31 protein-coding genes and 5 pseudogenes (1 of these 36 cut by a window edge) are annotated in these 57,671 nt (G+C 70.4%); 14 read left to right on the top strand and 22 right to left on the bottom strand.

Translation table 11 applies throughout. From position 1 onward, the window contains the following. Window positions 1-225: 225 nt before the first annotated feature. Window positions 226-675, bottom strand: a pseudogene (locus ACZ7M3_RS26850) (polymorphic toxin-type HINT domain-containing protein); the annotation flags it as partial. Window positions 676-991: 316 nt separating this feature from the next. Here ACZ7M3_RS26850 and ACZ7M3_RS26845 point away from each other — a divergent pair. Further along, window positions 992-1,210 (top strand): annotated as a pseudogene (locus ACZ7M3_RS26845) (IS630 family transposase); the annotation flags it as partial. A gap of 170 nt (window positions 1,211-1,380) precedes the next feature. Here the strand turns inward: ACZ7M3_RS26845 and ACZ7M3_RS26840 are convergent. From ACZ7M3_RS26840 to ACZ7M3_RS26825, 4 genes are all read right to left on the bottom strand, one after another. Beyond that, window positions 1,381-1,788, bottom strand: coding sequence for a hypothetical protein (locus ACZ7M3_RS26840; protein WP_472066231.1), 408 nt, complete (start codon window positions 1,786-1,788; stop codon window positions 1,381-1,383). Continuing rightward, window positions 1,785-8,198 (bottom strand): RHS repeat domain-containing protein, encoded by a 6,414-nt coding sequence (locus ACZ7M3_RS26835; protein WP_472066229.1) that lies wholly within the window; start codon window positions 8,196-8,198, stop codon window positions 1,785-1,787. Before ACZ7M3_RS26835 ends, ACZ7M3_RS26840 begins: the two co-directional genes overlap by 4 nt. Before the next feature lie 129 nt (window positions 8,199-8,327). Next, window positions 8,328-12,656: a LamG-like jellyroll fold domain-containing protein gene (locus ACZ7M3_RS26830; RefSeq protein ID WP_472066227.1), complete on the bottom strand. Its 4,329-nt coding sequence runs from the start codon at window positions 12,654-12,656 to the stop codon at window positions 8,328-8,330. A gap of 295 nt (window positions 12,657-12,951) precedes the next feature. Beyond that, window positions 12,952-13,107, bottom strand: coding sequence for a hypothetical protein (locus tag ACZ7M3_RS26825; RefSeq protein ID WP_472066225.1), 156 nt, complete (start codon window positions 13,105-13,107; stop codon window positions 12,952-12,954). A 152-nt stretch (window positions 13,108-13,259) separates the two neighbouring features. On the opposite strand from ACZ7M3_RS26825, the pseudogene ACZ7M3_RS26820 reads away from it, so the two are divergent. Beyond that, window positions 13,260-13,612, top strand: a pseudogene (locus ACZ7M3_RS26820) (transposase); the annotation flags it as partial. Window positions 13,613-13,630: 18 nt separating this feature from the next. On the opposite strand, the pseudogene ACZ7M3_RS26815 reads toward ACZ7M3_RS26820, so the two are convergent. Continuing rightward, window positions 13,631-14,978, bottom strand: a pseudogene (locus ACZ7M3_RS26815) (IS701 family transposase). Between the two features lie 129 nt (window positions 14,979-15,107). On the opposite strand from ACZ7M3_RS26815, the gene ACZ7M3_RS26810 reads away from it, so the two are divergent. Continuing rightward, window positions 15,108-15,719: a hypothetical protein gene (locus ACZ7M3_RS26810; protein ID WP_472066223.1), complete on the top strand. Its 612-nt coding sequence runs from the start codon at window positions 15,108-15,110 to the stop codon at window positions 15,717-15,719. 584 nt (window positions 15,720-16,303) lie between these two features. Here ACZ7M3_RS26810 and ACZ7M3_RS26805 read toward each other — a convergent pair. Next, window positions 16,304-16,472: pseudogene (locus ACZ7M3_RS26805) on the bottom strand (ribosome small subunit-dependent GTPase A); the annotation flags it as partial. An 82-nt stretch (window positions 16,473-16,554) separates the two neighbouring features. After that, window positions 16,555-19,272, bottom strand: coding sequence for a SpoIIE family protein phosphatase (locus ACZ7M3_RS26800; protein WP_472066221.1), 2,718 nt, complete (start codon window positions 19,270-19,272; stop codon window positions 16,555-16,557). Between the two features lie 158 nt (window positions 19,273-19,430). On the opposite strand from ACZ7M3_RS26800, the gene ACZ7M3_RS26795 reads away from it, so the two are divergent. Then, the gene (locus ACZ7M3_RS26795; protein WP_472066219.1) at window positions 19,431-19,937 is read left to right on the top strand and encodes a hypothetical protein; all 507 of its coding nucleotides are present in this window, start codon (window positions 19,431-19,433) and stop codon (window positions 19,935-19,937) included. Window positions 19,938-19,974: 37 nt separating this feature from the next. Here ACZ7M3_RS26795 and ACZ7M3_RS26790 read toward each other — a convergent pair whose 3' ends face one another. From ACZ7M3_RS26790 to ACZ7M3_RS26725, 14 genes are all read right to left on the bottom strand, one after another. Next, complete coding sequence (locus ACZ7M3_RS26790) at window positions 19,975-22,110, bottom strand: hypothetical protein (protein WP_472066217.1); 2,136 nt, start codon at window positions 22,108-22,110, stop codon at window positions 19,975-19,977. Then, entirely contained in the window at window positions 22,107-24,242 is a 2,136-nt protein-coding gene (locus ACZ7M3_RS26785; protein WP_472066215.1) for a serine/threonine-protein kinase, read from the bottom strand. Before ACZ7M3_RS26785 ends, ACZ7M3_RS26790 begins: the two co-directional genes overlap by 4 nt. Then, a complete protein-coding gene (locus ACZ7M3_RS26780; RefSeq protein ID WP_472066213.1) occupies window positions 24,239-26,845 on the bottom strand; it encodes a hypothetical protein in 2,607 nt (868 codons plus the stop codon). The genes ACZ7M3_RS26785 and ACZ7M3_RS26780 overlap by 4 nt, the downstream gene beginning before the upstream one ends. Next, entirely contained in the window at window positions 26,842-30,354 is a 3,513-nt protein-coding gene (locus tag ACZ7M3_RS26775; protein ID WP_472066211.1) for a tubulin-like doman-containing protein, read from the bottom strand. The genes ACZ7M3_RS26780 and ACZ7M3_RS26775 overlap by 4 nt, the downstream gene beginning before the upstream one ends. A gap of 136 nt (window positions 30,355-30,490) precedes the next feature. Next, window positions 30,491-32,770, bottom strand: a complete 2,280-nt coding sequence (locus tag ACZ7M3_RS26770; protein ID WP_472066209.1) for a VWA domain-containing protein — start codon at window positions 32,768-32,770, stop codon at window positions 30,491-30,493. Window positions 32,771-32,869: 99 nt separating this feature from the next. Then, window positions 32,870-33,418: a Pycsar system effector family protein gene (locus tag ACZ7M3_RS26765; RefSeq protein ID WP_452976037.1), complete on the bottom strand. Its 549-nt coding sequence runs from the start codon at window positions 33,416-33,418 to the stop codon at window positions 32,870-32,872. Further along, the gene (locus ACZ7M3_RS26760; protein ID WP_472066207.1) at window positions 33,415-34,512 is read right to left on the bottom strand and encodes a hypothetical protein; all 1,098 of its coding nucleotides are present in this window, start codon (window positions 34,510-34,512) and stop codon (window positions 33,415-33,417) included. The genes ACZ7M3_RS26765 and ACZ7M3_RS26760 overlap by 4 nt, the downstream gene beginning before the upstream one ends. Next, window positions 34,505-37,027, bottom strand: a complete 2,523-nt coding sequence (locus tag ACZ7M3_RS26755; RefSeq protein WP_472066205.1) for a hypothetical protein — start codon at window positions 37,025-37,027, stop codon at window positions 34,505-34,507. Before ACZ7M3_RS26755 ends, ACZ7M3_RS26760 begins: the two co-directional genes overlap by 8 nt. Window positions 37,028-37,032: 5 nt before the next feature. Continuing rightward, entirely contained in the window at window positions 37,033-37,905 is an 873-nt protein-coding gene (locus ACZ7M3_RS26750; RefSeq protein ID WP_472066203.1) for a hypothetical protein, read from the bottom strand. A 114-nt stretch (window positions 37,906-38,019) separates the two neighbouring features. Next, window positions 38,020-38,733 carry a Crp/Fnr family transcriptional regulator gene (locus ACZ7M3_RS26745; protein ID WP_472066465.1) on the bottom strand — a complete coding sequence of 238 codons (714 nt, stop codon included), beginning with the start codon at window positions 38,731-38,733 and terminating at the stop codon, window positions 38,020-38,022. Window positions 38,734-39,165: 432 nt separating this feature from the next. Next, window positions 39,166-40,683, bottom strand: coding sequence for a cellulose binding domain-containing protein (locus ACZ7M3_RS26740; RefSeq protein WP_472066201.1), 1,518 nt, complete (start codon window positions 40,681-40,683; stop codon window positions 39,166-39,168). A 280-nt stretch (window positions 40,684-40,963) separates the two neighbouring features. Continuing rightward, window positions 40,964-42,310 (bottom strand): radical SAM protein, encoded by a 1,347-nt coding sequence (locus tag ACZ7M3_RS26735; RefSeq protein WP_472066199.1) that lies wholly within the window; start codon window positions 42,308-42,310, stop codon window positions 40,964-40,966. 611 nt (window positions 42,311-42,921) lie between these two features. Further along, the gene (locus tag ACZ7M3_RS26730) at window positions 42,922-43,929 is read right to left on the bottom strand and encodes a hydroxyacid dehydrogenase (RefSeq protein WP_472066463.1); all 1,008 of its coding nucleotides are present in this window, start codon (window positions 43,927-43,929) and stop codon (window positions 42,922-42,924) included. Between the two features lie 14 nt (window positions 43,930-43,943). Next, window positions 43,944-45,248 carry a nuclease/transposase family protein gene (locus ACZ7M3_RS26725; protein WP_472066197.1) on the bottom strand — a complete coding sequence of 435 codons (1,305 nt, stop codon included), beginning with the start codon at window positions 45,246-45,248 and terminating at the stop codon, window positions 43,944-43,946. Between the two features lie 334 nt (window positions 45,249-45,582). On the opposite strand from ACZ7M3_RS26725, the gene ACZ7M3_RS26720 reads away from it, so the two are divergent. The 10 genes from ACZ7M3_RS26720 to ACZ7M3_RS26675 all read left to right on the top strand — a co-directional run. After that, the gene (locus ACZ7M3_RS26720) at window positions 45,583-46,833 is read left to right on the top strand and encodes an FAD-binding protein (RefSeq protein WP_472066195.1); all 1,251 of its coding nucleotides are present in this window, start codon (window positions 45,583-45,585) and stop codon (window positions 46,831-46,833) included. Window positions 46,834-47,077: 244 nt separating this feature from the next. Beyond that, complete coding sequence (locus tag ACZ7M3_RS26715) at window positions 47,078-48,313, top strand: ROK family transcriptional regulator (protein WP_472066461.1); 1,236 nt, start codon at window positions 47,078-47,080, stop codon at window positions 48,311-48,313. A gap of 220 nt (window positions 48,314-48,533) precedes the next feature. Beyond that, window positions 48,534-49,796, top strand: coding sequence for an ABC transporter substrate-binding protein (locus tag ACZ7M3_RS26710; RefSeq protein WP_472066193.1), 1,263 nt, complete (start codon window positions 48,534-48,536; stop codon window positions 49,794-49,796). Between the two features lie 32 nt (window positions 49,797-49,828). Beyond that, window positions 49,829-50,791 (top strand): carbohydrate ABC transporter permease, encoded by a 963-nt coding sequence (locus ACZ7M3_RS26705; RefSeq protein ID WP_472066191.1) that lies wholly within the window; start codon window positions 49,829-49,831, stop codon window positions 50,789-50,791. Further along, window positions 50,788-51,669, top strand: coding sequence for a carbohydrate ABC transporter permease (locus tag ACZ7M3_RS26700; protein WP_472066189.1), 882 nt, complete (start codon window positions 50,788-50,790; stop codon window positions 51,667-51,669). Before ACZ7M3_RS26705 ends, ACZ7M3_RS26700 begins: the two co-directional genes overlap by 4 nt. A gap of 42 nt (window positions 51,670-51,711) precedes the next feature. Continuing rightward, the gene (locus ACZ7M3_RS26695; RefSeq protein ID WP_472066187.1) at window positions 51,712-54,579 is read left to right on the top strand and encodes a glycoside hydrolase family 2 TIM barrel-domain containing protein; all 2,868 of its coding nucleotides are present in this window, start codon (window positions 51,712-51,714) and stop codon (window positions 54,577-54,579) included. Window positions 54,580-54,691: 112 nt separating this feature from the next. Further along, entirely contained in the window at window positions 54,692-55,771 is a 1,080-nt protein-coding gene (locus tag ACZ7M3_RS26690) for an MFS transporter (protein WP_472066185.1), read from the top strand. Next, a complete protein-coding gene (locus tag ACZ7M3_RS26685; protein ID WP_472066183.1) occupies window positions 55,768-56,763 on the top strand; it encodes an ABC transporter ATP-binding protein in 996 nt (331 codons plus the stop codon). The genes ACZ7M3_RS26690 and ACZ7M3_RS26685 overlap by 4 nt, the downstream gene beginning before the upstream one ends. A gap of 71 nt (window positions 56,764-56,834) precedes the next feature. Next, entirely contained in the window at window positions 56,835-57,569 is a 735-nt protein-coding gene (locus tag ACZ7M3_RS26680; RefSeq protein WP_472066459.1) for an ABC-2 family transporter protein, read from the top strand. Window positions 57,570-57,571: 2 nt separating this feature from the next. Continuing rightward, window positions 57,572-57,671 carry the start of an ABC transporter permease gene (locus ACZ7M3_RS26675; RefSeq protein WP_472066181.1) on the top strand. It continues 725 nt past the right edge of the window, so only the first 100 of its 825 coding nucleotides appear in the window; its start codon is at window positions 57,572-57,574; the stop codon falls past the right edge of the window.

Genomic DNA, 57,671 nt, shown 5'->3' with positions numbered 1-57,671 from the left:
CTCGTTCTCTAGGATTCTCATTTCGTTCCCCGGACGATTCGACGGCACGACCCACTCCTTCGATCCCGCCCACTGCCTCTGGGTCGGCTTATCGCCGCGAAATATCTTCTGCACGCCATCATCATCGAGTTGAGGAATTCCATTGCCTCGTTTGATGGCCGTGTAGTGATACTTCGCTTCCCTGGGAATCGGGAGTTCCCTCGGCGTGGGAGGAATCGCCTTGGGGCAATTATGCACCAGCACTGGGGTGTGACCCGCCAGCGCATAGTACGTGTGGATGTCGGCGACGGTGAGGTTGTACACCGTGGCCTGTTGGGTCCATCGCTGGACCGCGGTGATCCGGACCACGGCCCGGGTGGACGCCTCGAGCTGTTCGCCGGCGATCAGGTTGGTCGCGTCGACCCACGCCCCTAGATCCGGGACCCAGAACGGGTGTGCGTCCGTCGCGGTGACCGACGCGGTCAGTTTCTTGCCGTCGACTTCGATGGACAGGGTGATCCTGACCAGGTGCTTCAGACCCTTGCCGGTGATCTCGGCGGTGACCGTCTTGACTGTGGTGCGGCCGGTCTTCGGGTCTGTGGCCAGGACCTTGTCCCCGGTCTTTACGTCCTGGATGGGCTTGGTGGTGCCGTCGGCCAGCAGGACATCGGTACCGGGGGCGAAGCTGTTGCAGGGCGTCCCGTCGTCCTCCATTCCCTGCGCCCCGCCGAGATAGGCCAGGAACACCTCATTGGTGATGCCCTCGATGACCTTGCACCGGGCGACCTCCTTGGCCTCGTCCGCGCACTGGCTGGCGTGGTAGACACAGTAGGTCGCCGCGATCTCCTTGGCCTTCGCGACGTCCCTGCCACCGTGCAGCACGTAGAGGTAGGCCTGGCGGCATCCCTCGCGGCCGTAGCAGGCGGAGCCCGCCGTGGACGACTCGTAGGCCGGGTTGTACCAGAAGTCGTCCGTAGCCTCCCCGTTCATCCGGGGGGACCAGAAGTCGTCCTACAGGCCGGACCTGAATCCCGTGGAAGGCATCTGGTCCCCGCTGCGGCACGGATGGATGGCCAACGCCGCCTTCACGGACCCCGACCACCTCACCCGGACCCTCCGCCGAGGACTCGCCCACGTCCAGCGTCATCCCGAACTCATCGACGGCTGCCTCACCGAGACCGGACTGACCCTCATCGCAGAACACCCGAAGGCAATCCGAAAAGGTCAGTAGTCCCGACTCCCGGCTCCTGGCTCCCGGCAGGGCGGCCTGAGTGGAACGCCCATCCATCGAGGCTGCCACCCACTGTTGCCGCCAAGATCCGCACATGCCCCGCCAGTGAATACCTGGCGGAGCATGTGAATTGATTCGGGAATGCTCTTGTCCGTCGCTATGAACGACCGTCAGGCAGACATATCCCGTTCGTTCCGAAAAACGGCGACAGTGCCGGGCTCACCCTCGACCAATCTCTCATAGAAAGATGGATCATTCGCCCACTCCTTGAAGGTGATCAGCGAACTTCCGATGCGATCCTGCGTCATGGCGTTTGCGGTGTAGTTCACGACCCAATGGGCAGGCAGAGATCCGTCCGACACTCGAAACAGCGGACTCGGGTACCAGACAGGATAGGGGAGGTCCCGCTCGTCGAGAAGGTAGTACCAGAAAACTTCCTTCAGCGCAGTGATCGCATGGACGGTGTACTCCTTTCCGACGGAGAGGGGGAACACTTTTTCTCTGGTCAATCCCCATTTAGAGTCGAGCATGGGCAGAGGTAGTTGCCCTCCGGAGTTACTGATTACCTGTACCTTCATCTTACGTTTGGCTCCATCTGTGGAAAGTCACGCTTGAACTTGAACTCGACATTCATCCCGGTGTCGAGATTCCTGAACCAGTGAACGTTTCGGATGGCTTTCCCTTTGGCGTCGTCCAACGTGGACTCCATCTTCACCCACTCGCCCGGACCATAGTTCGCCTCCAGCCTGGGAGCATCGCCGAGGTCTCGGATGATCACCTCTCCCGCACCATGCTTCGCCGCACGCAAGGTGATCTCGTCATAGTAATCATGGGGAACCTGATCGGGGATCGCCCCCTTGCGCACTGCACCGCTGGCGGGCGATTCAGCGGCTTCACCCTCTGCGGATCCGGCGGCACCGCCCAGATATCCCAGCAGGGCTATGCCGATGGCTTCTTCGATGACGTTGCCGCGTGCGACGGCCCGGGCCTTGCTGCTGCATTCGGCGGCGTTGTAGACGCAGTAGGTGGCCGCGATCTCCTTGGCCTTCTTGACGCTCTTGCCGCCGTGCAGCACGTAGAGGTAGGCCTGAGCGCATCCCTCTCGCCCGTAACAGGCGCTGCCGTTGAAATGGGTGTTTTCGTGGGCCGGATTGAACCAGAAATCGCCTTCGGTACCCTCGCCGATACTCCTGGGGGACCAGAAGTTGTCCGCCAGAGTGTTGAGGTCGTTCGTGACGGGGGTGTTCACCGCCACCCAGGTCTTCTTCGCCGCGCGGGAGCGCTTGTAGATGTTGCCGCGGTGGTAGTCGGACGTGCCGGTCTTGGCGTCGTAGCCGACTTCCTGCTGCTGGTGCTTGCTGCAGTACTTGACGTCGTACTGGCAGGAGTTGGGCTTGGAACCGATCTCCGTGCCCGCCGGGTCGGAGTAGGTCAGCGGGTTGTTGTTGGCGTAGGTGTAGCCGTTCATCTGTTGCGGGTCGGTGGCCGTGAAGACCGGGTCGACCGACAGGAAGCGGCCTGTGGCCGGGTCGTACTCGCGTGCGCCGAGATGGGTGAGGGCTGTTGCGGTGTCGTTGGTGCCGCCGACGAAACCCTTGTCACCGGTCCAGGTGTTCGGCACGGTGCCGCGCAGCCCGCCGAACGGCAGGCTGCGGCGCTGGGTCAGCGCCTGCGTGTCGGCGTTGACGGACAACTGGGCGGTGCCGTGGTGGTCGGCCAGAGTGAAGGAGATGGTGCCGTCGTTGGCCTGGACGGCTTGGTGGCCGCCGCCGAGGTCGAAGTAGCGGGTGCCCTTGGCGGTCGTGGCGCCCTTCGCCAGGGTGACCTCGGTGGTCCCGAGGTAGAGCGTGGTCTCGGTCGGGGTGCGGCCGATCAGACGGTTGCCGTCGGCGTCGTACAGGTACTCGGTGACCTTGTCGCTGCCGCCCTCCACCGGCTGGGTGACCTTGGCGAGATGGCCCTCGGCGTCCCAGTCCAGGGTCTGGGAGGTGCCGTTGCCCAGCAGACGGGTGTGGGTGTTGCCCGCGACGTCATAGGTGAAGCTGTCGGTGGACTTCACTGTGCCGGTGGTGGTGTCCACCGAGCCCAACGTGTGCGGCCGGACCGCGCCCGGATCGGGGTAGTGGTAGCTCCGCTGGGTGTCCGAGGCGCCGCTCGTGGTGGCGTGCTGGTTTTCGGTGAGCCGGTTGCCGACCTTGTCGTAGGCGTAGGAGGTCCAGTACGGGGCCGGGCCGCCCAGCGCGGCGGTGGTGGGGGTGGTGGCACAGCTGGTGGTCGACTGGGCCCAGGCCTCGGTCATCCGGCCGAGGTAGTCGTAGTTGAAGCACTGGTTGTCGGTGCCGGAGCGGGAGGTGTCGGAGACGGACAGGACGTTGCCCGCCTCGTCGTAGGAGTAGGTGTTGTACTGGTCGACGCCGGAGACGTCCTGGCGGTCCACCCGTGAGGTGGCCAGCCGCTGGGTGCCTGGCTGGTAGGTGTTGGTCTCCAGCGTGGTCTTTCCGCCATTCGCGGCCATGGAGTACTGAAGCGGCTTACCGGTGTAGCTGTAGGCCGTCGAGGCGGTCAGGTTCAGCGGGCCGCTGACCTTGATGGGCCGCAGTGTGCCGTCCTCGTAGGTGTAGGCCGCGGTGTTGGCGGCCAGGTCACCGGCCTTGGGGTAGCCGACGCCCTGCACCGTGCCGGACGCGTTGTAGGTGGTCGTCGACAGATAGGTGCCCTGCAGCGCGCCCTCGGTCGACGGGATCGTCACCGAGGTGCGCAGCGGCCGGTACAGCCGGTCGTAGGCGACGACGCTCGTCTTGTACTCCTGGGTGCCGCTGTAGCGCGAGCTGGACGCGAGCCGACCCTTGGCGCCGCTGATCGTGTCGTAGACCCACTTGGCGCGCAGCGTGCCGGTCGAGGAGGTGTCGCGCAACTCGGTCTTGCGGCCCAGACCGTCGTAGACGGAGGCGAGGACCGTGCCGCGGGCGTCCTTGGTGCTGGTCAGCTGGGAGCGGTCGTCGTACTCGTTGTGGCCGGCGCCCTTGTCGGGGTCGGTGGTGTCGGTGAGCCGGCCCATCAGGTCGTACGTCCACGTCCAGGCGTTGCCCGCCGGGTCGGTGACCTTGGTCAGTTCACCGCGTGGGCTGTAGTCGTAGGCGGTGGTGTCGTAGGCGGCGTCGGCGGCACGGGCGTGCAGCAGGCGCAGTTCGGTGGTGTTGCCGCGTGCGTCGGCGAGGGTGGTCTGTGCGGTGCCGCCCACCGGCGGGATGACCGTGGTGCGGTCGCCGCCGTAAATCGTCTTCGTGACGCCGAGGACCGCTCCGCCGTCACCGTTGCCGGCGATCTGCCGCAGCTCGGTGGCCCGGCCCAGGCCGTCGTAGGTGTAGCGGTTCTGGGTCTCGACGCTCAGCGCGTTCTCGGGCTTGAAGAGGGTCGTGGACGGAGCGGTGGTGTCGGTGTAGTAGGAGGCGAACTCCTTGGTGGTCAGGCCGCGTTCGTCGTAGAAGGTGTCCGCGAGCAGCGTCCCGCCCTTCGGGCCGGGGGCCTGCGTCTGGCGGGGTCGCAAGAAGCCGTCGTAGAAGGCGTACGAGGTGTCCTGTACCCCCGAGTTGCCGATGGTCTTGGTGCCCACCGCCACCGGTTTGTTGTCGATGATGGTGTAGCTGAACTCGTAGGTCGGGGTCTGGCCGGTGAGCCGGTCCGCCAGCCACACCTTGGTGTTGCGGCCCAGTGCGTCGTAGGCGTGGGTGATGACCTTGCCGTTGGTGTCGGTCTCCGTCAGCGGCTGCCCGCGCAGCCCTTCGTAGGCGGTGGTCGACGTCTGGGCGGTGGTGCTGTCGCCGGCCGTGGCAGGCGGGGTGGTCACCGTGCTGCTCGTCGGGAAGCCCGTGGTCGGGATGTACGCGGTGGTCGTGGTCCGTCCGTCGGTGCGGGCGGCCCGGGTGAGCGCGCCCGCGGAGGTGACCGTGACGTCGGCGGTCAGATCGGTGGTGGTCAGCGCCCGTCCGTAGCCGTCATAGGTGGAGGTGGACTCCAGATAGGCCGCGCTGGATCCGCTGTATGCCTTGAGTTTCGCGGTCCTGGTGGCGTCGCCCTTCGTCGCCGCGGCGCCGTACGCCCCGCCGTCGTAGGCGGTGCGGACGTCGGACATCACGTCGGCCGGGCGGCTGGTGCTGACGTCGCACGCCTTGGCGACCGTCTCGACCCGTACGGGGGCGTCGACGGGGACGCTGCCGGAGACGTAGGTGGTGCGGGTGCACTGGTCGTCCTTCGCGGTCGCCGTGTCACCCAGATCCTCGCTCTGAGTGACCAGGCCGGTGGTCGTGTCGTGGGTGTCGGACCCCGACGTAGTCCGCCACTTGGCGCCCGCGCCGTCGTCCAGCGAGGTCCACGACTTGCTGGAGGCGTTGCCGGTGAGATTGGCGGTGACGGTGCCCCAGGTGCGGACCTTCTTCGCGGTCTGCTGGTACCAGGGCCGGTTCACCGACTTGGCGAGCACCTTGCCGCCGGGAGCGGAGTAGGTGACGGTCTTGTACGCGAAACCGGCCTGCGACTCGTGGTCGGTGATCGGGTCGCCCTCACCCGTGTCGAGGGTGACCGGCACGCTCTTGGTTCCGCCGGAGGACGTCTTGCGGTCGCCGTCCATGCCGCGCAGGAAGTAGGTGTCTGTCTGCGACTTCATGGCCGACGCGCCGCCCTGGCCGCCGGTGCGCACTCGTACGTGGCCGTAACCACGCCACTGTGACCAGGTCTTGGACTTCTCCTTGGTCATCCCGTCGTCATCGTCGTAGTGCCAGGCGGCGCCGTCCAGGTAGTCGTACATGGTGACCTGGTCGGGTGAGCCGCCGGTACGGTCGGTCGAGGTGACCGTTTTCACCACGTACTTGTTGAACCACTGCCGGTCCGGGTCGTCGGTCGTACTGCCACCGATGTACTGCGGGAAACACCGGGTGGTGTTGGTCTCCGGGGTGGGCAGCGCGGCAGCGTCACAGACCGGTTCCGAGTAACCGACCTCGATCTGGCCGCCGGACTCGTCGGCGACGGTGGACAGCCGGGACTTGATGTACGGGGCGTAGCCGTCGCCGGTCTTGTCGAGCCGGTTGGCGAGCTGGGTGTAGGCGAGGGTGACCTTCGGCAGAGTGATCGAGGTCGTGGCGTCGTAGCCGGTGCGTTCGATGGAGTCGAGCAGGAGCTGGTAGTCGGTGTCGGCCATGCCCCACCGGTGGGTGAGTTTCCAGCCGTCGACGTTGCTGTAGGAACCGGACACCAGCACCTGGGTGGTGACGCTGGTGAGCCGCTTGCGGGTGAAGAACGCCGGGGAGGACCGGCCCTTGTCACAGTCGGTGCCCGCGTCGCAGTTCAGGTCCCACGGGGTGTCGTACCAGTACTGGGAGCCTGTGGAGATGGACGAGCAGGTGGTCGAGCTGTCGGGGATGCACCGCTCACTGCTGGTGAAGTTGACCTTGGCCAGCGCCTTCGCCGAGTACATGGCCGTGGACTTCAGCCCGTACTCGATCCGGTCCACCGTCCCGCCGCGTACGTACGGCGTGTCGTCGGCGGCGGTCAGGTTGCGGCCGTAGGAGTTGGTCTCCTTGTCGTAGTAGTACGCGAGCGCGTTGCCGTGCGGGTCCACGACGTAGTCGAGGTTCCAGCGCCAGCCCTGCTGGCACCAGGACGCCGCGAACGTCGAGGCGTTGCATGGCTCATCGGCGTTGTTGCCGAAAACCGGCACCGTCCATGTCGAGTCGGTGGTCTCGTTGCCGCTCGCCCAGCCCGGCAGCCGGTTGTAGCCGAAGTAGTACTGGGTTCCGTCGGGGGTCGTCACCCGCCAGTACTCGTCCTTGCGGGCGCCGTTGGAGCGCACGTCGGTCGACGAGCCGTAGATCCGGTCGATCTTCGTGCCGTCGTCGTTCTGCAGCTTGAAGGAGTCGGTGCCGTTGGGCACCAGCTCCCCGCCCGAACCGTTCAGCGACAGCGTGGCGTTGTCGTACGCCCAGCACAGGTCGCCCGGCTTGTTCCCATCGGCGTTGGTCGCCCCGTCGTCGGAGCAGCTCTTGTAACTGCGCTCGATGAAGCCGGGCGACAGGTCGAAGCCGTCACCGACCCACGAGGCCTGGTTGTTGGTGTTGCCGGTACGGCCGTCGACGCCGCCGGAGGAGTACGAGAGCCCGACCTTCGGGGTCAGCCCGCCGGGCACCTGCGGCACCGCCATGTCGTACGACCACGCGAACGAGCCGCTGCTCTGATCCGTGCTCCAGGTCGACGAGGCGGACAGGGACGTGGCTTTGTAGTCGCCCGTGGCGCTGCTCGCCGAAGCGGTCGCCGCGAGGACGGTCGCCGTGCTCGCGCTGAGGGCGACAGAGTCCGCGGTCAGCGTCTGCTTCTCGGTGTCGTTGACGCTCTCCACCGGCTGGGTCGTACGGCACTGCTTCTTCTGCGGCGTCGTCAACGCACACGCGGGCAGCCGGACCAGGGTCAGCCGAGACGCGTAACCGCCGCCGTACAGGCCGGCGAACGAGGAGTAGTCCAGCCCGGCGCGCACCTTGCCGGCGCGCTGTGTGGCACCGCCCTGACGAGGAGTCAGTGTGAAGACCGGTCCGTCGACCCCCGTCTTCCGCGCCGCTTCGCGGGACAGCGTGTTCACGGTATAGGCGCCGATGGCCGCGTCCGCCGACCGCTCGCCCTTGGTGTCCAGGGTGAGCGGTAGCCCCTTGACCCGGGTCGTCTCCGGCCGCAGCGTGACCGCCGCCGCGCTCGCCTTCGGCCAGCTCGTGGCCGGCGCCTCGGCGGGCGTACGGGGCCCCTTCATCACCTTACGGGGCACCGCCTTGCCCGCAGGGCCACCGGCGACCGGCGACTCGGCCTGCGGCAGCTTGGGCTTGCGCCAGCCCTGGGCGACGGCGGGTACGCCCGACGCCTGTAACAGTGTCGCGGTCAGCACGGCGGCCGTGGCCATGGCCACCCGGCGCCATGGCCGGCCTGTTCTTATGCGTGGTCTGGTCTTCATGCGGGTCTGTCTTCCTCCCGTTGAGTACTCCGCGGGCAGCGGGGAGCCGCGCACGGCGAAGTGAGGTAGTTGGCCTGGGAACGGGCCGACCGTGTGCGGCGGCCGGCCCGTTCCCGGTGGCTGAGCCGGTCAGTCGCCGCTGGGAACGACGGTCTCCACGCCCGGCGCACCGGCGGCGAGGTGATCGATCTGGGTCTCGGTCAGTGCGCCCTGGAAGACCCAGACGTCGGAGAGCGAACCGGGGAAGTACTGGCCGGACGTGGTCCCGGTCGTGTCACGGCCGAGCTGCAAAGTCTTCGCGGCCTTGTAGGTCAGTACGTCGTCGGCCCATGACACGGTGTCGGTGCAGCTCGGGTCGTCCTGCACCCCGTCGTCGTTGCTGTCGTCGCACGCGGTCTCCTGCAGCTCGCCGTTGACATAGAGGCGGACCTCTTTGGAGAAACCGTCGTAGACAAGAGCCACGTGGTTCCAGTCGGTGGGGCCGTAGAACATGCCGTTGCCGATGTCGGAGACAGCGGCAGAGTCGCTGTCGGAGTCAGCCGTGACGATCCGCCAGCGGCCCGGATCGGTGGCCGGGGTGGCGCTGGGTTCATAGCGCACCGCGAACGCACTCTTCTTGGATCCGGGAGCGCTCATGACGGTGACCGGACTCGTCGGAGTAGCGGCCGCCTGGACGAAGGCGCTGACGGTGAAGCTGGCGCTGGTGTCGACCGGCACCACGGGAGCCGCCGCGTAGTCGTCCGTGCCGTCGAGGGTGATGGTACCGTCGACGCCGCCCAAGCCGGCTTCGACCCCACCCTTCCCGGCCTGGGCGCCGTTGTAGAGGGTCATGGCGTTACCGGAGGACGAGGCATCGGGCGAGGTCAGCGGGGAGCCGGTGGCCGTCTCGAACTTCCAGCGGCCCTTGACCACCGCGCGCTGCTTGAACAACTGCTGCACCTCACCGGCCGACACCGGCCGGTCGAACAACCGCACGTCGTCGATCTGGCCGGGGAAGAACACGGTGGGCGTACGCTCGAACGCGCCGGCTCCGATCTGCACCGCGCCCCCGGCGTACCAGGTCGGAAGCAGGGCCACGGTTCCGGCCAGGGTGCCGTTGACGTACAGCGAGAGCGTGTCGGCCACGGTGTCCTGCACGCCGACCAGATGCGCCCACTCACCGCCGTAGGCGGTGGTGCCCTCGGGCTGCATGGCCCTCACCACCGTGGAGTCGGCGGTGTCGGCGCTGCGCTGGGCGAATACCCAGCGGTCGTAGGAGTTGGAGTAGTACAGCGCCGGTCCCGTCACCGTACTGCCGATCTGCGCGAAGACGGTCGCGGTGTGCGTCGGTTTGGTCTTGGACAACTTCACCCAGGCCGAGACGGCGAAGCTGTACGAGGTGTTGATCTGCGGGGCGCCGGTGGTGGCGTAGTCGTCGGTCCCGTCCAGGGTGAGCGCGTTGCCGTCCACACCGGCCGCGCCCGTCGTGGCGCCGCCCTTGAGGACCGCGGGGTTCACATCGGCCCGGCCGCTCAGAGCGGTCGCGTCGGCAGCGTCGTCCATGTGGAAGACCGCGCGTGCCGGACGGCCGCCGATCGAGTTCGAGCTGTACAGGCTCGCCACGTCGGCCGCCGACAGCGGCTTCTCGAAGGTCTTCACCTCGTCGATGGCGCCGGGGAAGGGCGCCGTCGGTGTGCCGCTGAGGAAGCTGCCGCCGATCACCATGCCGCGCCGCGCGTTCCAGGCCGTGGAGTAGGCCGTGGACCCGGCCAGCGCACCGTTGACGTACAGCTTCAGCAGCTGCTCGCCGGCGGAGTAGATGCCGACCAGATGCGTCCACTCCCCGGCCTTGACTCCGCCCGCGGCGGCCTGCATGGCCCGGACTGGGGTGGCACTGGTGCTGTCGGAGCTGTACTGGTTGAACACCCAGCGGTCATACCCCTTGGAGTAGTACAGCTCGAACCCCGGTGCGTTGTTGCCGCGTTGGGAGGCCACGACCGCCGCTCCGGACGGCATGGCGGACAGCTTGACCCAGGCCGACACCGAGAAGCTGACGTCGGTGTTGATGGTGGCGGTGTCGGTGTCGGCGTAGTCGTCGACGCCGTCGAACTGCACCGCTTTGCCGAACTTGCCCTCCACGTTCGGTGTCGGGCCGTTGTGCAGGGTCGCGGTCTGCTCGGGTGCGCTGCCCGCTGCCTGGGTGGCGCCGGCCGCCTCGTCCATGGACCAGTCGGCACGCTCACGCTGCCCCGCCTTGACCCGGAACTGGTAGGTGCGGATCTCGGAGCCGTTGCCCGCGGAGTCGAAAGACCGCGCCGTGAAGGTGTTGAGGCCCGGCTTGACCGGCAGTACCGGCACGATCTTTGCCGCTCCGCTCGAGGTGGTGACCGTGTTGGCCGAGATCGGGTCGCCGTTGAGGCCGAACCAGTACTTCGTCACGTCGGAGACGGCGCCGGTGATCACGAAGTCGCCGTACTGACCCACTCCGTCGTACCAGGGGTCGTCGGGGTCGTCGGGATTGGAGGCCGGGTAGATGGCCGAAGAGATGGCCGGCGCCTTCGGCACGCTCGTGTCGTACACGAAGTAGCAGGCGGTCGGGTCACCCGTGTACGACCACGGTGAGTACTGGGCCCCGTCGTAGGAGTGGACGTACCAGTTCACCGTCTTGTTGGCGGGGATGGAGGACGGCAGGGTGATCGCGAAGTCCGAGCCGGACTTCTTCGCCGTCGTCAGACCGGACTTCCAGCGGGTGACCACACCCTTGCCGTCACCGGTGTCCCAGCTCGCCCGGAACTCCACGGAGACGGAGTCGCCGTCGGGGTCCGTGATGTCGTTCGCGTAGATCTTGCCCAGCGTGCGCACCCGCGCGGCGGCGGCGGGCTTCTTGCACGAGCCGCCGTACTCCATGGTCAGCTGCGACATCTTGACCTGCGGCGGCGGGCGGTTGTACTGCACGCGCAGATAGGCGTCGTCCGAGAACCGCTTCCAGGCGTTTCCGTCGGTCTCGCTCGCGGCCTTCATGCCGAAGGTCATCGTCGACCACTTCTTGTCCGCCGCCTGCTGCACCGCGGACTTCACGTCGAACTCGGCGTCCTTCGCGGCGCAGCCGGTGAATCCGTAGGCGAACGACTCCGTCTTCAGGTGATCGATCCAGAAGGCGTCGTTGTCCTGCGAGTTCCAGGTCGTCGAGGAGGAGATGTCCTTGGTACGCCACAGCTCCACGCCCCGGGCCGAGCAGGACGCCGACCAGGTGTTGCGGACCACGAACTCCGCCTGCAGCACGGTCCGGCCGGCGAACTTGGAGGTCGGGATGCGGTAGAAGAGCCGCTTGGTGTCATACGGCGCGCAGTACGACCAGTTGCAGTACCCCAGGCCCGCGTCCGAGTCGAAATTGAACTTCCACTGCGGCGACGACGCCCAGTACTTGGAGGCCATCGTCCACGCCGCGGCCTTCGGGGAGTACCACTGGGGGTCGATGAACACGGGGTACACCGTGTCCTTGCCCCTGAGCACGCCGGTGTCCGGTGTCAGCACCAGAGTGTCCTGCGCGGCGGGAACCTCCACGCCGACCGGCGCCACATTTCCGGACTCCGCAGCGACGGCCTCGGAGGCGTCCGACCCGCCCTCGGACGCGGTGGGGCCGGCGGCGGCGGTAGGGCTGGCGGCGGCTTCGGTGCCGGCGGCCCCGGCCACCGAGCTCCGTGAGGTGCTCGGCGACGCCGTTCGGGCGAGCCCGGTGGCGGACTGGGACTGCCTCGCAGTGCCGGGCGCCTTGGTGCTGGAATCCCACATCACGGGGCGGGGAGCCTCGAAGACCGCGCTTCCGGCTCCCTGGTCGATCGCCGCCAGGCCGCCGTCACCGGTCTCCTTGATCTGCATGCCCTCGGTGTCCAGCTTCAGGCGCAATTCGCTCAGTTCCGTACTCGCCGCGGCCTCAGCCGATTTGACGACCAAGAGCTGGGAGAAGCTGTCCTGCTGCGCCGTCATCCGCAGATCGACACCGGGCAGCACGTCCGGGTAGGTGGCGGTGTTCCCGTTCAGCTCCGGGGAGGGCAGGTCCTTGGGCCAGGACAGCGCCAGTTCACGGCCGTTCTTCGTCATCCGCACCAGCGGGGACGAACCCCCGCCGGAGAACGTCAGACCGACGGTCGTGGCCTTGGGTACCACCGCTCCGTTCGCGCCTCGGGTCAAAGTGGTGTCGATGTCCCGCCACACGCCATCCACCCGGGTCCGCACCGGACGCAAATGCTCCCGGGCTTCCAAGTGCCCCTCCGGGGTGGCGTACACCTCGCTGCTTTCACCGCGCAACGAGAAGATCTCTACCGACTTACCCGTACGTGCGGCCTCGTCCAGCGCTTTGGAGTCCTCGCCACCTCCGTCGTCTCCAGCGGCCTTGGCCGCCCCACCCGTTTCAGCGGTCCCGACGGCCTTGGCGGCATCGACGGCCGAGGCATCGGCGTTCTCGCCGGCCACTGCCATGGCGCTGTTGGATGCGCTCGCCGCCAGCACTAAGGCCGCGGAGAGCACCACGCCGGCTGCGCGTAGCCGACGTCTCCCCCCGTGCGTATTCATATGAACTGCTCCCCCACAACGCCGCGTTGGGCTATGACTGGATGTTTTCAATCAAACAGACCGCAAGGTACGGGCACTTCCAGTCCGTTAACCAGAGACTCACAAGTGGACAAAGGCCACGAGATCCACTAATCAAGTGAAGCCGGGGTGTGAAGTACTTCACGTTCGCTCCACAAAATCGCCACGTTTCGGCACTAGTGGCTCAATTTGTCATGTACGCCTGCGTCAGCACGCCCCCGAACATCCGAAGCGCGGATGACCCGGCACCGAGACAGCAGATGGCGACCATCATGGCGATCGAGGCGCCCGCGATCAGCGTGCCCGTGCCGACCGAGCCGGAGAGGGCAGAGACCGGCAAACGCCCCCCTCCGCCGGGCCGGGCTCGGAAACGAGACATGTCGGTTCTTCGAAGTTGAGCGGTGAATCCGTCCCGGAATCGGCGAATCCGGGCCACTCGAAGCACCAGCAGGACCTGGTCACGACCACTCGAGCTGGCCCAAATCCACCAGCCTGACCGGCCTGGCCCGCGTGAAGGAAGGACGCAAGCCCGAACCAACCGCTTCCGTGATCGACACCCAGAGCGTGAAGACCACCAACGTGCCCCTGACCAGCCAGGGAACCGACGCCGCCAAGAAGATCGTCGGCAGGAAACGAGGCATCCTCACCGACACGCTCGGACTCATCCTTGCCGGGACCGTCACCGCCGCGAGCCTCTCCGAGAACGCCGTCGGAATACGCCTCCTCGACCAGGCCAAGAAGACCTACCCGACCATCTCCAAGGGCTGGGTCGACACCGGCTTCAAGACGCCGTCATCGAGCACGGCGCCAGCCTCGGAATCGACGTCGAAGTCGTCAACAGACACGGCAGCTGTAGTTCTTGATCATGGTTGGTCGTGACGGTGGTGTCTTTGCTGGTGGCAGGCGGTCGCGACTGCTTGGTGATGGCGTCGCCAGGCGGTCCAGTGCAGGACGTGCTCGCGGTCGCGGACGGGTGGCGGCAGCACGAGGGCTCGCAGGAGCCGGATGAGCTCGGGGCAGCTCAGCGGGACGAGCGCGGGCTCGTCCTCGGCGGCGTCGTGGACGGCGGTGGCCGTGAGGGCAAGGACGGCGGCGGCGATCAGGGAGAACCGTGACCAGCGCATCCAGGAGTTCCAGCAGGTCACCTGGCCCTGGTCGAGTCCGGTGAAGCCCTTGGCGAGTTGGAAGGTTTCCTCGATCCGCCACCTGCGACAGATCACTTCCACCAGCGTGCCGAGCGAGACGTCGCCGGGTGCCCAGCAGCGGAAGTAGGACACCTCGCCGGTGTAGCGGTGCCGCCGCGCGACCAGCACACTCGTCCCGGACTCCTTCTCGTTCCGGTTCTCGTCGGGAGCGTCGTCGGGGCGGACATCGAGCCAGGCCCAGTCGTACTCGCGGGCACCCTTGGTGCCGTGTCCGGTCTGCCGGCGCATCCACTGCCCGGGCCGTACCTTGTTGATCATTTTGCGGGCCTCCGGCGTCCGGTCCCGTCGATGACCTGGTACGTGGCGGCGATACCAACGGTGTAGCCGAGCCCCAGCGCCCGTATGCCCCGGCGTACTTCGCGCCCGCAGTACACCTCGTCGCCCGCGAACCAGCGGGCCTTCAGGCCGGCGGCGAACGCGTCGGTGACCATGGCCAGCGCCTGCTGCGGCTTCGTCGCGAAGGTGATCTCCAGCGGCACTCCGGCGACCTCGCGGCGTTCCTCGTCCGCAGCCCAGTCCGCCGGGAGATACAGGGCCCGATCGATGATCACCTTCGTCGTCGCGGTGACCGCCGCCAGGTGCACCGCCACCTGGCACAGTCCGACACCGCCGATTGCACCGGAGTATTGCCGGCCGGCGCCCACGCAGTCCGTGGACGACTTCGCATCCCCTGTCTCGTCCGCCACCAACACCACGCTCTGGCCGGCGAGTTCATCGATCACGAGGCAGGCGATCTCCTGCCGGGCCCGCTCATGGTCGAACCGGGCGCGCGAGAGCAGGTGCTGCAGCCGGTGCGGGCCCGGATGTCCCAGAACTGCGCGAGCGTCCAGCATTTCCGCGTGTCCACCTCCGGCAACAGCCCCGCGACCAACTCCGCCGCCGTCGCCCGGGCTTCACGTCGCGCAAAGCAGCCCGCGACCTCCCGCATCGCCCTCCCGAACGCCTCGCCCCACGCCCGCTCGGCTATCGTTGCCTCCACGGCCACCGCGTCTTGATACGTCGTCACAAACGTTCATGATCACTGTGGCCGTACTCATGCCCGCAACCCGCCCCGGCAACACGCTGACCAGCCCGGACGCTGGAACTACAGCTGCCGTGACTGTCCCTGAAGCCTGGCGAAAAAGCCCTGGCGAGGGTGAAGGTCACCATTCCCCGGTCAGCTTCGACGGGAGAGCGCTACGCGGTGATCTGGGCGCAAAACAAGGACACGACGGATTCCACCCACAACGTCGGCGTCATCAGCCGCGTCGGGATCCGCATGTACCTGGATGTGGGCGAGGGCGGAGAGCCACCCTCCGCATTCCGCATCCAAGCGCTCCTGGCGCACAGGACCAAGGCCGGAATTCCCATCGTCACCGCGCGTGTCCGCAACACCGGAGGGCGCGCGCTGGACCTGAAAGGGAAGCTGGATCTGGCCGACGGACCCGGCGGTCTGCGCGCCGGACCATTCTACGTTGAACCCGGAACTACGCTGCTGCCAGGGAAAGTCGGCACCGTTTCCACCAACCTGGATCCAAAGCTGCCCGACGGCCCGTGGAAAGCCACCCTGAAACTCGAGAGCGGCATGGTCAGACAACAGGTCTCGGCCACCCTGGAATTTCCGCCCAACGGCTCCACCTGGACCGCGGACCTGGGGGATATCACCAAGCCGGCCACCTGGTACGCGGGCGGCGCCGCCCTCCTGGCGGCCGCCGGCGCAGGCGCCTTCGCCATGAAACACCGGAAAGCAGCGCGATCGAGGGAGTGAGGCAGAACCCAGCCTCGCGCGTTCACGAGCAGACTCGCCCAAGGGCAGGTGAACCCTGCCGAGCCGCCCGAGACCGTAGCGCGCCTGTTCCCTGGCCCTCGAGAAGTCCGATCCTGGCAGCGACGCGCGTGCCGTTGGCAGCAGGCTCCTGGCGCGAAGCACCGGAGCGACGACCTGCGTCTCCGTTCTGCCGATGGAGTGACCGACTACCCCTGAAGAAATTCTCGATCGACGTCCGCCTAAAAGTACAAGGCACACAGCTCCATTGGTCGGAATGCGTCACGCACGCTCGAACCGCAGCGGCAGCAAAAGAGACAATTCCCGGGCGAGGAAGAGTAGCGGGGCATATCCGCGTGTGCGGTCCCGCAGGCAGGGTCGGTGCTGCTAGCCCGGCGTGTTCGGACTGGTGGCGCCCGACCCCACGGTCTCCCGCCTCATCGACCCCCTCGCCGCAGCCGAGCCCAAGGCCCTCACTGCGATCCGGTCGGCGCGGGCCGAAGTGCGGTGACGGGTTTGGGAGTTGGCCGGGGCTCGTCGCGTTCCCGGCACCCCAGCTTCCCGTGGGCACCAGGGAGCGGCAGGAGGCCGAGGCCGAGTTCCAGGGCGAGGGACACGGTGACGACGGCGTAGTCGACGTTGGCCGCCAGGATCTGCCTCGGAGCGCTTGGAGGAGGTGGAGCGTACGAAGGCGGTACGGCGCGGCAGATACGTGCGCACGTGGCGCGGGTTGCCCGCGGGTTCGACGGCGACCCGGCACGAGTCACCCGCGGCGACCATCGGTCACCGCTCGAACAGTCACGACCATGGCGGCACACGGACCCGCGGCGCCATCGAACTACCGCGCGCCCGACCGCGTTCCCGGGCCGGGCTGCCCGGTGGTCCGCGGCAGTGCCTGTTCGGCCCAGATCACCTTGCCCTGGGGGGTGTACCGGGTGCCCCAGCGCTCGGCCATCTGCGACACCAGGAACAGGCCCCGGCCTCCCTCGTCCATGGTCGCCGCGTACCGCAGATGCGGCGAGGTGCTGCTGCTGTCGGCCACCTCGCAGATGAGCGTACGGTCGTGGATCAGCCGTACGTGGATCGGCTCGGAGCCGTAGCGGATGGCGTTGGTGATGAGCTCGCTCAGGATGAGTTCCATGCTGAAGCCGAGCTCGGACAGGCCCCACTCGTCGAGCTTCCGGGACACCGTCTCGCGCATCCCGGCGACGGCCGCCGGGTCGAGCGGCACGTCCCAGTCGGCGATCCGGTCGGGCGGCAGCCCCTGGGTGCGGGCGATGAGCAGGGCGACGTCGTCCTTGGGACGCCCCGGCAGCAGTTCGTCCAGCACGGCCTGGCAGCTCTCCTCGGGCGACCGGTCGGGGTGCCCCGCCAGCGCGTCACGGAGCAGTTCCATGCCCACGTCCAGGTCGCGTCTGCGGTCCTCGATGAGGCCGTCGGTGTACAGGACGAGCTGGGCGCCCTCCGGGATGTCCAGTTCGGCGGTCTGGAACGGCAGGCCGCCCAGGCCGAGGGGAGGTCCGGTCGGCACGTCCACGAAGGTGACGGCTCCGTCGGGGTGGACGAGCGCGGGCGCCAGGTGCCCCGCACGTGCCATGACGCAGCGGCGTGTCACGGGGTCGTAGATCGCGTACAGACAGGTGGCGCCCACGACGCCCGCGGCGGCATCCGTGTCCCGCTCGTCCTGGTCGATCCGGCCGACCAGGTCGTCCAGATGGCTCAGCAGTTCGTCGGGGGGCAGATCGAGGGTGGAGAAGTTGTGCACCGCGGTCCGCAGCCGCCCCATCGTGGCGGCGGCGTGCAGGCCGTGGCCGACCACGTCGCCGACGGCCAGCGCCACCCGGCTCCCCGGCAGGGGAATCACGTCGAACCAGTCCCCGCTCACGCCCGACTGGGCGGGCAGGTAGCGGTAACCGACGTCGAGGGCGCTCTGCTCGGGCAGGGCCCGCGGCAGCAGGCTGCGCTGGAGGGTGACCGCCAGCGCGTGCTCGCGGGTGTAGCGGCGGGCGTTGTCGATGCTGACCGCGGCACGGGCCACCAGCTCCTCCGCCAGCGACAGCTCCTCCTCGTCGAAGGGCTCGTGCTGCTTGGCGCGCCAGAAGTTGGCCACGCCCAGCACGACACCGCCGGCCTGGATCGGGGCGGCGATGAGGGAGTGGATGCCGTAGTCGATGATCGCCCTGGTGCGCTCCGGGTCCTGCGCGTGCCAGCCCACGGCGGTCGACAGATCGGTCACCAGTTCGGAGCGACCGCTGCCGTAGCCGCGCGCCTGGGGCGTGGAGGGCACGAAGTCGATCAGTCGGCCCCTTTCGTAGAGCGGATGGTCGTTCCGGAGGCCGCACACGGCGATGCGTCGCAGGTCCGTCGCCGTGGTGGCCGGCTCCTCGCCGTGCAGCACGGCGTCGGCCAGGTCGACGGTGACGAAGTCGGCGAAGCGGGGGACCGCGACCCGCGCCAGCTCGTCGGCGGTGCGCCGCACGTCCAGGGTGGTGCCGACGCCGAGTCCGGCGTCGTACAGCAGCTTGAGCCGCTCCCGTGCGACCTCCGCCCTGCCGGTGACCGCCTGGAGCTCGGTGGAGTCGCGCAGCGTCACCACCGTTCCCTCGACGCCTCCGTCGCGCCCCGTGGGCCGCTGGTTGACCGCGAGCAGCCGCTCCCCGGCGAAGTGCACCTCATCGGTGGCCTCGCGCCCGGAGACGAGCAGCTCCACCATCTCGGGTTCGAGGCTCGACAGCTGCGACACGAGTCGTCCCTCGGCGTCGGGGGGCAGCTCCAGCAGCCGTCTGGCCTCGTCGTTCGCCAGCAGCAGACGCCCGTCGCCGGCGACGATGAGCACTCCTTCGCGTACGGAGTGCAGCACCGTGTCGTGGTGGTCGTACATGCGGGTCATCTCGTCCGGGGCCAGGCTGTGGGTCTGCCGTCGCAGCCGCCTGACCACCAGTGCCGTCACCCCGGTGGACACCACGAGCGCTCCGGCCCCGGCGCCCAGGATGATCGGTAGTTGCCGGTTCACCTCACTGGTCACGTTCTTGACCTTCAGACCGGCCGACACCAGGCCCACCACCTTGTGCCCGGTGTCCTTGATGGGGACGGTGGCCTGCACCTCGTGGCCGAGCGGGCCGTGGACGCTCTCCGTGTAGACCTTCCCCGCCAGCGACGGCCCGATGGTGCCCACGAACCGCTTTCCGATCAAGCCCGGTATGGGGTGGGTGTAGCGGATGCCCTTGGTGTTCATGACCACGATGAAGTCGACCCCGGCGGCCTTGCGGGCCGCCTCGGTGGCCGGCTGGAGGATCTTGCTCGGGTCGGGGGTCCGCAGTGCCGCCACGACCCCGGGAGAGTGCGCGAAGGTCTCCGCCGTGGCTACGGAGCGGCGCTTGGCCTCGGCGGTGGTGTCCCGCTCCGACTGCAGGGCAAGGGCGAACACACCGCAGGCCACGAGCAGCACGATCAGGGCCACCTGAAGAACGAACACCTGCCCGGCTACGCTTCGCGGGCTCCTGCTGACCAGTGGCCTGAGTGAAAGGCGTCGAAAACCGGCGAAACGATTCGCCATGTGACCTTTCTAGCACTGGTGATCCCGAGCGGCCATGGCCCACCCGTGACCCGTGATCGCCCAGGGACGCGCCCACCCGCCGAGAGCGGCGGCACGAGCGCGACTGGCGGCATCCCTCCGCTGTACCGTCTCCGGGGACGATCACCGGGAGGGGCGGGATGACGATTGATCTCCGGTTCGGTTGGGAACTGAGCGGCACCGGTTGGGCGACCTGCCGCATCGCGGACAGCTCTTCGGAGTGGCAGGGCTTCGCCAGCTACCTCACCGATGCCCTGGCCGACCTGCTCCACGGCGTCGCGGGTCTCTACGGCACCTTCGCCGTCCAGCGCTTCTCCTTCGACCTCGAACCGGCCGAAGCGAGGTGGGTCCTCCGCAGCAGGGGCTCGGAGGTCGACATCGCGATCCATCGGTTTCCCGACATGTCCACGAGCTTCGATGCGCCCGACCGGGAAGGCACACCCTCCTGGACCTCCACGCAGACCCGCAGCCTCCTCGGGCACGTCGTCATGGAGGCCGCTCAATCGGTGCTTCGGCTCCACGGTGAGGACGGTTATCTGACGAAGTGGCTCGAGCACCCGTTTCCCGTCGCCGCCCTGCAGGACCTCCGTCGACTGCACCTCCAGCACGACGGGTGTGAACGCGAGCACGATGTGGCGTTTCCGTAGCTTGGCCACACCTGGGCGCACCTGGGCACACCCGGGTTCACAGGGCGATCAGGACGATCGTGATGAGCACGGCGATCACGGCGAAGCCGACTCCCATCACACAGCCCGGGTTGTTCGTCAGGTCGGAGAGCCGGGACGTGAGGGTGGGGGGTCTCGGCGGGGTGGAGGAGGGTTCCGGGACCGTCGTGGGGGCCGGGACGGTGTAGGGCGGCTGGGAGGCGGAGGGCGGCTGCGGGGCGGAGAGCGACTGCGGGGCGGAGGGGGCTCGCTCGCCCCGGCTGAGCACGTCGCGCAGGATCTGCTGCCACAGGACCGGCGGCAGGTCGGGGACCTGGCCGTTCGCCGGGGCGATGATGCTCTGGCGGAGCCAGTTGCCCCCGGTGGGGTGGCTGTCCCGGGTCATGCGGTGGAGCAGCTCACGCAGATCGCGCAGATAGCGTTCCTCCCGGGCCAGCGGGGCGACGGCCCAGGTGAAGAGGTCGGCAGCCCGGGTGACCATGGCCGTCCTGGACACGGGTTCCGGGCCCTGTCCGTACGGCGTGAAGTACAGGCCGTTGTGGAGCACCTCCGCGCACAGGTCGTGCCGCATCTCCGGTCGGCGCTCCTGGAGGCGGTGCTCGTTCCCCAGCTCGTCGAGCAGGAGTTCCACGGACTCCGGTGGCAGATCGCCGGAGCGCAGCTCGCCCAGGAGCAACTCGTCGGGCAGGGTGCGCAGACGCGCCGCCAGAAGGCTGCGTTGCATATGGTTCCCGCGCCGATGGTCACGGAGGTCCTCGTGGAGCCCGTACGCCTCGTGGGCGGGAGTCCGGACCGGCGCCCGGACCGGCGTCCGCAGCGGCCGCGGAGGGGCCATGGAGGGAGAATCCTCGGGTGCCGGGGCCGCGTAGGTGTCCGGATACGGGTCGGCGTACGAGTCCGGATGCGGGTCCGAGTACGCATCCGGGTGTGGGTCCGAGTACGCATCCGGGTGTGGGTCCGAGTACGGATCCGGATGCGGGTCGAGGTGCGGGGCGGGGTACGCGTACGGCTTCGGGGGCCGCGGCGGGGGCGTCGTCTCGGCCTGTTCCCGGTCCCCGTCCCCCTCATCCCCCTCGTCCCCCTCCCCGACCGGGCCCTGCTCCGCGGAGCGGGGCACGGGCGCGTCGGTGCGCGGGCCGGTCCGGCGGTCGGTGCTGAGGATCTCGCGCAGCAGGACGCGCCGCCGCGCCCACTCCAGCCCCGCGCCGCCGGCGAGCTCATCGACCAGCTGGGGCACCCCGGCGGCGGCGTCGGGATGCGCGAGGAGGTGATCCAGGAGGTGGTCCACCAGTCGGGCGGCCGCCTGGTGCTCGAAGTGGGGGGTGACCCGACGGCCCGTGACCCGGGCCAGCGGACCGGCCCCGCCCGCGTCCGGCTCCCAGTGCGGGACGCACGTCAGACGCAGCTGATGGGTGTCCACCGTGTCGTGGGTGGCGAACGTCCACTCCTGCCCCAGCCAGCGCCCGAAGAGCAGGAACAGCCCCAGATACGCCACCGGCACGGTGTCCTGGTCCGGCCAGCCGGGCTGCCCCTTCTCCTCCGCGAGCAGCGACACCCGCTGCGCCGGATCGCGCAGCCACTCCGCGGCGACCAGGATCAGCGCGTGCTTGACCGCCGGCAGCAGCTCCAGCATGGCCGGGAGCCGCTTGCGCGCCACCGCGTCGAGCTGGGCGCACTCGATCACGCGCAGGCGTCCGGAGGCCTTCTCGGCGGACTCCCGGCTGCCCCAGCCGCCGTACGAGAGGCCGAGGCACTGGCGGGTCTTCAGGGTTCCGGGGTCACCGATCAGGACATGGCTGATCGTGCTGGGCCGGCCGCCGCGGTCGGTGGTGGGCCAGCGCTGGACGAGCATGACGTCGCCGTCGCGGGACAGGGTGCGTACGACGCTCTGCCGTGCGGCGGCCGTACCGGACACCCACAGCAGCGGGCCCAGCTCCCGGCCCAGCTCCTCGGCGCGTTCGGCCGGGCAGGAGTGGGCGACGGCCTTCATGCCGGTGCCCTGGCGGCCCTGGTTGCCGTCCCACCGGAAGACGACCTGGTGCACCGAGCCCCCGGCACCACCACCGCCCGGCCCGTGCGCGCCGGCCTGCTCCCCGTGGGCGGCCGGACTCCTACGATCCTGGAAGTCGCTCACTCGATCCTGGAAGTCGCTCACTTCGCCTCACCTCGCGCGGATCCCACGGCTCCCACCGCTCCCCCGGTCCGTCCGGCCCTCGCCGACGGCACCGCCTCGAACGCGGGCGCCTCTCCCACGGCGAACGCCTCGGCGCCGCCCGGCACTTCGACCATCCCGTGCAGCGCCAACAGCGCCAGCAGCGGCTCCAGCACCCGCCGGGGCCCCGCCCCCGCCGGATAGCGGCCCTGGTCCTCCTGGCCGCCGGTGGCCGACGCGACGTGCAGGGTGCACCGGCGGATCGCGTCGAAGGGACGCAGCCAGGCCGCACCGGCGTGCTGCCGCAGCAGCCCGTACACGTCCCGGCTCTCCTCACGCGTCCGTTCGGGATCGAGGGAGGTGGCCGGTGCCCGGCCGAGCCACCGGTCGACGGGCGGCTGGAACCGCAGGAGGTCCGCCTTGCCGAGCACCATCGCGGCGGCCACGTCCAGATACGGTCCGTTCTTCGGCAGCCGGTCGAGGACGGTGCCGAAGGCGAGGTCGCCGTCCCGGTTCACCTCGACACCCCAGCGTTCCCTGGCGTGGTCCAGATGTGGCAGCGGAAGGGCCAGCGCCGGGTCGACGACGAAGATCAGGGCGTCGATCCCGAGCAGGAAGCGCAGCGCGGCGTCGGTCCGTACGAGGTCCTCGCCGCCGAGGTCGAAGAAGGCGACCGGACGTACCTGCCCGTGGGCGTCGGTGATGAGGAGGGACTCCACGAAACGCGCGAAGCCGTCAAGGCCGAGGGCGCCGGTGTGGTCGAGGACCTTGCCGTTGCGCAGCGGCTGCACCCGTTCCCGTACGAACCGCGCGTGCTGCTCCGGGTTGACGGACTGCCACTTCAGGCCGAACGGCTCCAGGCCGCCGTCGGTGATCTCCGCGATCATCTGGGTCAGCAGATGGCTCTTGCCGGTGGACGACTGGCCGACCATCGCGACGGTCAGCGGGCGGCCGTAGGTGAGGTAGGGCACCGGGATGAAGTGCTCAGGGAAGTCCCGGTCCGCGGTGCACTTCTGGACGGCACCGCGCATGACGTCCTGGCGGCGCAGGGCGTTGCCGATCGTCGAGACGTCCAGCGGCTTGTACTGCATCCTGCTGTCGGTGACGAAGAGCTGGGCGAGGTCGAGCTGGATGTGCTCCAGGCAGTACGGGCACAGCACCTGGCCGTCGCTGCTGCGCCCGGCCGGTGTCCCGGGCCCCTGGTGGGTGACGGGTGCCTGCCGCTTGAGGCGCAGCGCCTGCTCGAACGCCTCCCGGTGCGCGCGGGTCTCGTCGGCGGGCACGGTGAGCGTGACGCGCCGGGCGGCCCCCGGCGCCAGCAAGTCGAGCAGGTGGGCGGGGGTCGGCCGGTCGGCCGCCAGCGGGGCGAAGGCGCCCCGCAACGTCTCGGCGAGCACCCGGTGTTCGCCGAGGTCGGTGGGTGCCCGGTCACCGGGACCGGGCCGGCCGGTCACCAGCTGGTAGAGCACCTGAGCGGCGCTCCACACCGCGTCCCGGGAGTCGACGAGCCCCTCGCCCCTGCGCTGTTCGGGCGAACAGTAGGGCGCCCGGCCCCACCGGGTCCTCGGCCCTCCGGTACGGGCCGCCCCCTCCAGTCCCCAGAGCTGGACCGAGGCGCCGTCCCAGAGCACGGTGGCGGGCGAGATGCCCCGCAGTACCAGCTCCTGGCTGTCCAGCAGGCACAGGGCGAGCATCAGGTCGCGGGTGAGGACCCGTTGGTCGGTCGCGGACATCACATGGGTACGCGCGATGGCGGCGCCGCGCGGCGCGGCGTACAGCAGGAACGGCTCGGCCGCGTCCAGTTCGTAGCCGACGATCCTCGGGAAGAGCGCCGTGTACTCCGTGTCGTCGAGCGCCCGGTGCAGGTGCAGGGCGGTGCCCGCCTCCGCGTCGAGCAGGGCGCGCGCGGCCGGGTTCGCCGCGTCGGTGGCGTTCAGGCGGACCTGGACGCACTGCTGCCCCTCGTCGTCGAGCAGTGCGTTGCGGATCAGCTGGGGCAGCAGCGGATCGCGGCGGGACTCGGGGCCGAAGCGGACGGGGGCGACCCGGCGCCGGCCCGAGGGGACGGTGAACGCGAGCGTCTTCCAGCGCGGACCGTCCGGCTCCGTCAGGTGGGGGTGCGAGGTGCTGGTCACCAGTTGTCGCCGTCCTCACTGTCGTACGCGTTCTCGCGGTCGTACGGGTCGAGCCCGTCGGCCGGGGAGTTCTGGCGGGAGCGGACGGTGTCCACCACGCCCATCCGCAGCGGGGTGAGCCGGACCAGGCCGGCGTAGCGTCCCGAGGAGGTCCACAGCGTCTGCTCCGGCGGTACGCAACCGGTGGTCCGCCAGGTCTTCTCGACCTCGTCGCGCACGGCCTCCGGCGCGAACCTGATCCACACCGCGGCCGCCGGGTCCCGGCTGAGCAGCGTTCCCTGCTCGGGTGAGGAGAGTTGGACCACGGCCTGCCGGTCCGCCTCCGCGCCGACCAGGTCGGCCACCCGGCGCGGGTCGGTGCCCAGCAGGTTCGCCGAGCCGGCCCGGGTGCGGTGGTCGGCGGCGAACGGGGGCGGGGCCAGTACGCCGTTGTGCTGGAGGTGGCGGCGGGCCGTCGAGAGCAGGTCGCGGACCCGTTCCTCGGTGCGCCGGACGGCGAGGGCGCCGGCCTGGCCGCGCTCGACGGCACCCCAGTAGGGCTCCATCGCCACCATGGCGGCGTCCGTCAGATCACCGGCCAGGACGGCGACGAGCTCCGGTCCGCCCTCGCCGCTCTCGCGGTCCAGCCAGCGCGGAACTCCCGCGGTGCGCTCCGCCGACGGGTCGGCGGGCCCCGGGGACTTGGCGAACTCACCCCGCGCCTCGGGCTCGCCGGGCTCGCTCCAGGAAGCCCCGTCCTGCCAGGCGTAGGCGCTCGCCCAGTCGCTGTCCCCGTCGTCGGGCACCGCGAACGCGTCCGTCTCCAGGACCGAGGTGCTGGTCAGCCAGTCGTCCGCGTCGAGCGGCTCGGGACCGGGCGCGCCGGTGACCGTGGGCCGCTCGGGCTCGGGCACCGACTCGGCGGCCGCGGCGGCGGCCGCGGCGGCGGCCGTCGCCCGCAGCATGCCGGCGACGGACCGGGCCGCGTCGGCGCAGTGCAGGCGCTCCTCGACGGCCCAGTGTTCACGGACCGCCTCGGCCAGCAGCTCGTCGAGCCCGGCCAGGGCCCCCCGCAGCGCGGTGGTGGCGTGGAAGGCCGCCCAGGAGTCGATCGCGGCGCGCCACAGCCGGCGTGCCGTCTCCACCGCGACACCGAGGCCCGCCAGGAGACCGACGGCGCTCAGCCAGAGCGGGGGCTCGACCGCGTACGCCACCGCCACACCGGCCGCGGCGCCACCGAGTGCCGCGGCCCGGGGACCCCAGCCCCAGCGGCCCGGGCGTCCCGCGCCCCGCAGCCTGGACGCGCCGAGCAGCGCCACCGCGACGAACACCAGCGGGACGGCGATCGCCAGCGCCGCCAGGGGCCCCCGCCACAGGGCCCCGAGCAGCCCCGCCACGGCCGCCTCGGGCAGCGCGCCGAGCCCCGTGGCCACGGGGCCGTTGCCCACGGCGGGCCGCCGGGACACCGCTTCGGTGGAGTGGTCGGCGAGTTTGCGCACCAGTGCCGAACCCGGTACGGGCTCCACCCGCCCGGCCAGCCCGGTGAAGCGCTGGGCCACGGACCGCAGGGCGAGCCCTTGTCCCAGCAGCTTTCCGGCGAACTCCCGCAGGCCCTCGCCGATCCGCTCCCCCATGCCCTCGGCCGAGGGCACCCGCAGACCGAGGGCCCCGAGCCGGGCCGCCGTCTCGGCGGCGGACGGCGCCGTACCCGAGCCGCCGCCGCGCAGGGCCGTGCCGACGAGGTCCCGGTACTCGCCGAGCGCCTGGTGCGCCTGGTCGAGGTCCGCCTCGAACGCCTGCCTGCGGGAGGCCCACAACAGCCCGGGCAGGGACCGCAGTCCGGCCAGCGCGTCCTCGGCGTAGTCGAGGGCCTGTGCGCAGGCGGCGTACGTGCTGTCCGCCACGCCGCCCGGCTCGCGGTGCCGTTGGTCGCGGCCGCCCCGGCCCGCCACCAGACTCCGCAGCGGCTCCGGCAGATCGGCACCGGAGGAGGCGGTCACCAGCAGGTCGGGGGCGAGTTCGGTGTCCTCGCCCGCGAACCTGAGGAGCGCGTCGCGCCAGGCCCGGTCGCGCACCTCGAGCGGCAGGTCCTGCTCCAGCAGCCGCACGCCGGGCGCGGCGACGGCGTCGGGCAGCGCCCCGAGGACGTCGAGGACCTTCAGGTAGACGTCCGGGACCGACAGCACGTCCACCAGGACGGCGAGCGCCTCCGGGGCGTCGGGCTCGGGCTGTTCCAGCGCCGTGCGCGCGGAGCGCAGATCGCCCGCCCACAGCAGGGCGGTGCCCGAGGCCCGCAGCACCGCGGGCCGCACCAGGCGCCGGTCGGGCTGGAAGGCCTCGTCCTCGCCCGCGTACGAACCGGGTGCGCTGCCCACCAGCAGGACCAGGATCCTGACCTCGCCCACGGCCCGGTAGGCGGTGAGCAGTTCGTACTGCCGCTGGTGGTCGGTCAGCCCGGCCGGGGTGTCGACCACCAGGAACAGCGGGTCGTCGGGTTCGGGCAGCCCGGCCCTGCCCAACTGCCGGGCGACACCGGCCCGCAGGGCGTTGGCGGTGTCGAGTTCCGCCGCGCCGCTGCGCAGGTCCAGCTGGATGACGGTGCCGAGGTCTTCGGACGTCTTCACTCCGGGTCACCGTCCCAGGGGTTGCGGCGGAGGCGTTCGCGCTCGCCGTCGTCGTCGCCGTACGGGCCGGGGTCACCGGGCTCGTCCCAGGGCACCGAGGGCCGGTCGGCGGCTCCGGAGCGCCCGTTGACGCGGTCACCCCGCTCGCCGCGGTCACTCCGATCACTCCGATCACTCCGATCACCGCGGTCGGCGTCGTACCCGTCGTCGTGGTCGTCCACGGACGCGCGGCGCGGATGTTCCTCGGTGCCGTTCGGGTACTTGTCGAAGGAGGCGCGCGGTGCCGTGCCCCAGTCGTCGTCATCGGGCACGGCACGCCGGGGTTCGGGGAGCTCCTTGCGGACGTGCGGCGCGGGAGCTGCGCCGCGTACGTGCTCCAGCAGTGTGCGCAGCGTCGGCTGGACGGCGCGCTGGTCCCCGAACTCGGTGTCCAGCGCGGCCGGCAGTGTCTTCGCCCAGAACTCCCACAGCGGGCGCACCCATCCCTCGACCCGCTCGCCGCCGCGCTCCCGGCGCTCGGCCAGCAGCTCCAGCTGACGCGGGGCGGTCTTCTCGACGAGTTCGACGAAGAGCGGATGCGGTTCGCTCGCGCTCCTGGCGAGACCGAGCGGCTGAGCCCCCATCAGTTGACTGCAGTAGTCCTCCACGGTCCGTTCGTCGTCGAGGACGGTCCAGCGTTCGTAACTGCGCAGCAGCTCCGCCCAGCTCGACACCCCGCCGGGGAAGTCCCCCAGCCGCAGCCGGACGCCGGGCACATGCGCGCCCTTCTCGGGGTACAGCCGCAGCCTCAGCCGTTCCGGCGACGCCGGGTCGCCGTCCACCACGTCGACCTGGCCGTTCCACATGCAGCACAGCAGCCGGTGCAGGATGACGCGGCGGTCCTCCTCGCTGCTGACCATCCAGCTGTCCCGGTAGCCGAGCCGCTGCCGCCAGCGCAGTACGTCCTGGGCCTGCTCGGAGTCCTTCGCCCTGGCCCACTGGCGCAGCACCTTGCGGGCCTCGGGGACCTGGGTGAGGCTCATCTCGCTGCGGAAGAGGACCACGGTGACGGAGTCGCTCTCCACTCCCCGGTACTCCACGGAGTTCTTGGCGTCGGACGGCAGCCGCAGCGCCTTGCCGAGGTACTCCTGCACCTCCTCCACGGCCTGCACCCGCGGGTGGGTGACCAGGACCCGCAGCGGTCCGGTGCCCTCCGGGGTGAAGCCCACCGGCAGCAGCCCGGTCAGCTTGCGGCCGAACAGGTCGAGCGCCTCCTTGCTGACCTGGTCGGCGGCGTCCGCGTCGCCCGCCGCGGCGGCCAGCAGGGTGCCCATGGCCGGCAGCAGCGGGCGTTCCTCGAGGTGTTCGCCGCTCTCCGCGAACAGCCGGGTGATGCGGCCCTCCAGCTGTGCCTTGACGACCGCGACCGCGTTGTCCGGATTGCGACGGCTGAGGGTGTGGACCTCGCGCCAGGTGTCCCCGTCGATCATCCTGAGCAGGAGCGCGGCCTCGTCGTCGTTCTCGCGCATGCCCTCCCGGCGGATCAGCCGGGTGACCACGTCCTCGTAGAAGTGGTTGAGGGTGCGCTGCGGCGGCAGCAGATACGAGATCCCGGTGCGGTCCTCGTACAGTTCGAGGCCCTTCTGCTGGGAGATCTTGCGTTCCTGGTCGGAGTGTTTACGGAAGGCGTTGACCAGGCGTCCGAGGTCGGCCCCGGCGGTGGCCGCCGGGGGCTGCCACTGCTGCTGCTGTTCCCGCCAGGCCTCGTGCCACACGGTCCGGCTGCGCCACTGGTACCAGAGGTCCTGCTCCTGGAGCGCCGCCTGCACGTCGTCGTCGCCCCAACGGGCCGGTGACATGCCGGCCAGCCGACCCTTGATCCTGGGGGTCTTGGGCGGCTGATCGGTCACGCCCGGCGGGCGCTGGGGGGCACGGGAGCGGCTGTCGAGCATGCCGAGGAAGCCGAGCCGGGCGATCGGTTCGTCACTGCCGGGAACGCCTCTGACGATGCGTTCGGCGAGGAAGGGGTCCACGCTCTGGAGGAGTTTGTCGATGGCGGGGCGCGGGGCGAACCGGTCGGCCATCGAGGCGGCCTGGCGGTCGGCGAGGGACTGGAGGTCGGACAGCAGCCGCTGCATGTCCCCGATCCGTTCGCCGAGCGCCTGCTCGATGGCCTTGCCGCCGCGCGGCAGCGGATCGGGTTCCGGGACGGCCAACTGGGCGCGTTCCCACAGCTCTTCGAGGTGGGAGTCGGCGAACAGCTGCCGGATCAGCGGCACCGCGTTGTCGCGCAGCGCGGTGCGGGGCCGCTCCACGAGGTCGGTGACCGCCTCCCGCAGCAGCCGGCCCGCCACCAGGTCGGCCAGTTGGTCCATGGGGGCGGTCATGGACGCCACCAGGCTGGTGGAGACGCCCTGCCGGCCGATGCCGGTGGGGGACACGGCGCTGCGGTGCACGCCCCGGTTGATGAAGCTCGCGGCGAAGGTCTGGAAGTCGTCGTCGGTGGCCGTCGCCCGGCCCCGGGGGCGGCTGTCGCCCAGTTCGGTGCCGATCAGCGACATCACCAGGGAGACGATGGAGCGGCGCAGGTCGTCCTGGCGGATGCCGGCGGTCGGGCTGAACAGGAAGGCCGTGGGCAGGATCCCGGTGCGCAGGCGGATCGGTGTCGTGCCCGGATAGCGGATGCCGAGCCCGGAGTCGAGGTCGAGGTCCAGGTCGCCGATCTCCGTGCCCTCGCTCGGCGCGTTCTGCGCGTCGACCAGCCGGAACAGGTCGACCAGCGCACGGGCCGCGTTGAGCTCCGCCTCCCGTCCGCCGCCGCCCGCCGAGGAGAACGAGGACGGCATCACGACCAACGGGTAGATCTTCACCCCGTCGAAACGGCGCAGCTGGAAGGCGTGGTTGATCAGGTGCAGATAGTCCAGGAAAATCCCGGCGCCGGTGCCTCCGGCCACCGAGAAGGCGACGAACACGTCGCACCCGTTGACCTTGCCGCCGCCGAGCTCGGCCAGTTCACCGGCCGACTTGGCGATCGCGTCGATCGCCTGGAGCAGCGGCTCCAGGACCGGGGCGAGGCTGTGCCGGAGCGTGGCGAACAGGGCGGCACGTCCGACGGTGGGCAGTTGGCCGGCGCCGTTGTGCAGCGGAGTGACCTTCGGTTCGTCGATGCGCGGCGGCAGCCAGTCGGCGACCTCGTCGCGCAGGCTCGCCCTGAGCATCTTGGTCAGTTCGGGTGACGCGTCGAAGTTCGGCAGCAGGTTGTGGGTGGCCCGGGAGGTACGGGAGTACGCGGCCCGCAGCGAGGGGTCCACGTTGAACTGGGGCAGCCGCTGGAGGTCGGACTCGCTGTAGTCCGCGTAGACGAACTGGAGGCAGTCGGGCAGCTGGTAGGGGGCGTGTCCGCTGAGGTGGCTGAGCGCGACGCCGTCCGGCCCGCAGAGCTCGGCGCGCAGTTTGCGTTCGAGTTCGGCGCCGACCAGGCCACCGGTGCCGCCCAGGCCGACGAAGAGCATCGGCTGGAAGATCTTCATGGGTTTCCTCCCCGCTTGCGGCCGCCCTGGCGGCCGGTTCGTGCTCGGTACGTCCGTGCAGTGCGCGTGGCACGGCGGCCGGGCCGCGGTGCGGTGCGCGGGGGCGGCCCGGTGACGCGTCGGGCCGCCCGTGGCGTCACAGGTACGACCCGTACGAGCTCCCGCTCTCGCTCTCGCCGGTACCGGTCGCGGAGGTGGTGGAGCCCGCGGTCGTCCGCGCGGAGGTCCGGGGTCGGCGGACCTTCGAGGCGCGGGTGTCCTCGCCGAGGGCCAGGCTCAGCGTGTCGGTCAACTGGACCTGGCCGCGGGCGGGCAGCGGGGTCCGGCCGCCGCCGCGCTTGCGCAGGACCGCTCCGCCCTCGGGGCTGCGCTGGACGGCGTACGGGCCGTGGGCGCGCCGTTCGATGCGCGGGCTGCGGTGGGGTTCGACGACGGCGAACTCGTACCACTGCTTGTGTCCGTGTCCGGCGAGGTGCTCGCCGAGGACGTCGCCCTCCGCGGAGACCAGCCGCAGCACCAGGCCGAACGGGTCCCTGCGGGTGCGGCGCTGGCGCAGCCAGGCGAGGACCGCCACGGTGGCCAGCGCGATCAGTGCGGCGGCGGACACGAACGCCCACCAGTACTTCGCCCAGACACCCGGCTCGGGTGTCACCCGCACCGAGAGCGGGGTGCGCACCAGTGTCCGGTCGTGGTCGGTGGTGTCGACCACGGTGACGGTGCCGCCGAGTTGCAGTCCGCCGTCGCCGAGGCGGTCGCCGAAGACGTCGCGGGGGGCGACCTCGACCGTGACCTTCCGGGTGCCGGACTCGCCGGGCTTCACCTGGATCTCGGCCGGGGTCACCGTGAGCAGCCCGGACTTGAGGTCGGCGACGGACAGCCGCAGGGCGTGCGGGGTGTCGCTGGTGTTGTGGACGGCCAGCGTGCCGGTGACCGTGGAGCCGGGGTGGGTGTTCGCGGCGGGCAGTTCGAGCGCGGTGGTGACGGGCAGTGCGCCGGGGGCGATCTGGCCGCCCTCACTTCGGGTGTCGGCGCTCAGCCCCGAGGCCGTCAGCGTGCCGCTCACCTTCAGTGCCCCGTCGGCGCTCTTGGGGATCTCCGCGGAACCGGTGAAGGAGCCGTCGCTCGCCTTGGAGTCGGGCCCCTGGCCGTCGTCGGTGAGGCTCAGCGCCAGCGGTTCGAAGCCGTCGCCGGTCAGTTCACTGCGGACGCGCAGCCCCTCGTAGTCGCGCGCGTCCTTGATCTCGTAGCCCTCGCGGGTCTGCAGGCGCATGGTCACCGTGACCTTCTCGCCGGCCTGCGGGGACGGCGGGTCCATGGTGATGGCGCCGCGCAACTCGCCCTGCCACAGCACGCTGACGGCGACGGGCACGGAGCGGTGGCCCTCCGGCGCCTCGGCCTTCACGCGCCAGGTGCCGGGCACAGGATCGACGATCTTCAGCGCCTCGACGGTGCCGCTGCCGCCCGCCAGCTCGAAACCCGACTTGCGGTACGTCCCCGTGGTGGGGACCTGGTGGCCGTTGGGGTCGAGGTAGGTGATCTTCACCTGGGGGTCGCCCTTGTCGACGACGATGCTGCCCACGGTCGCCAGCGGGGAGATGCCGATCTCCAGGGTGGCGGGGGGCCGCTTGCTGGGGCCCTGTTCGTGGCGCAGACAGTGGGCGGCGGCGAAGATCTTCTCCAGCATGGGGCCGACGTCCTTGGCCCCGGAGACCTTGCCCGCGCTCGGGCGGGCGGAGGGCAGTTCGACGCAGCCCTTCTGGTATCCGCCGGCGGCGATCCGGTCGAGCTGCGCCTTGTCCGGGTCGGGTCCGAAGCCGAGCGGCCAGATCTGTACGTGCTGGGCGGCGGCGTTCTCGAGCTCCTGCGTCAGCTGCCGTTCGCCCTCGTCCTTGCGGTGCGCGGGGTCGCCGTACTTGGGGCTGTCCTGGACGTCCAGCTTTCCGTCGGTGAGGAGGAACAGCACGCGGGGCTGGGAGGAGTCGGTGCCGGTGGTGAGGTCGTGGACTCCCTGGCGTATCGCGCTCGGGAAGTCGGTGCCGGTGCCCTCGTTCTTCGTGCGGCCGCGCAGCTTGCCGACGCAGGTGCCGATCGTCTCGCGGCCCGCCGCGTCCAGCGTGGTGCGCGGGCAGACCGGGTCCACCGCGCGCTGGGCGTCGGACTCGGCGGCGGCGAAACCGAAGACGGTGGCGTGGGAGGACGAGGAGACGTCGCCGAGCGCGATACGTGCGGCGGCGGCCTTCTCGGCCTTCATGTCCTCGGGCGCGAGGCTGGCGGACTCGTCCACGGCGATGGAGTAGTTGACCGCCGGGAAGGCGGGTTCGGAATCCGCCGCCGGCACCGGATCATGACCGGCGGGTGCCAGCAGGGACACGAGCACCGCCATGCCGCCGAGCGCGCCGACCGCGGCGCGGCGCACCCGGCCCCTTCTTGTCTGCCGTCTTCCCGTGATGCTTTCCACGGCCGTCCCCCTGGTTCCTTGGTTCGTCTCTGTGTCGTGTACGTGCTGTGCCGCGTGTCAGCGGGCGGTCAGGCTCCAGGCCAGCGCCAGCGCCGTGGAAGGAGCGAGCGAGCCCACTCCCCAACGGATGGCCCGGTACTTGGCGGACAGGATCGAGCTGACGTCCACCGCCTGGACGAGCAGCCATCCGGCGGTGTCGCGTCCGGCCTCGGTGACGTCGGCGGACAGTCCCGCGAGGTCGCGGGGGGCCAGCAGGTCGCCGAAGTACGTCACCCCGTCCCGGCCGCGGACCGTGCGGGTGCGCGGCATGAGCGCCCCGACCAGCGCGGTCACCGCGACCACCCAGAGCACGCTCGCGAGGATCAGCGTCACGTCGGCGAGCCCGCCCCAGTCGGGCGGGCCGTGCCGCCCGATCAGGAACGCGGGCAGCGCCAGCGTTCCCGAGAGCAGGACGGCCGCCTTCGCGTCGGCCCGGCCGAGGTCCTCCCTGACCGTGCTCAGCAGCCGTTCGGCGATGCGCTCCCCCCGGTCGGACCCGTGCGGACCCCCGTCCTGCACGGGCCCGACCGGGTCGCAGGAGGTGCGCACCGGGCCGTCGCCGGTCACCGGTCCTCCTCCGCCCAGGACCATCCGTCGTCCCGGGAGCGTGTGCGGCGGCGCGGCGGTTCGGGTTCGGCGTCCTGGGGGTCACCCGGGTAGGGCTCTCTCTCGCGTGGTCCCCGGCCCGCCCGGGAGGGCGGTTCGTCCGCCACCCAGTCCGGGGTGAACGGCTCGTCGGCGGCAGGCGCCAACTGCGGGGTCTCGCGGCGGGCGGGCAGCGAGCCGATGGGCCCCTGGAGGGGGTGGCGGCCCTGGTTGAGGAGGTTGAGGGCCTGTGTCTCCATGTCGTTGGACTGGATCTGGCCGCTGGCGACCATGGCGAAGAGCCGGTCGACCCGTTCCTTCTCGTCCTGCCGCCCCTCCTGGCGGATCTTCTCCAGGAAGTCCTTGGCCGCCTCGGGCTCGGCCGCCAGCATGTAGCTGAGCTGTTCCAGCTCGCCGCCCTGCAGCATCTTGCGGAACGCGGCCTGATGCACCCGGGTCACCTCGGCCGAGGCGTGCGCGTCCCGGATGCCGTCCATGTGCTCGATCGTCCGGTCGTCCACCCGCAGGCGGACGTACAGCCGTACCCGCAGGCCGAGTTCGGTGCCCAGCTCGGCCCAGCGACTGCCGGCGCACTCCAGGGTGATGGCACGGTCGGCCTGTTCGGCCTGGGTCACCCGGTAGGCCGAGGACACCTCGCGCAGCCGCTCCAGCACCGGGGCGGTGAGCCGCTGGGCGACGTCGGTGACGACCTCGGTGGCGGCCAGATGGGGATCGATGACCGTCCAGTGGATGTCCACCTCGGCCTTGAAGAAGGTCGTCCCGCCCGCGGCGGGCAACTCCATCTGAAGCGTCGTCACATAGGTGCCGAGCGCGATCTCGCAGACGGTGTACGGCCGGGCCAGCGCCCGCTTGTCGACGTGCCGGACACCGGAGACGGTGACCACGCTGTAGCCGCCGTTGCGGTAGAACAGCACCGAGGCCTTCTGGGCGCTCACCTGCGGGAACCCGCCCGTCGGCGCGTACTCCCGCAGGAAGGGCCCCGCGGGCCCCGCGGCCGCCTTCCGCGCCCTCAGCCGCTCCCTCGCCTTCGCCCTCGCGTCCTGGTCCTCAGCCATGGCTGTCCTCCTCGCCCGTCCTCTCCCGCGTCGGGACGGCGAGCCACCACAGGGCACGCGCCTGAGCGTCGGGGAGCGGATCCTCCGGATCGTTCATCATTCGGCGCAGCAGCCAGTCCAGCCGCCGCCGGTCGTTCTCCTCGGTCGCCAGCGCGGGCAGCAGCGCCGCCAGCCCCGGCCGGGTCCCCTCGGTGCCGTCCCCGCGCACCGCCGAACGCAGCAGGGACTCCAGCGCGTCCAGGGCCACATCCTTCGAGCGCGCCGTGTTCAGCGCGCTCCACATCAAGTCGGCCATGGGAAGCACGAGTTCGGGGCGGGGGACGGCGAGGGCAAGCGGCAGTGGCCAGTCGGCGCGGTCGGCCAGCGGGGAGTCGGGCTCGTCGGACAGCACCTCGTCCACCGAGGTCACGGCGAGCCGGACGGTGGTCACCAGACCGAGGTCCTGGTACTCCGCGCGCTTGTGGTGGGTCCAGTCGGCCATCCGCCGCAGGACCTTGGCACCGTCCGGGAGCGCCAGCAGCCGTACGGCGTTGAACGAGGCGACCGCCAGCTGCTCCCCGTCGTCGCGGACCCCGATCCGGGCCAGGGCGTCCAGGGCGTCCTCCGTCGTGTCCGCGGCGTTCCCGTAGCCCAGTGCCATCGCCGCGGTCCAGCGCAGCGACTTCGTCCCGTACCTGCTCCAGTCGTCGACCAGCTTGCGCACCGCCTTGCGGTGCGAGGCGTGACCGGCCGCCTGGTCGAGCGTGGTGGCCGCGAAGATCCTCCGCCTGGGTGTGGCCGCCTCGGCGAGCGGCCGGATCAGCTCCGCGTATCCGTGGTCGAAGTCCCGTGCGCACAGCTCCCCGGCGGCCACGGCGGCGCGCATCCACACCTGGGGGCGGGGATCGTCCGCGAGCAGCCGCAGCCAGCGCACGATCGGTGCCCGGACGGGGAAGTGCCGGTCCCAGATCTCGGTCAGCACCGCGGAGGGCAGAGCGGATCCCCGGTACCAGATCAGCCGGGCCGGCACCTCGGTCCCGGCCACCTCGAGCCGACCGTCGGTCAGTTCGGCGCGGGAGAGAGCGAGATCGGCTTCCGGGTCGTCGCAGAACAGCGGGCGGGCCGGGGTGTGGTCCGGATCGCACTGTACCGACAGTTCCCAGGTCAGCAGGTGGGCGGCGGCGGCCACGGCGCTGTGCGAGGCGCCGCCCAGTACGGCGAGCGCTATACGGAACGCCACCGGGTGGAACAGGGCCGCCGTACCCGGCCGGCCCGCGCCGCCCTCCGGCTCGGCGGGAGGCGCCGTCAGCGCCCGGTCCACTCCGGCGAACCACTCCTGGGCCTGGTCGGCAGCGAGGCTCCGGCAACCGGCCAGCAGTTCGTCCCGGGAGACCTCCCCCAGTTGGTGTGCGGCCAGCAGCGAGGCGAGCACCTCGGCCTCGGCGGGGCGCAGGTCCTTCAGTCCGACCGCGTCCGTGACGTCCTGGCGGACCGCCAGTTCCTCCGCCCCGGCGAGCAGGTCCTCCAGCCGGACTTCACCGTCCGGGGCGGCGGCGACACGCTCCTCCAGCCGTTCCCGTAACCGGGTGGTGAGCAGTTCCTGGGTAGGTGCGGGAGGGCAGAGTTTGCCGTACCGCCCGGCCAGCAGCGGGTTGGCCGCCGACCCGACCGTGACGACGACCACCGCGTACGACTCGCACCGGGCCAGGGCCGCGGCGAGCCCGTCGAGGTCCATCTCGTCCGGGGGCAGCGCACCGGGCCCGGTGAGGGAGAGCTCCAGCAGGTACCCGGTGCCGCGCCTCGTCTCCTCGCCCTCGTCGGCCAGGGAGCCCGCCAACTTCCGCACCCCACCGTCCGGATCGACCCGGCGCACCCGGGATCCGGCCCCGGGCTCCGTGCCCGTGGCGTCCGCCGCGGGGCCGGTGACCTCGTCGAGGAGCGAGAGCGCGGTGCTGGTGCGTCCGGTGCCGGGGGCGGCGCCGAGCACCAGCAGCCGACGGGTGTGGAGGGCCTTGCGCAGCTGTACGTATCCCTGCGGTTCCACATGGACGCGGCGGAGACTGCGCAGTTCCTCGTCGGGCACGGGTCCGCTGCGCATCCCCGCACCGGAGTGGCGGGCGTCCATCCGCAGGTGGATGTCGCCGATGTGGGCGCTCCGGAAGTACGAGCGGTCGAAGCTGTTCAGGTCCCGGCCGGTGTCGAACAGCATCCGGGTGGCGCGGCGGGCCCGCGAGGCGGCGGCGAGGTCGGTGGTCCCGTCCTCGCCCTGCTCCTCGGCGAGCGGGTCGCGGGTGTGCTCCTTGAACCGCCCCGCGGCACGCTCGCGTTCCTCCTCCTGCTTCTTCCCCTGGTCCTTCTTGACGTCGCCCTCTTCCGCGGCGTCGTTCCCTGCGGCCTGCTCGTCGCCTTCGGCCTTGCCCTCGTCGGCACGGGGCGGGTCATTCCTGGCCTTCCCGTCGGCCTCGGGCGCACGGGCCTCGGCCCCCTTGCGGGGTGCGGGCTCGGCGCCGCCGGCCGCCTGCTGATCGTCGGTCACTGCGATCAGCCCTTCCGTCGGCCGGCGTCGCCGGTGATCCGCCCGATGTGCACGGGCTGCTGGTAGACGTTGTCGCTGTGCTGCGACATGTCGCCGTGGACGGTGTAGCGGGCGCCAGGACCGTCGGCCGGGTCGTCACACTTGACGTCCTGGACGTCCTGGACGTCCTGGCCTTCCTCGACGTCCTGGCCTTCCTCGACGTCATCGGCGTGACCGGCGGTCGTGTCCGCGGTGGGCGGCGGGTCACCGGCCGGTGCGGCAGGCGGTACCGGTGCGTCGGGGATCTGCGGAGCGGGTCGGCCTGGAAGGTGGAACCAGGCGGTGACCTCGCCCTCCTTGAGCTCCAGGCGGGCGGAGGAGTAGTGCGCGGGCTCGATGAACTTGCCGCCGCTGCTGACCACGTCCTCATAGAGCGACTGGGAGGTCACCAGCACGAGGTCGGCCCGCTCGGTGTCCAGCAGTCGCCGGGCAAGCGGCGAGTCGGCCAGCCGACAGGCGAGGTCGACCGCGCGCCCGCTGATGCCCCGGCCGTCGTGCCGGACAGGCCCGACGTGCATGCCCACCCGAAGCCCGAGGGGGACAAGCAGGCCGCGGTTCTCGTCCCGCAGATTCTCGTGCACCTCGACCATCCACAGGCCGAGCAGCCGGGTCACCGCGATCCGGCCGACCACCGACAGCAGCACACCGTCGCCGCGGTCCTCCATGTGTACGGCGTCCCGCGCCACCTTGGCGTGGGTGAAGGCCGCCTCCAGCACCCGGTAGATCCGCTCGCGCATGCGCTGCTTGTCGACGTCGTCGTATTCCCCGGAACGCCGGGCGTCGACGCTGATCACCAACTCGTAGCGTGCTGCGGTGAGATCCATCGCGTCGTGGTCCACCCCGTGCCCCCTTGTTCTTTCCACTTGCCGTCCCCCTCAGCGTCGGGCCCGGGGACGAAGGCCGTCTGTAGCCGTTTACACACGACGAGGCGTGGGTTACGACAAGGCGTGGGTCTACTCCTGATGACCGTCCGCGAGGAGTGCGAGCAGTTCGGGGTCGAGAATCTCCACCATCCGGTTGCCGGTACGCACGACGTGCTGGGTGCGCAGCAGCTTCAGTGCCTTGGCGACGGCTTCCCGGGTGGCTCCGATGGTGGCGGCCAGTTCGTCCTGGGCCAATTGGACGACGGTGCCCGTGTGCATGGCGCCGCCCGGTACGGCCGGGTGGTAGGGGCCGGAGGGCTCGGCTCTCGACAGTTCGGTGAGCCGGCTGGCCAGCCGTTGCAGCACGGTGAGCGAGGCGAGCGCGGACCGCTCCTGGTCGGCGCTGCGCAGTCGGAAGGTGAGCTGGCGTATCACCAGACCGCTGACGCGGGGGTGCAGGGCGAGGAACCGGCGGAACGCGTCCCCGGATATGACCTGGGTCTCGGTCGGACCCAGCGCGCGCACGGTGGCGCTGCGGGGATGCGGGTCCAGGGCGGCCATCTCGCCGAGCAGTTCACCGGGACCCCGCAGACCGAGTATCAGCCGCGTGGCACCCCGGTCCGTCGCCACGGAAACGGTCACCCAGCCCCGAATGATGATCAGGACGTGACTGGACCGGTCACCCTCCGTCAGAAGATGGGCATCGGCCGCGTAATGCTTCCGGCTGCCGAGAGCCATCACGCTCTCGCGCTCCTGAGGGGTCAGAGCGCGTGCGAAAGCCAGCTCATTGCCGAGCAGCCCCATGGCCACGCCCCCCGCCGCAATCGTGCCGCCTGACTTTTCAGAGGCGTTGATGGTGGCAGAGCGAAGCATTGAGACGAGTGAATTACGCCAGATCGGTCGTACTGGTCGGTAAGTGGCGAAGTGCCAGGTGGGTCGCCCGGGGTGCCGTCCCCTCATGACGCCCCCACCACCGGTGACCGCGATCGAACCGTCCGCCTCCACTCCCGCCCCACCGACGACCTTGAGGTCAGGACCGGCGCGGAACGGCCGACCCCGTCGAGACGGGGAACCGGCCAGGGCGGCGGACTTGGCGGAAAATCAGGTTTCCGCCGCTGGAGGGGTGGTGGGGAGGTGGTGACGGGGTGAGGGGACGGTGTCCGGTTCTTCGCGCGTCACACGGTCTCTTCGCGCGTCATACCGGCTCTTCGCGCGTCGTACCGGTCGGCCGGATGCTCAGCCGGCGGCCTGGCAACTGGCCGTGTTGAGGGTGAAGTTGCGCGCGGCCGAGTTGGAGCCGGTCCAGGAACCGAGGAAGCCGAAGGTGAAGGTGCCGTTCGCGGCGACGGTCTTGTTGTAGTCGGCGGCGGTGGCCGTGACGTGGGAGTCGTTCTGGGTGAAGGTGCCGTCCCACATCTGACCCACGCGCTGGCCGTCCTTGAAGGTCCAGCCGAGGCTCCAAGTGGCGAGGGCCTTTGTGGAGGTGACGGTGACGGTGGCCTGGAAGCCGTCCGGCCACTCGCTCACGATCTCGTACTTCACCCGGCAGTCCGGCGCGGCGCTCTTCGGGGAACCCGTCGCCCCGCCCTGCTTCCCGGCGGGCGACGAGGACTCGCCCTGGGCCTCCTGATCGGAGTTGCCCGCCGGACGCGAGGTCGAGTCCGCCACCGCGGGCGAGCCCGCCGTCCCCGATCCCGACCCCGACTTCGACCCCGACTTCGTCGTCGAGCCCGAGGGGAGGGAGGGGCCCGGGTCCGCCAGGGACTGCCCGTCCGTCGACTCGCCCTGCGCGGCGTTCGCGTCGTCGCCCTTCGAGCCGCCGAAGGGCATCAGCGAGACCGTGAGCGCCAGTGCGGACACGAGGACGGCCGTGACCAGGATCCCGGTCCGGCCGATCCGGGGCCGGACCGGCTTGCCCTCGTTCAGCCCCGTGTCCACCGCCGCGTCCGTGCGTCCGCCGATCATGCCGGCCTCGGCGGCCCGGCGCCGCCGTTCGAGATACGCGAGGCCGCCCCAGCCGATCACACCGCTGGAGAGCGCCGCGGGCAGCCCGCCGCCGTGCAGCCGCAGACAGGCGGCGGCCTCCGCGCACTCGACGCAGCGCGCCAGGTGCCGGGAGAGGTCCTCGGGCGTCTCGGCGCTGGGTGAGCGGGTGACCGCGTCGAGGAGCCGCGCGTAGCTGCGGCAGTAGGCGTTCATCGGCGTGTCGAGGTGGTTGCGGTGGCAGCGGTCCCGGAACAGCGCCCGCACCTGGGCGAGTTCGGAGGACGCGGCCGCCGGATCGAGACCGAGCCGCCGGGCCACCGCGGACATCGGCAGCGACTCGACCTCGGCCAGCCACAGCAGAACGGCGTCCGGCTCCTGCATGTCCCTGAGGCCGCGCAGCGCGAGCGGGCGGTGCAGCGGCGGTCCGATGTAGCGGGCGGCCTTGTCGGAGTGGAGCCACAGGCGCAGGTCGGGGTCGAGCCGATGGCCGAGCCCGTTCGTCTCCCAGGCGGCGGCCACGGTACGGACGGAGGCCAGCAGCAGCGGAATGCGGGGCAGCCTGAGCGCCCGGCGTCCGGTACCGGTACTCTTCGATGCCGCGGTGGCGGCGCGCAGTTCGTCGATGCCGTGCGTGAACGCCTCGGTCGCCAACTGCGTGGCCGAGGCCGAGCCGGACGTGCACAGATCGGCGTACGACAGGACCGCGTCCCAGCACTCCGAGAGCAGCGCGGCCTCGGCGGCGTTCTGGGGGGTCGGCAGGTCAGGCATGGGGGGCTCCTGCATCAACTGCTTCCAGGTGCAACGTCTAGAAACGTCTGAACAACGTGATCGTCAACTCACCCTCTGTACAGGGGAGTTGAGGCCGTCTCTACGACGGGGCCCGAGCCTTTCACGCTTTCCACACAACTGACAAGCGAGGTATTCAATTAGCGTGGCAAGCGGTTGCGGCGCCGTTCGTCCGAGCGCGCGCAGCCTCCCTCCCGCCGTATGGAAGGTGATACGGAAGGGAGGCCGATACGTCTCGATCGTCGTCGACTTTTAAGAGGTTCTACGGAAGCTTCGGCTCGGCCGCTTCCGTCACCGCGGGTTCCCGCGCCGGGAGGCTGTCCATGAAGGAGCTCACCGAGAAGACCGCGTGGCCGGGTCCGGGCGGGCCGTATCCGGGCGGGGAGGACAGTCCGAAGTCCTCCATGGTCGAACGGTAGGCCTCCAGCAGCCGGATGTGGTACTCCAGCGGCGCGCCCTGGGGGTTGGCCTTGCCGAGCGGGGTCGTGGGCTCCGGGCACCAGGTGGTGAAGCGGGGCGTGATGCCGTGCGACATGAAGAAGCGCAGCCCCTCGGTGGTGGAGGCGATGGCCTCGTCGACGGTCGTGAAGCCGAACGGCTCCGCCATCTCCACGCCGGCAACGAAGTTGGGGATCACGTTGCGCGCGCCGAAGACCTCCGCGGAGTCGAGGATGCGCTTGTGCCACTCGTCGCGGCCGACATAACGCTCCTTGCCCGGGCAGTACAGCTCGAACAACCGCCGGTCCCACACCTCGTAGTTGGGGTGGTAGATCTGCACGCCGTAGTCCTTGAACCGCTGCACGTCGTCGCGCGGCAGCGCCTGCGCGACGACCTTGCCGATCCAACGCCCCGGGAAGCGCTCCTCGATGGCCTTGGCGTAGTGGCCGTAGAAGTCGGCCTCGTCGCGCCCCTGCAGCTTCGAGGTGATCGCGCCGCCGGTGAGGGTGTACGCGGTGGAGGCCTTCGTCGTGTCGTACCGGTCGATGATCTCCAGGGCTTCGAGGACCTCCTCGACGTCCTTGACCCCGGTGTACGGGCGCCCCGCCGCCTTGTGCTGGCGCCAGTTGTGGTTGATGTCGCAGTACTGGCACTCCTCCTTGGCGCCGAAGTACTGGCAGACCCGGAAGACGGTGAGGTAGATCAGATAGCCCCACTGGATGGTGGGGGCGACCTCCATCACGGACTTCCCGTTGGAGAGCGTGTGCCGGTAGTACTCGGGCATCGGCGGCACGCCGACGTCGGCGATCCGCTTCCCGTCGAGGTAGAGCCCGAGCACCCCCTCCTCGTCGGCGGCGACGCGGTAGGGCGAGGTGGGATTGACCCGCACGGACACCACGGTCCGCCGGAGGTCGTACGGCCCACCCGTGAGGATGATCTCCTCGGGCGGGCGGCGCAGCGCGGCCTCGCCGAGCTCGGGCAGGGTGCCGTGGTCGAAGGAGAAGATGAAGTACGACTTCGGCTTGACGTCACCGTCCTCGTTGTCGGAGAGCGCCGACTCGTCGAAGGCCACACCCCCTCGGAGCAGGTCCTCCTTGAAGACGGCCTCCCGCGGTACGTGCGGGAACCGCTCCATCAGATCCTCGACCAACGCGGTGCGGCTGCCGACCATCCCGTTCTCCTCGCTCCCGACCCGTTCAAGTCCCCGTACTCGACTCCTCACGGTATGCCCCTGCCTGCACGCCAGCCCTGCCGGGTCCCCTCGCGGCGCGCGACGCACACGGGAGGAGCCACGTCCGGCGCCAGCGCGGAGTCCGGGGCACAGCCCCGGGCCGAGTCCAGGGCGCACCCCTCAGCGCAGGTCCGGGGGCTGGTCCGGGGGCTGGTCCGGGGGGGGGTGGTCGGGCCAGAGCCCCGAGAGCCCGTCCGAGGACGAGCCCGAGAGCGGGCTCGGGGCGGAGCCCCGAGTTGAGGTCGGGGGCGCAGCCCCGAGAACAGGCCCGGAGCGCAGCCCCCGGCGGGGTCCCACGAGCGGAGCCCCGGGCGGGGTTGGGGGTGAAGCCCCGAACGAGGTCCCACGGGCACAGCCCCAACGGGGGGCCGGGGGCGCAGCCCCAACCGGGGGCCGCGGGCGCAGCCCCGAGCGGGGGCCGGGGGCGCAGCCCCCGGGGGATGGGACGGGTAGGGGCGGCGGGGGCGAGGAAAACCCGGCGTCCACGTCACACCCCGTTCCAACACCCCCGCGTCCACGTCACACCCCGTTCCAACACCCCCACACCCACGTCACGCCCCCCGTTCCAACACCCCCACATCCACCCCGAACTCCACCCCCTCCCCCGCAACAACCCGCTCCGCCTCCGAGAGAACCGTCAGACCCAGCCGAGTGAGCTCGTTGCCCTGGGAGCCGGCGAGGTGGGGGGTGATGAAGGCGTTGGGGAGGTCGTAGAGGGGGGAGTCGGCCGGCAGCGGCTCGGGGTCGGTGACGTCGAGGATCGCGCTCACCCGCTCGGCCCGCAACGCGTCGATCAGCGCGTCGTGGTCGACGAGCGAACCCCGCGCGGTGTTGATGAGAACCGACCCGGCCGGCATCAGACCGAGTTCACGGCGACCGATCAGGTGCCGGGTCTCGGGGGTCTGAGGGGCGTGGACGGTGACGATGTCGCTGGTGGCGAGCAGGTCGTCGAGCGGGAGGAGAGGGACCCCCAGCTCGGCCGCCGCGCCCTCGTCGACGTACGGGTCGGTGAGGCTCACCCTCAGATCGAAGGGACGCACCAGTTCGATCACACGGCGGCCGATACGGGACGCTCCCACGACACCCACACGGCGGCCGTAGTTGCCGATGCCGGGAACGAGAGCCCACCCGGGCAGAGAGCGCCGCGCACGCAACCGGTCGCGTTGCGCGAAGAGGTCCTTGCCGGCGAGAAGGATCATGGCGAGGGTGTATTCGGCGACGGGCAGCGCGTTGGCGACGGCGGCCGAGGACACCACGAGGCCGCGGTCCCAGACCGCCGGGGTGGTGAAGCCCTTCACCGAGCCCGCGGAGTGCAGCACGGCACGCAGTTTCGGCGCTGCGTCCAGCGTGACCGCATCCAGCCGCGGGCAGCCCCAGCCGGTGATCAGGATCTCGGTCCCGGCGAGCGCCTCGCGGACACGAGGCCCCGAGAAGTCCTCGGCCACCAGCGCGGGATCGATGTCCACGACCTCACGCAGTCGGGCCATCACCTCGGGCGGAAAGATCTGCGGCACGTTCTCGGCGGACATGGCGAACATCGCCACGGGACGCTCGGGCAAGGAGTCAACCATTCCTAAAGACTGAGCGGGAGTGAGTCCTGTTGCCAAGACCCGTGCTCAGCCGCGTGCCCCGGACGGTGTTGGGCACACTGGTCCCCCGCGTTCGCTCCGCGTCCGGGCGGCACGGATCGGGTCCGTGGTCCGGGAATGCGGGGGCGGGTTCCCTCACGCCCAGAGACCTCCGGTCGGGCCTGGGCGGTCCGATGCCTCGCACGATCGCTCTGGTCGTGCGAGGGCGGTGCCATCCGTCGCCGGATCGGGTGTCCCTGGGCGCGTCTTCCGATCGCCACCGCTGCCGCGTCGTGGCGAGTCGTCTTACGGTTGCTGCTGGTGAGTGGCTTCTGCCAGTGCTGGGCGCCCCAGCGGCTGGTGTAGGCGGGGTCCACGGCGATGATGGCGATGCCGGTCTGGTCGGCCATGGAGGTCAGCCGGGTGCGGAGCCTGCCGGTGGGCATGCCGGAGATGACCTGCCGGAACCGTTTCCTGCGGCCGTGTTTTTCGCGGGTCTTGTCCGCGGCGAAGTCCAGGTCCTCGATGGCGATCGCCTTCACGCCGCAGGTCCTGGTCCAGTGCAGCAGCCGGGTGAGGGCGTGGCGGACCTGGGCATCGCGGTGCTGTGCGTGGCCGGTCAGGTCGTAGAAGAAGCGGCGCGGGGTGCCGGTCGGGTTGCCGTGGACGTCCAAGCGCCAGGCGGCGAGGTGGTCGGCGTTCATGTCCACACCGATCACGCCGTCGGCGAGCGCGGCATGGATGGGGATGGTCGGGATGAGTGGGATCTGCCAGGAGGCGGTCAGGTACCAGCGGTCCCGGCCCACGTCCAGATGGATGCGGTAGGCGACCGCCCGGTTGGCCTCGACGCGGTCGGCCCACTCAATGCCCCGGTGCGGGAACATGACGCGGCAGGCGAGGACGTACCGGCCGTGCCCGGCGTTCGCCAGATGCGCGAGCGGCGCGGGCAGCTTGATACTCACCTCGCCCTCGGGACTGACGCGGATCGTCTCGTTGCCGTACCGCTTCCCGGACTCGCCATCCGCCTGGCAGAACCACCGTTCAGCCTCCCAGAGTTCACGCCACTGCGCCTCGGTGAGGCGGGCGGCATCCAGGTGATGCCGGGTGCGGGCCAGGTACTTGCCGCCGCGTACGACGTGCACGAGCCCCGCCTCACGGTCGGCCCGCTCGGCGGCCAGCCGGTCTTCCAGCACCTGCAGGCGACGTGCCTTGGCATGCCACTCCCGCTTCGACCGGTAACCCCCGGGCGCCTTCTTGGAGGCCTTCTGCCCGCACCCGAAGATCCCGTCACCGCATCCAACGAGCACCACCCGCAAAGGTCACCCATTCGACACAAGAACACCGGTTCCCTCCAGGCACGTGACGCGACACCTCCCACCGGCACTCGCTCCCGCTCACCACAACGTGCTCGAGTGCACTCCAGCGACAGCAGCTACCCTCCGGCTCGGTGACTACGGACGCGGCAACAGCAAGCGCTCTCCACCGTAATCGTCGGGTGTCGCCGCGCGACAGAGGCCGTGGGTGGGACCGCCACGATGAGCGTGGCCAGGGCCGGAACACCGGACCGACGGACTCCCGAGGTAGTTTCCAGCAGTGGCCACCGCACGGCCGCGCACGGCAACCCCCCGGGGAGGAACGACAGGGATGACAGAAACCCTGACCAACTGGGCCGGCAACATCACGTACACCGCCAAGGAACTGCACCGCCCGCACACGCACGACGCCCTCGCGGCGCTCGTCGCGGAGAGCGCACGCGTCCGTGTCCTCGGCAGCGGGCACTCGTTCAACGAGATCGCCGAGCCCGGCGACGACGGCGTACTGGTCTCGCTCACCGCGCTGCCCCCGACCGTGGACGTCGACTCGACCGCCCGTACGGTACGGGTCGCGGGCGGCGTCCGGTACGCCGAACTGGCCCGCCGGGTGCACGAGTACGGGTTCGCCCTGCACAACATGGCCTCCCTCCCGCACATCTCCGTCGCGGGCTCCGTGGCGACCGGCACCCATGGCTCGGGCGTCACCAACGGTTCCCTCGCCTCCGCCGTGCGCGAGGTCGAGATCGTCACGGCGGACGGCTCGACCGTCACGATCGGCCGCGACGACACACGCTTCGACGGTGCCGTGACCTCCCTCGGCGCACTCGGTGTCGTCACCGCCCTCACCCTCGACGTGGAACCGGACTTCGAGGTGAGCCAGCACGTCTTCACCGAACTTCCCCTCGCCGGGCTCGACTTCGAGACGGTGGCGGCGACGGCGTACAGCGTGAGTCTCTTCACCGACTGGGGGCGTCCGGGCTTCCGGCAGGTGTGGCTCAAGCGCCGCACCGACCAGCCGCTGCCCGACTTCCCCTGGGCCGCGCCCGCCACCGAGGCGATGCACCCCGTGCCGGGCATGCCCGCGGAGAACTGCACCCAGCAGTTCGGGGTGCCAGGACCGTGGCACGAGCGGCTGCCGCACTTCCGGGCGGAGTTCACCCCGAGCAGCGGGGCCGAGCTGCAGTCCGAGTACCTGCTGCCGCGCCCGCACGCGCTCGAGGCGCTGCACGTCCTCGACGCGATCCGCGAGCACATCGCACCGCTGCTCCAGATCTGCGAGGTGCGCACCGTGGCGGCCGACCGGCAGTGGCTGAGCCCCGCGTACGGCCGGGACACCGTGGCCCTGCACTTCACCTGGGTCGAGGACACGGCGGCCGTCCTGCCGGTGGTGCGTCGGGTCGAGGAGGCGTTGGAGCCGTTCGACCCCCGACCGCACTGGGGCAAGGTGTTCACCACGCCCGGGGAGGTGCTGCGCGGGCGCTACCCGCGACTGGACGACTTCAGGGCCCTGGCCGAAACCATGGACCCGGCGGGCACGTTCACCAACACCTTCGTGCGGGACTTTGTTCACCCCCTTTCCTAACCCCTTGTCGAACGTCCCCGCCAGGCCATAGCCTTGCGCCGCGCCGGGACCGCCCAGGTCCTGTCCGGCGGATCAGGTCGCAGGAAACGGGCGGTGCCTCATCGACGCCGGCGAGTGGGGCTTGGTGCGTGCAGCTGCAAGGCGGCGGGGGGCGTCGACGCGATGGGGGTCACGTCTGCGGCATGATCCGCCGGACAGGCCCTAGCCCCGCTGTGCGGTACGGAGGACCGAGGTGGCAAAGCAGGTGAAGCGGACATCGCGTGACATCCGCACCGCGAACCGCTACGAGGTGCTGCGTCAGATCATCGCCGCGTCCCCCACCTCACGGCAGGAGTTGGCGGCGGCCACCGGGCTGAGCCTGGCCACGGTCGCCACGCTCGTCGGTGAACTGCTCGACCTCGGAATGCTGACCGAGGTCGGGTTCGAGGACTCCGCGGGGGGCCGCCCCCGGGGACTCGTGGCCGTCAACGCGTCGGGGGGCGCGTTGATCGGCGTCGACATCGCGGAGACGTACGTCCGCGTGGAGCTGTTCGACCTCGCGCTGAACGTGCTCGCCCGCGCCACCGAGGACATGCGCCCCGGCGAGAGCAGCCCGGAGCAGGTCGTCGGGCATGTCGCCGCGGCCGTCGGCTCGGTGGTCGCGCAGGCCGGGGTCGAGGGCGCGCGCGTCCTGGGCGTCGGGGTCAGCGTGCCGGGCCAGGTGGACCGCGACACCGGCATCTCCGAATACGCGCCGAACTGGGACTGGCACGACGTGCCGCTGCTCGACCTGCTGGCCGAGCACATCGCCTACCCCCTCCACCTCGACAACCCGCTGCGCGCCTGCGCGGTCGCCGAGCTGTGGTTCGGCGCGGCCCGCGGTCGCGGGGACGCCGTCGTCGTCAACCTGGGCACGGGGGTCGGTGCCGGGCTCGCGCTCGGCGGCGGGCTGCACCGCGGGGTGAGCAACAGCGCGGGCGAGTGGGGGCATACGACACTGGTCCTCGACGGGCGGCCGTGCCACTGCGGCAACCACGGCTGCGTGGAGACATACGTCGGGGCGCCCGGGATCATGCGGAACCTGCGGGAGTCGAGCCCGCGGAGCCCGCTGCTGCATCCCGACGACCAGACCGCCACCATCGACGCCCTGTCCCGTGGGGTCGCCGCCGGCGACCCGGTGGCGCTCCAGGTCGTCCGGGACACCGCCCGCTATCTCGGCGCGAGCATCGCGGACCTGATCAACCTCCTCAACCCCGAAGTCGTCGTGCTCAGCAGCTGGGTGGCCGCCACGCTCGGCGAGCCGCTGCTGCGCGAGGTGCGCGAGGCCGTCGCCCGGCACGCGCTGCGGCGGCCGTTGGCCGCCACCGAGATCGTGCTCTCCCCCATCCCCACCGACCCGGTCTGCCTGGGCGCCGCGACCTTCGCCCTGGAGGGTGCCCTGAACCCGGTGGGCCAGAAGCCCGCCGGCGGCAGAACCGTCCCGCGCCGCACCGCCCTCTAGAGGACCGTCCCCCGCCACACCGCCCTCGGGAGGACCGTGGGCCGCCGGGCCTGCGGTCCGCCAACTCGCCCCGCCCACGCCCCTGTTCGATCGGCCGAACCGCAGACAACGCTTCGAACAGACTTCGTCCAACCCCTTGCCGAAGCCTTAACCGAAGGTTAGCGTCCCGCACCGCACAGCGATTTCGAGCCGCAGCCGTACAAGAGACAAGGACGTCACCATGTCGGCAATGAGCAGCAACTGGGACCGTCGATCCGTCCTGCGAGCCGCCGCGGGGCTGGCCGCGCTGGGGCCGCTGGCCGCGTGCGGAAGCAACAACGGACGTTCCGGGGGCGGGAGTTCGGGCAAGTCCGTCAAGCAGTACTTCCACGCGTACGGGGAGGCCGGCGTCGAGGACGCCCTCAAGCGGTACGCGAAGGGCTACGACAAGGCCGCGGTGAACACGCAGTGGATCACCAGCGCGGACTACGAGAGCAAGCTCTTCTCCGCGCTGCTCACCGACAACGCCCCCGACGTGTTCGAGTTCCACCCGCAGATCCAGCTCATCAAGAGCGGTCAGGTGGCGGACCTGAGCGACATCATCGATCCGGTCAAGTCCGACTTCAACCCGGCCGACATCGCCTCGCACACGGTGGACGGGAAGATATACGGCGTCCGGATGATCGACGACCCGCAGTTCTTCTTCTACCGCAAGTCCGTGCTGGAGAAGGCGAAGATCCAGCCGCCGACCACCCTCGACGAGCTGATCGAGGCCGCGGCGAAGCTCACCACCGGCAAGGTCAAGGGCCTGTTCATCGGCAACGACCTGCACGCGGTCATCAGCCCGATGATCTGGTCGGCCGGCGCCGACACTCTCGACGCGAAGAACCAGATCGCGTACCACACGGAGGGTGTCAAGGAGGGCATCAAGAAGATGCGCCAGCTGTTCACCAGCGGCCATCTGCTCCTGGACGCCCCGACCGACTACTGGGACCCCTCCGCGATCGTGCAGGGTCTGACCCCCATCCAGTTCTGCGGTATGTGGGCCATGCCGGTCATGCAGAAGGCGCTCGGCGACGACCTCGGGATCTTCCCCTTCCCGAAGGTCACGGACTCCGGCAAGCAGTCGGTCTACAACGGCGGCTGGTCGATGTTCGTCAACGCCAAGGGCAAGAACGCCGACGTGGCCAAGGAGTACGTGAAGTGGCTGTGGATCGAGCAGAAGAAGTACCAGGAGGACTTCGCGCTCTCGTACGGCTTCCACATCCCGCCGCGCACCTCGATCGCCGCGTCCGCCACGAAGCTCAAGACCGGCCTGCCCGCCGAGGGCGTCAAGCTCTTCAACGACTTCGGGCACTTCGACAACATCGGCTGGACCCAGGCCATGATCACCGCACTGGAGGACGTCTTCGCCAACAGCGTCCGCAAGAACGGTGACCCGGAGGCCGAGCTCTCCAAGGCCGACGTCACCGTCAACCGCGAGCTCAAGAAGCTCTTCGGATAGGCCGGGACGGAGACCGACGGACGGGTTTCGACATGTCGACCACCACCACGCGCGGTGTCGCGCACCCCGCCTCGGCCAAGGCCTCACCGGCCAGGCCGCGGCGGGGGCTGCGGGGCAGCAGCACCTTCAACTTCTGGCTCTTCACGAGCCCTTTCCTCATCGGCCTGACGGTCTTCGTCTATGTGCCGATCGGCTGGAGCCTCTGGCTGAGCTTCTTCGAGGCGCGCTTCACGGTGACGCCGAGCAAGTTCGTCGGTTTCGACAACTACTGGCAGATGCTGCAGGACAGCAAATTCACCGGTTCGCTCGTCACCTTCACCGTGTTCGCCGCCTTCATCGTGCCCGCCACCTGGGCGCTGTCGCTGGGTCTCGCCCTGCTGGTGAACCGGCTGCGTTTCATGAGGGCGTTCTTCCGGTCCGTCTTCTTCCTGCCGACCGCGTGCAGTTATGTCGCCGCCGCGCTGATCTGGAAGATGTCGATGTTCAGCGGGGTCCGCTTCGGCCTGATGAACACGATCCTCGGCTGGTTCGGCGTCGAGAACATCGCCTGGCTCGCCAACCCCGATCCGCCCTGGTACTGGCTGGTCATCGTGACGCTCCGGCTGTGGCTGCAGGCCGGTTTCTACATGATCCTGTTCCTCGCGGCGCTGCAGAACATCCCGCCCGAGCTGTACGAGGCCGCCGCCATCGACGGCGCCAAGCCCGGCTGGCAGACCTTCCGTCACATCACCCTGCCGCAGCTGCGGGCCACCTCGACCGCGGTGATCCTGCTGCTGGTCATCGCCGCCTACCAGGCCTTCGACGAGTTCTACAACCTGCTGGCGAAGACGACCTGGGGCCGGCCGCCGCTCGTCGAGCTGTACTACACCGCGCTCGGCGAGAGCCAGGACTACGGCGAGGGCAGCGCGGGCGCGGTGATCCTCACCCTGCTGATCCTCATCGTGACACTGGCGCAGGGCAAGTTCCTGGGCTTCGGAAGGGGTGACGACAAGTGACCACCACAGTGCCTCCGGTCGCTCCGGTCGACAAGCCACGCCGTATCAAGCGCGGCAGCGTCATCGGCAACACCGGCCTGTACGTCTCCATCGGCGTCGCCGCCGTGCTCTTCCTGGTCCCCTTCTATCTGATCGTCCGCAACGCGCTGTCGACGGACCCCGAAATCACCGGCGAGAACTGGAAGTTCTTCCCCACGAACCCCCAGTGGAGCAACTTCACCGAGCTGTTCCACGACACGACGGTCGACTTCGGCCGTTCCCTGTTCAACTCCGCGGTCGTGGCCGTCCTGATCACGGTGGGCACCCTGCTGGTCTGCTCGCTCGCCGGCTACGGCCTGGCCCGTATCCCGTACAAGCACGCCAACAAGATCTTCTACATGGTCCTGGGGACCCTGATGGTGCCGCCCGCCGTCACCTTCGTGCCGAGCTTCGTGCTGGTCTCCTCGCTGGGCTGGGTGGACAGTTACCGGGGTCTCGTCATTCCGGTGCTCTTCAGTGGTTTCGCCTGCTTCCTCTTCCGGCAGTACTTCCTGGGGTTCCCCAAGGAGTTGGAGGAGGCGGCGCGCGTGGACGGGCTCGGCTACTGGGGCGCGTACTGGCGCATCGTCGTACCGAACTCCCTGAACTTCTTCGCCGCGATCGCGACCATCACCTTCATCAGCGGCTGGAACGCCTTCCTGTGGCCGCTGGTCATCGGCCAGGACCCGAGCGCCTGGACGGTGCAGATCGCGCTCTCCTCGTACATGACCAACCAGGTCGTCAACTTCCATCTGATCTTCATGGCGACCGCCGTTTCCATCCTGCCCCTGGTGTTCGTGTTCCTCTTCCTCCAGCGCTGGCTGGTGCAAGGGGTCGCGCAGACGGGCATCAAGGGCTGATCGACAGGCTCAACGGGCCCCAAGGGACGATCTAGGAGACCGATGTCTTTCCGCACGACTTCCGCCATTGACTACGTCGAGGACGTCTCGCCGGGCAGTGGGGCGCTCCCGCCACGCGCCCGGTACGCGTCCTCGGACGCGCGGTCCTTGTCACTGAACGGCAGTTGGCGCTTCCGTCTGTCCCCCACCGCCGATGCCGAGGACGACTCGTTCGCGACGGAGGGGTTCGATGCCGGGGACTGGGCCGAGGTGTCCGTCCCCGGCCACTGGGTCCTCCAGGGGCACGGCTCACCGATCTACACCAACCACCTCTACCCGTTCCCGGTCGACCCGCCGCGCGTGCCGACCGGGAACCCGACCGGCGATCATCTGCACACCTTCGACCTGCCGTCCGACTGGCCCTCGGACGGCGGGGCGGTGCTGCGCTTCGACGGGGTCGAGTCCTGCGCCCGGGTCTGGCTGAACGGCACCGACATCGGGGAGTTCAAGGGGTCGCGGCTGCCGCACGAGTTCGCGGTCGGCCGGCTGCTCAAGCCGGGCGGCAATGTGCTGGCGGTCCGTGTCCACCAGTGGTCGGCGGGCTCGTACCTGGAGGACCAGGACCAGTGGTGGCTGCCGGGCATCTTCCGGGACGTCACGCTCCTGCACCGCCCGGCGGGCTGCGTGCTCGACTTCTTCGTGCACGCCTCCTACGACCACGTCGAAGGCCTCGGGACCCTGCGCGTCGACTCCGACGTCGACGGCCGGGTCACCGTGCCCGCCCTCGACATCGATGTCGCGACCGGCGAGTCGGTCACCGTCCCCGTGCGGCCGTGGACGGCCGAGACACCCCGGCTGTACGACGGTGTGCTCGCGACCGAGGGCGAACGCGTCGCGCTGCGCGTCGGCTTCCGCACGGTCGCCCTGGAGGACGGCCTGATCAAGGTCAACGGCACGCCCCTCCTCTTCAAGGGCGTCAACCGGCACGAATGGCACCCGGAGCGGGGCCGCGCCCTGGACCTGGAGACCATGCGCGAGGACGTGCTGCTGATGAAGCGGCACAACATCAACGCGGTGCGCACCTCGCACTATCCGCCGCACCCCGCCTTCCTCGAACTGTGCGACGAGTACGGCCTGTGGGTCGTCGACGAGTGCGACCTCGAGACGCACGGATTCACCGAGCAGGCCTGGCGCGACAACCCCGTCGACGACGACCGCTGGACCCCGGCCCTGCTCGACCGGGCGGCCCGCATGGTCGAGCGCGACAAGAACCACCCCTCCGTCGTCGTCTGGTCCCTCGGCAACGAGGCCGGCACCGGGCGCGGGCTGACCGCCATGGCCGAGTGGATCCGCGGCCGGGACGGCTCACGGCTCATCCACTACGAGGGTGACATCGGCTGCCGTGACACGGACGTCTACTCGCGGATGTACGCCGACCACGCCGAGGTCGAGAGGATAGGCCGCGGCCTTGACGGCGGCACCCACAGGCGCCGCGGACTCCCCTTCATCCTCTGCGAGTACGGGCACGCCATGGGCAACGGTCCCGGCGGGATCGCGGACTACCAGCACCTGTTCGAGTCGTACGACCGCATCCAGGGCGGCTTCATCTGGGAGTGGATCGACCACGGCATCAAGGACGAGCGGTACGGGTTCGCGTACGGCGGCGACTTCGGCGAGGAACTGCACGACGGGAACTTCGTCTGCGACGGGCTGCTCTTCCCCGACCGGACCCCGTCCCCGGGGCTGATCGAGTACAAGAAGGTGATCGAGCCGGTCCGGATCGTCGGCGACGGCGCGGACGGGACCGTGCGCGTCACCAACGGCTACGACTTCGCGGATCTGTCCGCGCTGGCCTTCGAGTGGTCCTACCAGGTCGACGGCGAGACCGTCGAGGCGGGCGTGCTGCCGGTGCCGGAGCTCGCCCCGGGCGAATCCGCGGACGTGAAGCTGCCGGACCCGCCGGCCGACCCACGAAGCGGGGAGACCCAGTGGACGGTACGGGCGACGCTCGCGGCCGACACCGCGTGGGGGCCGAAGGACCACCTGGTGGCCTGGGCCCAGTTCCCGCTCTCGGCGAGGCCCTTGACCGCCGTGGTGCAGAGCGACGGTCCGGTCCTCGGCGAGGGGCAGATCACCCTGGGCCCGGCGGCCTTCGACGCCCGTACGGGCGCGCTGCGGTCGATCGGCGGGGTCGATGTCAGGGGGCTGCGTCTGGACGTGTGGCGCGCGCCGACCGACAACGACAACGGGGCGGCCTGGCAGCCGGATCAGCGCTACGGCCCGCTCTGGCGGGAGCTCGGCCTGCACCGGATGCAACACCGGCTGGAGTCGGTGGAGTTGGGCGACGACGCGCTGACCGTACGGACCCGGGTGGCGCCCGCCGCCCGCGAGGTGGCCCTGCGCACGGTCTACCGGTGGACGTCCGACGGCACACGGCTGCGGCTGACCGTGTCCGTGGCACCCGAGGGCGACTGGAGGCTGCCGCTGCCCCGGCTCGGGATCCGGCTGGGGCTCGCGGGCTCGGTGGACGGGGCGAGGTGGTTCGGCGGCGGCCCCGGCGAGGCCTACCCGGACACCAAGTCCGCCTCCATGGTGGGGCGTTGGGAGTCGACCATCGACGGACTCCAGACGCCGTACGTCCGTCCGCAGGAGAACGGCGCTCGGGCCGACGTCCGCTGGGTGGAGATCGGCGGGCTGCGGGTCGAGGGCGAGCCGGAGTTCTGGTTCACCGCGCGCCGCTGGACGTCGGAGCAGCTCGACGCTGCCGAGCATCCGACCGATCTGTTGGCCGGTGACACGGTCTGGGTCAATCTCGACCACGGGCAGCAGGGCATCGGCTCGCAGTCGTGCGGTCCGGGCGCGCTTGAGCAGTACCAACTGCGGCCCGCTCCCGCCGAATTCACGTTCCACTTCTCGGAGATCCATGGCTGACACCCTCACGAGGACCGCGGCCGGTCGGCACGGGGGTCTGGGGGTGTCCCCCAGAAAGGTGTGCAGTCGACCGGCCGCGGTCGCGTCGTGTATCGGATTCGTCCTCATCGGCATGCTGCAAGCGCTCTACGGCCCGGCCGTCCCGGGCCTGCGCGCGCAGTACGGCCTCTCCCCCTCGGCGGCGGGCCTCGGCCTGAGCCTGCACTTCACCGGTGGCGTCGCAGGCGTCCTCGCCTTCAACGCGATCCACTCACGGATATCCAACAGGGCGCTGCTGGCGGTGAGTTACGCGCTGATGGCGGCGGGCGGCGCGGGCTTCGCGCTCGCCGCGAACTGGCCGCTCGCGCTCGCCGCCGCCTTCCTCGGCGGCCTCGGCTTCGGCGGTATCGACTACGGCCTCAACCAGCTGTTCGCGGTCGGCTTCGGCGACCGTTCGACGGCCATGCTGAACGTCCTCAACGCGCACTTCGGCATCGGTGCGGTCCTCGGTCCGGCGCTGGTCGCGTGGCTGGGGCCCGACGACTATCCGTACGCCTTCGGTGCGTGCGCGGTGCTCGCGGGGGCGCTGATCCTGTGCACGGGAGGGGTCCGCAGCCAGGCGCCGCCCGTCTCCCCGGCCGAGCGGCCCGTCGCTTCGGGTGGCCTGCTCTCCCGCGTCCTGGTGGGCTTCCTGCTCCTCTACATCCTGAACGTCGGCGTCGAGGCGGGCGTCGGCGGCTGGGAACCCACCCACCTGGAGACCGTCGGCTACAGCGCGACGGTCGCCGCCTCCGCCACCTCCGTCTACTGGCTGATGATGACCGCGGGCCGCTTCCTCGTCGTCCCGGTCACCCTGCGGTACGCGCCCGAGCGCATCCTCGCGGTCTGCGCGGCCGGAATGACCGCGTGCCTGCTGCTGGCGTTGATCCCCGCGGCGGCGCCGGTGGCGTACGCCGGCGTGGGTCTGTTCATCGCGCCCGTCTTCCCGACCGGCCTGCCGTGGCTCAACAGGGCCCTCCCTCAGGCGAAGAGGGCCGGAGCCTGGGTGATCGCGGCCTCGATGATCGGCGGGGTGGCGGCTCCTGCGCTGCTCGGCGTGGGCATCGAGGCGGCGGGGATCCACGCCGTCCCCTGGCTGCTGACCGCCCTGTCCGCGGCCTCGCTCGTGGCCACCCTGTGGCTGATCGCACTGACCCGGAAGGCGTCCGTATGAGCGGCAGCATCCAGGTCCGGGGGCTGTCCCGGACCTTTCACACCACCGTGCGCCGCCCGGGCTTCGCGGGCGCGCTCAAGTCCCTCGTCAAGCCCGAGCGGGTCGCGAAGGAGGCCGTCTGCGACGTCACCTTCGAGGTGGCGCCCGGCGAACTGCTCGCGCTGCTCGGCCCGAACGGCGCCGGCAAGTCCACCACCATCAAGATGCTCACCGGCATCCTCACCCCGACCTCCGGCGAGGCGCGCGTCGCGGGCGTGGTCCCGTACCGGGAGCGCGAGCGCAACGCGCGCAACATCGGGGCGGTGTTCGGGCAGCGCACCCAGCTGTGGTGGGACCTGCCGGTGCGTGAGTCCTTCGCGATCCTGCGGGACATCTACGGGGTGCCGGAGCGTGAACACCGCGTCCGCCTCGGCGAGTTCGACGAACTGCTCGCCCTCTCCTCCTTCTGGGACACCCGCGTACGCCATCTCTCCCTCGGCCAGCGGGTGCGCTGCGACCTCGCCGCCGCGCTGCTGCACGACCCGCCCGTGGTGTTCCTCGACGAACCCACCATCGGCATGGACGTGGTGGTCAAGGAACAGGTACGCGGCTTCCTCAAGCACCAGGTGGAGGAGCGCGGCCGGACCGTGCTGCTCACCACGCACGACATGACGGAGGTCGAGCGGCTCGCCGAGCGGGTCGTGCTCATCAACCACGGTCGGCTCGTCCTCGACGGCACCCTGGACGAGATCAGGCGCAGGTTCGGCTCGACCTGGCAGGTGCGGGCGACGCTCGCCGATCCGCAGGCGGCGATCGCCCCGCCGCCGGGCATCGCGCTGCTGCGCCGCGAGGGCCTCCAGGTGGTGTTCGGGCCGGACGGGCCGGGCGCCCCGACGGTCCACCAGGCGCTCAAGCAGGTCGTCGAGCGGTACGAGGTGACCGACCTCGCGATCGACGAGGCGGACCTGGAGGACGTGATGCGGGCGGCGTACGTCCAGGCGGAGGCCGCGTGAGCGCGACCGTCCCCGGCGGCTGGCGGGCCGCCCGGGTCACCCCGCTCGGCGAGCTGCACACCCCGCCCCGGATGACCGCCGCGCTGCTGCGCCTCGTCGTGCAGGTGGTGCTGGTGGCCTCGCTGTGGCGCGGCCTGTACGCGACGACCGGCACCACCGCGGGCCTCACCCGCGACCAGGCCGTCACCTATGCCGTGCTCGCCGTACTGGCCACCCGGATCAGGGCGTTGGACCAGTACTCGGGCCGGGACACCGTCCAGCAGCACATGCACTTCGGCACCATCGTGTACTGGTATCTGCGCCCGCTGCCCCCGCAGCGCTACTACGCGTTGCGGGCCCTCGGCGAGCAACTCTACGGATTCGTCTGGGCGTTGGCCGGATACGCGGTGTGTCTGGCCGTCGGGTCCGTCCAGCCGCCCGGGTCGGCGGCCGTCGCGGCGGTGTTCGGGCTGAGCGTGCTGCTGGGCCAGTGGGTCCTGTACTACGTGATGCTGGTCATCGACCAGCTGTGCTTCTGGACGCTCCGCAACGGCGCCGCGATCCTGATCCTGGTCTTCGCGCAGAACCTGCTGTCCGGGGTGTACGCGCCGCTGTGGTTCTTCCCCGACTGGTTCATCACGCTCAGCCGCTTCCTGCCCTTCCAGGCGACGCTGAGTGTGCCGCTGTCGCTGTACGTGGGCCGGATCCCGGTGTCGCAGGCGGGTCCCCAACTCGCCCTGCAGGCCGCGTGGGTGGCGGCTCTCGCCCTGTTCACCCGGCTGCTGTGGCGCCGGGCGGCCCGGCGCGTGATCTCGCAGGGAGGCTGACCATGACGGCCAAGCTCACCACATCACTCACATCCCTGCGGATCGTGTGGCGCATCACCCGTCTCAACTTCCGCGCGCAGCTGGAGTACCGCTCCGAGTTCC

Source organism: Streptomyces sp. NPDC111656 (assembly GCF_055656965.1).
The sequence above is the reverse complement of the archived record's forward strand: the minus strand, read 5'-3'. Positions and strand labels throughout refer to the sequence as shown.

Coding starts and splice junctions, on each gene's coding strand:
- ACZ7M3_RS26840 (WP_472066231.1), bottom strand. CDS start 1,788: ATGAAGGTACAGGTAATCAGTAACTCCGGAGGGCAACTACCTCTGCCC.
- ACZ7M3_RS26835 (WP_472066229.1), bottom strand. CDS start 8,198: ATGAAGACCAGACCACGCATAAGAACAGGCCGGCCATGGCGCCGGGTG.
- ACZ7M3_RS26830 (WP_472066227.1), bottom strand. CDS start 12,656: ATGGCAGTGGCCGGCGAGAACGCCGATGCCTCGGCCGTCGATGCCGCC.
- ACZ7M3_RS26800 (WP_472066221.1), bottom strand. CDS start 19,272: ATGGCGAATCGTTTCGCCGGTTTTCGACGCCTTTCACTCAGGCCACTG.
- ACZ7M3_RS26795 (WP_472066219.1), top strand. CDS start 19,431: ATGACGATTGATCTCCGGTTCGGTTGGGAACTGAGCGGCACCGGTTGG.
- ACZ7M3_RS26775 (WP_472066211.1), bottom strand. CDS start 30,354: ATGAAGATCTTCCAGCCGATGCTCTTCGTCGGCCTGGGCGGCACCGGT.
- ACZ7M3_RS26760 (WP_472066207.1), bottom strand. CDS start 34,512: ATGGCTGAGGACCAGGACGCGAGGGCGAAGGCGAGGGAGCGGCTGAGG.
- ACZ7M3_RS26745 (WP_472066465.1), bottom strand. CDS start 38,733: ATGGGGCTGCTCGGCAATGAGCTGGCTTTCGCACGCGCTCTGACCCCT.
- ACZ7M3_RS26740 (WP_472066201.1), bottom strand. CDS start 40,683: ATGCCTGACCTGCCGACCCCCCAGAACGCCGCCGAGGCCGCGCTGCTC.
- ACZ7M3_RS26735 (WP_472066199.1), bottom strand. CDS start 42,310: ATGGTCGGCAGCCGCACCGCGTTGGTCGAGGATCTGATGGAGCGGTTC.
- ACZ7M3_RS26720 (WP_472066195.1), top strand. CDS start 45,583: ATGACAGAAACCCTGACCAACTGGGCCGGCAACATCACGTACACCGCC.
- ACZ7M3_RS26710 (WP_472066193.1), top strand. CDS start 48,534: ATGTCGGCAATGAGCAGCAACTGGGACCGTCGATCCGTCCTGCGAGCC.
- ACZ7M3_RS26705 (WP_472066191.1), top strand. CDS start 49,829: ATGTCGACCACCACCACGCGCGGTGTCGCGCACCCCGCCTCGGCCAAG.
- ACZ7M3_RS26695 (WP_472066187.1), top strand. CDS start 51,712: ATGTCTTTCCGCACGACTTCCGCCATTGACTACGTCGAGGACGTCTCG.
- ACZ7M3_RS26690 (WP_472066185.1), top strand. CDS start 54,692: ATGCTGCAAGCGCTCTACGGCCCGGCCGTCCCGGGCCTGCGCGCGCAG.
- ACZ7M3_RS26685 (WP_472066183.1), top strand. CDS start 55,768: ATGAGCGGCAGCATCCAGGTCCGGGGGCTGTCCCGGACCTTTCACACC.
- ACZ7M3_RS26680 (WP_472066459.1), top strand. CDS start 56,835: ATGACCGCCGCGCTGCTGCGCCTCGTCGTGCAGGTGGTGCTGGTGGCC.